Source organism: Streptantibioticus cattleyicolor NRRL 8057 = DSM 46488 (assembly GCF_000240165.1).
In the GTDB taxonomy this organism is placed as follows: Bacteria; Actinomycetota; Actinomycetes; order Streptomycetales; family Streptomycetaceae; genus Streptantibioticus; species Streptantibioticus cattleyicolor.
In genome coordinates, this window is sequence record NC_017586.1 from 1,419,822 (window position 1) to 1,476,041 (window position 56,220).

Here is a 56,220-nt window from a genome sequence, read left to right on the forward strand (position 1 = left end):
GCCGCTGCTGGAGGTCTCCACCGACAAGGTGGACACCGAGATCCCGGCGCCGGTCTCCGGCACCCTGCTGGAGATCGTGGTCGGCGAGGACGAGACCGCCGAGGTCGGCGCGAAGCTCGCCGTCATCGGTGCCAAGGGCGCCGCTCCGGCCGCCGCCCCGGCTCCGGCCGCGCCCGCCCCGGCCCCGGCGCAGGAAGCCCCGGCCCCCGCGCCGGCTCCGGCTCCGGCCGCCCCGGCGCAGGAGGCCCCCGCCCCGCAGCCCGCCGCCCCGGCGCCCGCGCCCGCCCCGGCTCCGGCCGCGCCCGCCCCGGCCGCCGTCACCCCGGCCGCGGTCGCCGAGGGCGAGGGTCCGTACGTGACCCCGCTGGTCCGCAAGCTCGCCGCGGAGAACAACGTCAACCTGGCCGCGGTCAAGGGCACCGGTGTCGGTGGCCGCATCCGCAAGCAGGACGTGCTCGCCGCCGCCGAGGCCGCCAAGGCCGCCGCCCCGGCGCCGTCCGCCGCTCCGGCCGCCGCCGCCACGGTCCCGGCCGCCGCCGCGGCGCTGCGCGGTCAGACCGTCAAGATGTCGCGCATCCGCAAGGTCATCGCCGACAACATGATGAAGGCGCTGCACAGCCAGGCGCAGCTGTCCACCGTGGTCGAGGTGGACGTCACCCGGATCATGAAGCTGCGCGCCCGGGCCAAGGAGTCCTTCCTGGCCCGTGAGGGCGTCAAGCTCTCGCCGATGCCGTTCTTCGTCAAGGCCGCCGCCGAGGCGCTCAAGGCCCACCCGTCGATCAACGCCAAGATCAACGACGACGGCACGGTCACCTACCACGACGTCGAGAACATCGGCATCGCGGTGGACTCGGAGAAGGGCCTGATGGTCCCGGTCATCAAGGGCGCGGGCGACCTGAACATCGCCGGCATCGCCAAGAAGACCGCCGAGCTGGCCGGCAGGGTCCGCAGCGGCAAGCTGAGCCCGGACGACATGTCCGGCGGCACGTTCACGATCAGCAACACCGGCTCGCGCGGTGCGCTCTTCGACACGATCATCGTGAACTACCCGCAGGTCGCCGAGTTGGGCATCGGTGCCACCGTGCGCCGTCCGGTGGTCATCGACCACCCGGAGCTGGGTGAGACCATCGCCATCCGCGACATGGTCTACCTGACCCTCTCCTACGACCACCAGCTGGTCGACGGTGCCGACGCGGCCCGTTACCTGACGGACGTCAAGGCCCGTCTGGAGGCCGGCGAGTTCGAGGGCGACCTCGGGCTGTAGCCGCCACCGGCACCCGGCGTGCCCCGGTCCCCCCGCGGGGCCGGGGCACGCCCCTTTTCGTCCGCCGTTTCGTCCGCCGTCCACGGGAGGGGGTACGGCCGTGCGCGCGGCACGACTGATCCAGCTGGTGCTGCTGCTCCAGACCCGCGGCACCATGACCGCCGCCGAACTCGCCGAGGCGCTGGAGGTCTCGCGGCGCACCGTGGGCCGGGACGTGGCCGCGCTCTCCGAGGCGGGGGTGCCGGTCTACGCCGACCGGGGGCGGGCCGGCGGCTACCGGCTGGTCGGCGGCTACCGCACCCGGCTGACCGGGCTGGGACGCGACGAGGCCGAGGTGCTCTTCCTGTCCGGGGTTCCGGCGGCGCTGCGGGCGATGGGGCTGGCGGACGCGGCCTCGGCGGCCCGGCTGAAGGTCTCGGCGGCCCTGCTGCCCGAGCTGCGGGACGCCCCGGACGCCGCCGCCCAGCGCTTCCACCTGGACGCCCCCGGCTGGTACCAGGAGCCGGACACCCCGCCCCTGCTGCCCGCGGTCGCCGACGCCGTCTGGTCCGACCAGGCGGTCTCCGTCCGCTACCGCCGCCGGGACGGCGAGGTGACCCGCGAGGTGGAGCCGTACGGGCTCGTGCTCAAGGCGGGCGTGTGGTACCTGGTCGCCCGGGTCCCGTCGGGCGGGGACGGCCGTGGCGGCCACCGGGTCTACCGGGTGGACCGGATCACCGCCGTCCGTCCGGCCGGCCGGGTCTTCGACCGCGAGCCGGGGTTCGACCTGTCGGGGCTGTGGGAGCGGCGGGCGGCCGAGTTCGCCCGGTCGCTGCTGCGCGAGCGGGTGATCGTACGGCTCACCGCCGAGGGGGTGCGCAGGCTGCCGCACATCACCGACCGGGCCGCCGCGCGGGAGGCGGTGGAGGCCGCCGCCGGCCCCGACGAGGAGGGGCGGGTGACGGTGGAGCTGGCCGTGGAGTCGCCGGCGGTCGCCTACGAGCAGTTGCTGGCGCTGGGTCCGGAGGCCGAGGTGGTCGCCCCGGCGGAGCTGCGGGAACGGTTCGCCCGGGCGGCGGAGCTGGCCGCCGCCCGGTACGGGTGCGCGAGCCGTGCTCAGCGGTAGTCCGCGGCGTCGCCCGGTGCGCCGCCGAGGACCACGTCCCGGAAGTAGGCCATGCAGTCCGGGGCGCTGCCGTCGAGGTCGGTGACGCCGTACGCCTTGGCGAGTTCGCCGCTGGAGACGGACGTGCCGCTCCAGCGCGCCCGTCGCGGGTCGGCGGCGAGCGCGGCCACCCCGCGCGCCAGGTAGTACGGGGTCTCGGCGATGGCGAAGTGGGGTTCCTTGGCGATGGCGTCCCGCCAGGTCTCCTCGGTGACCCCGAAGTGGTCGAGCATCTCCTCCGACCGCAGCCAGCCCGGGGTGACGCAGACCGCGGTGGCGTCGTGGGGGCGCAGCTCCTCGGAGAGCCCGTAGGTCATCCGCAGCGGGGCCGTCTTGGCCAGGTCGAAGAAGAAGTTCCCCCGGTACTGCCGGTTGAACTCCTCGGTGCCGTCGGTCACTTCGACCACCAGCCCGCCGGGGTTGCGGATCAGCAGCGGCAGCGCGAAGTAGCTGGTGATGGCGTGGGTGTCGATGCCGAGCCGCAGCATGCGCAGCCCGCCGTCGAGTTCCAGGTCCCACAGCTTGGTGTCGAAGTTGCCGACGAGCAGGTGGTCGCCGCCCCAGACGTCGTTGACGAGCACGTCCAGCCGGCCGTGGTCGCGGTCGATCCGCTCGGTCAGCGCCCGTACCTGTGCCGGTTCCAGGTGGTCGGTGGGGACCGCGACGGCCTCGCCGCCGGCCGCGGCGACCAGTTCGGCGGTCTCCTCGATGGTCTCGGCGCGGCCCACCTCGCTGCGCCGCTGCCGGGTGGTGCGCCCGGTGACGTAGACGGTGGCGCCGGCCCGGCCCAGTTCGACCGCGAACGCCCGTCCGGCGCCCCGGGTCGCCCCGGCCACCAGCGCCACCTTGCCGTGCAGGGGTGCCTCGCCCATGGGTCCTCCTTCTCCTCGGATGCGGTGGGACGACCCTGGCAGCCATACCCGACACCTCCTGTCGTCTTTTCCGGGAGGTTTCCCCGGGGCCGGGCGAGGGCTCGGTCGCGTAACGACACGGACGCGGGCGGAGCACTGTGCGTGCGGCGGACCGGGCGGCGCACGATGCTGGAGCGGTGATGGACGAGACGGAGTTCTGGGAGATCGTCGACGGCGCCCGTCAGGAGGCCGAGGGGGATCCGGAGGAGCAGGCCGACCTGGTGGTGGAGCGGTTGCTGGAGCTCGACCCGGAGGGCGTGGTGGACTTCGCCCGGCATTTCGAGACCCGGCTGGCCAGGGCGCTGCGCTGGGACGTGTGGGGCGCCGCCGAGGTGATGCTGGGCGGCGCCGACGAGGAGTCCTTCGACGCCTTCCGCTGCTGGCTGATCGGCCAGGGCAGGCACGTCTTCGAAGGCGCGCTCCACCAGGGCCCCGACCGGCTGGCCGAGTTGGTGGAGCGGTTCGATCCGCGCACCGACGGCGACGCCGAGGACCTGGGGTACGCGGCCGACGAGGCGTACGAGCAGCTCACCGGGGTGCGCCTGCCCGATCTGGGGGTGGCCGCGCCCGCCGCCCCGCAGGGCGAGCCGCTGGACCTGTCCGACGAGACGGCCCTGGCGGCGCGCCTGCCCCGGCTGTGGGAACGCTTCGGCCGCCGCGACGGCTGACCGGCCCCGGGGTTCACGGCACCAGCCGCATCCCCATCAGCACGTCGTCCACGTACTCCCCGGCCACCTCGAACTCCTCCGGGAGCAGTCCCTCGGGGACGAACCCCACCGAGGCGTAGAGCCGCCGGGCCGCGGTGTTGTGGCCGAGGACGCGCAGGGTGAGGCGGCGGGCGCCGCAGCGGCGGGCGTGGTCGCGGGCGGCCTCCACCAGGGCGCGTCCGGCGCCGCGGCCCCGGGCCCAGTGGTCGACGGCGAGCCCCTGGATCTGCCGGACGTGGGCGTTGCCGGGCAGTGGGGTGGGCGGCACGACGCGTACGTAGCCGGCCAGGCGGCCGTCGACCTCGGCGACGAGGACGTCCTCGGGGCGGTGCCGGTCGTCGAAGAAGCGTTTCCCCATGGGCGGTGACGGGGTGACGGCGTGGACGGGCGACCAGGTGCGCCGGTCGAGGGCGGCGAGTTCGCCGTCGTCCTGACGGGTCGCGGGTCTGATCCGTATTCCTTGATCCGGCATGGGTGTCACTGTGCCACGGCGTGCGGGCGGCGGGCAGGATGTCGGTCATGCGTATCGCTGTGACCGGTGCGAGCGGACTGATCGGCGCCGCGCTCGTCCGTACCCTGCGCGCCGACGGCCACGAGGTGGTCCGGCTGGTGCGGCGCGCCCCGGCGGGCCCGGACGAGGCGGGGTGGGACCCGCTCGGCGGCCGGGTGGACGCCGCGGGGCTGGCCGGCTGTACGGCCGTGGTCCATCTGGCCGGCGCGGGGATCGGCGACCACCGGTGGACGGCCCGCTACAAACGCACCCTGCGCGACAGCCGCGTGCTGGGCACCCGGACCCTGGCCCGTGCCCTGGCCGAGCTGCCCGAGCCGCCGAAGGTGCTGGTCAACGGCTCGGCGATCGGCATCTACGGGGACACCGGCGACCGGCGCACCGACGAGTCGGCGCCGCCCGGGCACGGCTTCCTGGCCGAGCTGTGCCAGGAGTGGGAGGCGGCGGCGGATCCGGCGCGGGAGGCCGGGGTGCGTACCGTCCACGCCCGCACCGGGCTGGTGGTGGCGCGCGGCGGCGGGGCGTGGGGGCGGCTCTTCCCGTTGTTCCGGGCCGGTCTGGGCGGGCGGCTGGGCAGCGGACGGCAGTACTGGAGCTTCATCTCGCTCCACGACGAGGTGGCGGCGCTGCGCCATCTGATCGACACCGAGGAACTGTCCGGCCCGGTCAACCTCACCGCCCCGGAGCCGGTCACCAACCGGGAGGTGACGGCGGCGATGGGCCGGGTGCTGCGGCGGCCGGCGTTCGCCGCCGTGCCGGAGGCGGCGCTGCGCCTCGCGCTCGGCGAACTCGCCGGGGACGTCCTCGCCAGCCAGCGGGTGGTCCCGGCCCGGCTGTCGGCGTCCGGCTTCACCTTCGCCTTCCCCTCCGTCGACGAGGCGATCCGCGCGGCGCTGGACGAGGGCCGCCGATGAACGTCAATGGACGGCGGCGCGCCCGTCGTTGACCAGGCATGTCCTCAAGTGATCTGCCGATAGGGCTACTTGATCGCCGAATGGCATATTTCCTTGGGAATTCGCCGGTATTGGTTCACGCGGTTGTGGGCATCACCCTTCGAGCGGGGAGCGTGGCCGACTTCGGGAGGGGCACCGTGCCGTTGCACGCATGCCGTACGGACGTCGTCGTCGTGGGGGCGGGCCTGGCGGGCCTGGCCGCCGCGCACCATCTGATCAGCGCCGGGGTCACCGTCACCGTGCTGGAGGCGGGCGACCGGGTCGGCGGCCGTATGGCCACCGACGAGGTGGCCGGTTTCCGGCTCGACCGCGGCAGCCGGCTGCTCAGCAGCGCGTATCCGGAACTGAGCCGTACCCCGGGGCTGGAGGGGCTGCGGCTGCTGCCGGTCACCCCGGTGGTGCCGCCGCACGCGGGCGGCCACGGCTACCGCCCCGGTGATCCCCGGGCGGCGCTGCACCGGGCCCGGCTCGGCGCGGCGCTGGGCCGGCTGGCCACCACCCCGACCAGGCGGCTGCTGGCCCGTCCGGAGACCACGGCCGCGGCGGCGCTGACCGCCCGGGGCTTCCCGCCGCGCGGCGTCGACGCGTTCCTGCGCCCGCTGCTCTCCTCGCTCCTCGGCGACCCGGAGCTGACCAGCTCCAGCCGCTGCGCCGACCTGGTGCTGCGCGGGTACGCCCGGGGGCGGCTGGCGCTCCCGGCCGGCGGTGCCGCCGTCCTGCCCGCCCTGCTGGCCGCCGCGCTGCCGCCGGGGACGGTACGCCTCGGGGTGCACGCGACCGCGGTGGCGGCCAACTCGGTCAGCACGGTGGAGTGCGGCGAACTGTCCTGCCGGGCGGCGGTGGTGGCGACCGGGGCGCGGGACGCCGAGGCGCTGCTGCCGGGGCTGCGGGTGCCCGCGTTCCACCCGGTCACCGTGGTGCACCACGCCGCCGCCCGGCCGCCGTCGCACGACCCGGTGCTGCTGCTGCCGGGCCGGCGGGGCGGCCCGGTGGCCAACACCATGGTGGCCAGCGCCGTCGACCCCTCGCGGGCCCCGGCGGGCCGGGCGCTGATCACCACCACCGTGCTCGGCGCCGCCGCCACGGTGCCCGCCGACCGCCTCGACCGGGCGGTCCGTGCGCAGCTCGCCGAGTTGTACGCCGCCGACACCGCCGGCTGGGAGCTGCTCGCGGTCCACCACGACCCCGAGGCGGTGCCCGCGATGCCGCCGCCGCACGACGTACGCCGCCCGGTGCGGGTGCTGGCCGGGCTCTACGTGTGCGGCGACCACCGGGACACCAGCACCGTGCAGGGCGCCCTCTTCTCCGGCCGCCGCGCCGCCCACCACGTGATGCGCGACTTCGGCATCCGTCCCGGGTACGGCGACACCGCGCGCGATCTGCCGACGGCGGCGTGACGGGTCAGGCTCCGACCACCCCCAGGGCCGCGGCGCGTTCGTGGAAGGCACGGGCGGCGGGTGCGTCGCGGTAGGGCTCCAGCCGGCGGCCGAAGTCGCGTACGTACTCCAGGGCGCGCACCGAACGCATCTCGGACGCCTGCTGGAGGGCCTCGGTGGCCTGGGCGCACGCCTGGTCCAGCTCGCCGAGGCCGAGCCGGGCGGTGGCCAGCACGGTGCGGCAGAAGACGCGGCTGCGCGCGTATCCGGGGGCGCGCAGTTGCAGCGAGCGTTCGGCGTGCTGCACCGCCTGCCGGTACTGCTGGAGGTCGCGGTGGCAGTGCGCGAACTCGTCGGCGAGCTGGGCCTCGTCGAAGAAGCGGGCCCAGAACGGCACGTCGTCCCCGGGGCGGGCGGCCTCCAGGGCGCGTTCGGCCCGGGCCAGCGCGGTGGCGCAGGCGCGGGCCTCGCCGAGCACCCCGTGGCCGCGGGCCTCGGCGGCGTGCAGCAGCGCCTGCACCACCGGCGGCGCCCCGCTGCCCACGCCCTGCTGGGCGACCCGGGCGAGCTGCACCGCCTCCCGGCCGTGCCCGAGGTAGACCGCCTGCCGGCTCATGGTCACCAGCACGTAGCCGCCGTAGACCCGGTCGCCGGCGGCCTGCGACAGCCGCAGCGCCTGCACGAAGTACCGCTGGGCCAGGCCGTGCGCGCCGATGTCGTAGGAGGTCCAGCCGGCCAGCCGGGTCAGGTCGGCGGTGGCGGCGAAGAGCTTGCGGCCCAGCGTCTCGCCGTAACTGCCGCGCAGCATCGGCTCGGCCTCGTGCTCCAGGTAACGCACCAGGGCCTGGCGGGCGTGGCCGCCGCCGTAGGCGTTGTCGAGCGAGCGGAACAGTTCGCCGACCGAGCGCAGCGCGTGGATGTCGCCGGTGGTGACCCGGCGCCCCGGGCGGCCGTCGGTGCCGCGGCCGGCCGTCCGGCCCCGGTTCTGCGCGGGCACCCGGGGCGCGGCGCGGGCGGCGGACGTCCCGGGGTGGGCGTCGGGGCCCTGGGCGGCGGGGCCGTGCGCCACCCGTTCGTCGGCCCGGCCGATGAGCCAGTCGCGGCTGGGCACCACGAGCCCGGCCGGGGTGAAGGCGATCTTGCGCAGCTCGGCCTGGCCACCGGTGTCCTTGCGCCACAGCCCGCTGACGATGTCCACCGCCTCCTCCGGGGTGGCGGCGAACTCCAGCCCGGCGTAGACCGGCGCGCAGGCTTCCAGGCCGAGGTCCTGGGCGCTGAGCCGGCGGCCGAGCCGGCGGGTGAAGACCTCGGCGATCAGCGCGGGCGTGGTGCCGCGCGGCTGCTGGCCACGGAGCCAGCGGGTCACCGAGGTCTTGTCGTACCGCAGGTCCAGGCCGTGCTCGATGCCGAGCTGGTCGACACGGCGGGCGAGCCCCGCGTTGGAGAAACCGGCCTCGGCGATGAGCGAGGCGAGCTGGCGGTTGGGACGCCGCTGCGTGGGTCGGTCCGTCATGGGTGGCGCGGTCCCCTCCTCGGGAGGGCGGTGGGCGGTGGCTGGTCGGTCGCCGGGTCTCCCCGGGCCGGTACGGCCATCGGGCGGCGACCCGGCGGAGGGCGTCTCGGCGGCCGGCGGCGGTGCGGCGGACGCGGCCGACGGCGGGGGCGCGGTGGAGGGGGTCGGAGGTACGTCGGGCAGCGGCGTGCTGGAGGGCATGGGCGATACCGGTCGTCGAGGCGGCTTCGGACGGTGGCTCAGGACGGTGGGGGGTCGGTTCGGGGCTCTCTCGGAAGGGCTGCTCGGGGTGGCTGCGGGGGCTGCTTCGGGCTGGCGGGGGCGGGCACCGGAGGCGTGGCGCGGGGCCGGGGACGGCGCGAAGTACGGACCGGGGACGGCGCGAATCTAGCCGTCGCCACCGGCTCGTTCGTCCTCCGCGCCCCCTATTCGCCAGAACGGGTGAACCCTTTGCAGAGGTATCCACGGAATGCCTCCCTCCGCCGACCTTGGCGTGGTAATGCACCATCCCCTTTCAACGTGCACGTATGACGGCCGTAGAGTGGCGTGGCGCGCGAAGAGCCGAGATCGAGGAGCCGCCGTGAGTGACCTGCGCTTCGTCCACCTGGGATTCGGGGAGGACGCGGTCGAGTACCAGGAGGCGTGGCAGGAGCAGCGCCGGGTGCACGCCGCGCGTTTCGCGGACGAGGTCCCCGACACCGTCCTGCTGCTGGAGCACCCGCCGGTCTACACCGCGGGCCGCCGCACCGAGGACAGCGAGCGCCCGCTGGACGGCACCCCGGTGGTGGACGTCGACCGGGGCGGCAAGATCACCTGGCACGGCCCCGGCCAGCTCGTCGGCTACCCCATCCTCAAGCTGCCCCGGCCGGTCGACGTGATCGCCCACGTCCGGCGGCTGGAGGAGGCGCTGATCCGGGCCTGCGCCGAGCTGGGCGTGGCCACCACCCGGGTGGAGGGGCGCAGCGGGGTGTGGGTGCTGGGCGACCCGGTGGAGCAGCGTCCCGCGCTGCCCGGGCTCACCCTGGACTTCGATCCGCGGCTGCACGACGAGGAGTTCGACCCCCGGCTGTCCGGCCCCGAGTACGCCCCGTCCAACGCCGGTCAGCGCCGCGAGGACCGCAAGCTGGCCGCGATCGGCATCCGGGTCGCCAAGGGCGTGACGATGCACGGCTTCGCGCTCAACGTGAACCCGGACAACACCTGGTTCGACCGGATCGTGCCGTGCGGCATCCGGGACGCCGGGGTCGCCTCGCTCGCCGGTGAACTGGGCCGGGACATCACCGTCCAGGAGGTGCTGCCGGTGGTCGAGCGCCATCTGCGGGAGGTCCTGGAGTCCACGGTGCCGCTCCCCCGCGCCGTCTGACCCGCCGCTCCCCCGCCGCCGGACGGGAATGACCCCGCCGGGGCGGGGGTTCAGGTGGACGGCAGGTCGCGTAAACCACGGGCGTACCCTGGTGTACGCCGAAGAATCGAAGCTAGGGAGCCGGACGTGTCCGCTGTCGCACCCGACGGCCGCAAGCTGCTGCGCCTGGAGGCCCGGAACAGCCAGACCCCCATCGAGCGCAAGCCCGAGTGGATCAAGACCCGGGCGAAGATGGGCCCCGAGTACACCGAGCTGCACGGCCTGGTGAAGCGCGAGGGCCTGCACACCGTGTGCCAGGAAGCGGGCTGTCCGAACATCTACGAGTGCTGGGAGGACCGCGAGGCCACCTTCCTCATCGGCGGCGACCAGTGCACCCGCCGCTGCGACTTCTGCCAGATCGACACCGGCAAGCCGCAGGCGCTCGACCGCGACGAGCCGCGCCGGGTGGGCGAGTCGGTGGTCACCATGGACCTCAACTACGCCACCATCACCGGCGTCGCCCGCGACGACCTGGAGGACGGCGGCGCCTGGCTCTACGCCGAAACGGTCCGGCGGATCCACTCCATGACCGCGGACCGGGAGGGCGGACGCACCAAGGTCGAGCTGCTGATCCCGGACTTCAACGCGGTGCCCGGACAGCTCGCCGAGGTCTTCTCGTCCCGCCCCGAGGTGCTCGCCCACAACGTCGAGACGGTCCCGCGGATCTTCAAGCGGATCCGCCCGGCCTTCCGTTACGAGCGCTCCCTGGAGGTGATCACCCGGGCCCGCGAGGCCGGGCTGGTCACCAAGTCCAACCTGATCCTCGGCATGGGCGAGGAGCGCGAGGAGATCAGCCAGGCGCTCCAGGACCTGCACGACGCCGGCTGCGAGCTGATCACCATCACCCAGTACCTGCGGCCGAGCGTGCGCCACCACCCGGTGACGCGCTGGGTGAAGCCGGCCGAGTTCGTGGAGCTGAAGGAGGAGGCCGAGGAGATCGGCTTCGCCGGCGTCATGTCGGGTCCGCTGGTGCGTTCCTCGTACCGGGCCGGGCGCCTGTTCCAGCAGGCGATGGAGGCCCGGGCGGCGGCGACGGCCTCCGTGTGAGGCCCGTCGCGGGGTCCGGGCGGCCCGTGGTGGCGGGGGACGTCCGGTGGCATTCACACCCGTTTGACCGCCCCGTCACCACCTGGTAACACAATGTGGTGATCCTGGGTACGGGCACGTCCACGCCGTCCTGCCGTTCCCTCCACCCCCAAGGGAGACCGCCCATGCAGGCGCACCCCGCACCGGCTCCGCCCCGCTCCGCCGTCACCGCGGCCTCCGGCGGCTTCGTCCTGGTCACCGGCGCACTGCGCGCCGTGGAATCGCTGCTGCTGCGCGGCGGCCAGCGGACGGCCCGCCGCAACGCGTGGACCGCGGTGCTGGAGGACCGCAAACGGGCCCGGGCGCGCCGCGAGGCCCAGTCCGTGCTGGACCGCCTCGGACGCGGCTACGACGCGGGCCCCGAGGCGCGCTGACCGCGGCGCCGCCGGACGGCGGCGGGCCGTCGCCATCCGGTGGCGCCCGACCCGTTCCGGCCACGTATCCTTTGCGGCATGGCGAGGAAGGAAACATCCGAGAACCCCGGTCGGCTGAAGCAGATCGGGCTGACCTATCAGATGACCCGGAAGGTCGACCCCAAGGTCGGCCTCGTCGTCGCGGCTGTGGGAATCGTCACCTTCGGTGTCGTCCTCGCCATCGGCTTCCTGATCGGTCACCCGGTCTACGCGGGGATCCTCGGCTTCCTGCTGGGCTTCCTGGCGGCGGCGGTGCTCTTCGGCCGGCGTGCCGAGCGGGCCGCGTTCGGCCAGATGGAAGGTCAGCCGGGGGCCGCGGCGGCGGTGCTGCAGAACGTGGGCCGCGGCTGGACGGTCACCCCGGCGGTGGCGGTGACGCGCAACCAGGACGTGGTCCACCGCGCGGTCGGCCGCGCCGGGATCGTGCTGGTCGGCGAGGGCAACCCCAACCGGGTCAGGGGCCTGCTGGCGGGCGAGAAGAAGAAGATGGCCCGGATCGCGGTGGACGCGCCGGTGACCGACCTGATCGTGGGCGACGGCGAGGGCCAGGTGCCGCTGCGGAAGATCCGCACGACGCTGATGAAGCTGCCGCGCGTGCTGCCCGGCCCCAAGGTCACCGAGGTCAACGACCGGTTGCGGGCGCTGGGCGACCTGATGAGCAACATGCCGGTGCCCAAGGGGCCGCTGCCGAAGAACGCGCGGATGCCGCGGGGCGGGAAGATGCGCTGAGGGCGACCGCGGCGCACCGCGATCACGGAGTCGGGCGGGAGGTCCGGGAGGTTCCCGGACCGCCCGCCCGTCCCATGTCCGGGGCCCGGCTCAGATGCGTACCTGGACGGCGTGGACGGCCTTGTCGTGCAGGCCGCGGCCGTCCCGGTCCCACATCGCGGCGGGGATCACCAGGAGGAGCAGGATCGTACGCAACACGACCGCGACGGGCCCCAGCCGGCCGCCGCCGAGGCGTACCAGGCGCAGGCCCAGCAGCCGTTTGCCGGGGGTGCTGGCGGCGGTGGCCAGCGTGACCACGCTGAGCACGCCGAAGACGACGAAGGCCCAGTTGCTGACGTCGGAGGCGGCGCGGCCCCGGGCGAGCAGCCCGTAGGAGACCAGCAGGCACAGCGCCCAGTCGATGACGAGCGCCGCGAGCCGCCGGCCCACCGGCGCGATCGAGCCCGGCCCGTCCTGCGGCAGCCCGAGGCGTTCACCCCGGTAGCCGAAGTCGGCGCCCATCTGCTCGGCCGCCGCGCGCGGCCCGGACAGCCACGAACCCAGAGCTTCCCGTTTGTCCACCCGTCAACGGTAACCGCACGGCGTCCGGCCCCCGCGCGGAGGGGGCCCGCGGTGTCGCTTTCGGGCGGTAAACCGGCCCTCGGTCCGGTTAACGTCGGCGAAACAAATGGGTCATCCTCGGGAAATGCCCGCTCCATAAGGTCGAGACAGCGTGCGCCACCGCACTGGCCGCACGGAACAGCAAACCCGTGCCGAGCCAGGCCCGGGCCGAGGAGGAGTTGGATGTTCCAGAACGCCGACGAGGCCAAGAAGTTCTTGCGGGACGAGGACGTCAAGTTCGTCGACGTCCGGTTCTGCGACCTGCCGGGTGTCATGCAGCACTTCACGGTACCGGTGCAGGCGTTCGACCCGTCCGAGGAGCTGGCCTTCGACGGCTCCTCGATCCGCGGCTTCCAGGCCATCCACGAGTCCGACATGGCGCTGCGCGCGGACCTGTCCACCGCCCGCGTGGACCCGTTCCGCAAGGACAAGACGCTCAACATCAACTTCTTCATCCACGACCCGATCACCGGCGAGCAGTACAGCCGCGACCCGCGGAACGTGGCGAAGAAAGCCGAGGCGTACCTGGCCTCCACCGGCATCGCGGACACCGCCTACTTCGGCCCGGAGGCGGAGTTCTACGTCTTCGACAGCGTCCGCTTCGAGACCAGCGCGAACCAGTCCTTCTACCACATCGACTCCGAGGCCGGCGCCTGGAACACCGGTGCCCTGGAGGACAACCGCGGCTACAAGGTCCGCTACAAGGGCGGCTACTTCCCGGCCCCGCCGGTCGACCACTTCGCCGACCTGCGCGCCGAGATCTCCCTGGAGCTGGAGCAGGCCGGGCTCCAGGTCGAGCGCCAGCACCACGAGGTGGGCACGGCCGGCCAGGCGGAGATCAACTACAAGTTCAACACCCTGCTGGCCGCCGCCGACGACCTGATGCTCTTCAAGTACATCGTCAAGAACGTCGCCTGGCGCAACGGCAAGACCGCCACCTTCATGCCCAAGCCGATCTTCGGTGACAACGGCTCCGGCATGCACGTCCACCAGTCGCTGTGGAGCGGCGGCGAGCCGCTGTTCTACGACGAGACCGGCTACGCGGGGCTGTCCGACACCGCCCGCTACTACATCGGCGGCATCCTCAAGCACGCCCCGTCGCTGCTGGCCTTCACCAACCCGACGGTCAACTCCTACCACCGTCTGGTCCCCGGCTTCGAGGCCCCGGTCAACCTGGTCTACTCGCAGCGCAACCGCTCCGCCGCGATGCGCATCCCGATCACCGGCTCCAACCCGAAGGCCAAGCGCGTCGAGTTCCGCGCCCCGGACCCGTCCAGCAACCCCTACCTGGCCTTCTCCGCCCTCCTGCTGGCCGGCCTGGACGGCGTCAAGAACAAGATCGAGCCGGCCGAGCCGATCGACAAGGACCTCTACGAGCTCGCCCCCGAAGAGCACGCCAACGTCCCCCAGGTCCCCACCTCCCTCCCGGCCGTCCTCGAAGCCCTCGAGGCCGACCACGAATACCTCCTCCAGGGCGGCGTCTTCACCCAGGACCTCATCGAGACCTGGATCGACTACAAGCGCACCAACGAAATCGCCCCCATCCAACTCCGGCCCCACCCGCACGAGTTCGAGATGTACTTCGACATCTGAGCGGGCCCCACCCTGAACGCCGCCGCCCGCACGGGCGGCGGCCTTTCGCCGTTGGTCGTGCAACTCGGCGCCGGCGTCCGGACAGCCGGCTGTCCGGACCGGAGCATCGGTCCAGAAGGAGCGGGCCTTCCGCGAGCGTATGCCTTGCCTTCCCGGGTGTCCTGGTACCAGCTGATCACGTCGTCCTGCACCGCTTCCGTGCCGGCGGACAGTCGCTCTTCCCATGGAACCGGACTCGTCACGGTGCCCCCGGATCGGTAGCTCTCGTCTACTCCCAGCCGGCCAGCGACACCTCGGTGCCTCCGGCGAGGTATCGGTGGAGCGCACTGGCGGTGCTCTCCACGAACTCCTCGGGGATGGCGTCGGCGTCGACCCAGCGGACCTGGGCGTGCTTGCGCGGTTCGCGGTTCTCGGGTTCGCCGGACCACTCGTGGGCGGCGAAGACGACGGTGAGGAAGCCCGTTGAGGGCTTCGACGCCCCAGGCGCCGTGGATGATGTGGGCGACCTTGAGGGACTCGGGCCTCACCGTGAGGCCGGTCTCCTCTCGAGCGCCGGCCTGAGAGCCGGGGAGCGGTCGCCGGTCTGCTGGGCCACGGTGTTCCCTTCGTCGGGCGGGTTGTTGGGCATGTTGGGCGAGGGCCTCGCGAGCGCGGCGGGCGAGATCGGCGGCACCGGGCACTTTGCGTCGCCGGTATACGGCGAGGGTGGAGCGGATCGATGTGATCGCCTTGCGGGTGCGGGTGGAGGTCATGCCTTCCATGAGGACCAGGGCCTGGGCCCAGGCGGCGACCGCTTCGTCGGCGCGGGTCCGGGCGACCAGGCCCGCGCGAGGGTGTGGATCGGAACAGCGCTGAGCAAGGACGGCCAGCACGACTGTGCGACCCAGGTCATGCAGGCCGCGACCCGCGACTTCGAAGACCTCACCGACCCGATGACTGGTCGGTGGCCCACCAGAATTCGCCCTCGCCCGCCGCGGCGCCGGCGACCTCACCCAGGCCCTGCACTTCATCGACATCGCCCGCGACAGCGGGACGACCGACTCACCGATGCAACGCGTGCGACTGGACACCGCTCATGGCCACATCCTGCTCTCCGATGCGGCGACCCGGGATGATGGACACCTCATCCTCGACCAGGCCGCCAAGGTGGCCGCGCAGTACGGACTCGTGCACCAACTGCGCAGCATCGAGGGCATCAAGGCCATGGGCAAGGGGCCGACCGGCCCCCGGCAACGGTGACCAGGGAGATACGCGTGACCAACGACCAGCAGGGCATCACCGCGGACCATTGGCGCCAGGCCAAGCTGATCTGGGACTACCACCAGATGCACCACGAGCTGCGGCCCGTCAACGTGGCGATCGGACTGGGCAGCCACGACCTCGGCGTCGCCGCCCACGCCGCCGAGCTGTATCACTCCGGGCTCTTCCCGACCCTGGTGTTCACCGGCGGCAACAGCCCCACCACCGCCAATGTCTTCCCGCGCGGCGAGGCCGTCCACTTCCGCGAGCACGCCATCGACCTCTGCGTCCCCGCCGAGGCGATCCTGCTGGAACCGAACGCGGCCAACACCGGCCAGAACATCGACCTCTCCCGCGAGGTGCTCGCCGCCGCCGGCATCCGCCCCAAGACGGTGCTGCTGGTCTCCAAGCCCTATATGGAAAGGCGGTCGTTCGCGACCGCCCGCAAGCTGTGGCCCGACGTCGAGATCCTCTGCGCGTCGGAGCCGCTGGAATTTGACGACTACCTCAAGTCCATCGGCGACGAGAAGCTCGTCCTGGACATGCTCGTCGGCGATCTCCAGCGGGTCATCGAGTATCCGAAGCTCGGATTCGCCATCGAACAGGAGGTCCCGGAGAACGTGCATGCCGCGTACGAATCCCTCGTCTGCGACGGCTTCACCAGCCGCCTCATCACCACCTGACCTGCCCACCCGGCGGGCGGCCCGCCCTCATCCGGGACGCCCTCCCCCAGGCCCTGCATCCGGTGCTGGACGCCTTCACCACCGGACGGACCGCGACGGTCGCCGAGACGCCCACCCGCGTCTTGCTGGACCTTCTCGGTCGACAGGGCCAAGTCCTCACTCACCAGCAACCGTCCGCCCGCCCGGCCGGGCCGCTCCATCCGGCTCGCCGCCCTGGTCACCGCGACCGGCGCCCGCGCGTATCCGTGCGGGACCGCTGGCACGGGCCGGCAGGGGCCCGGAGCCGCGGCACCGGGCTCAGAGGGTCTTCACCGTCCCCCCGTCGATCACATAGTCCGCTCCCGTGATGTTGCCGGCGACGTCGGAGAGGAGGAAGGCGATGAGGGCGGCGACTTCGCGGGGTTCGGTGATGCGGCCGGTGGTGATGTCGAAGGCGGCGGGGAGGTGGTGGAGGAAGGTGGAGTGGTCGGTGTTGGCGGCGGCGGCGACCTTGCCGCCGAAGCCGTCGGGGTCTTCCCAGATGGAGGTGCGGACGACACCGGGGGAGACGGTGTTGACGCGGACGCCGTGGGGGCCGAATTCCTCGGCGAGGGATTTGCCGAGGGCGGCGAGGGCGGCCTTGGCGGCGCTGTAGGCGACCGGACCGGCGGCGGGGAGGCGGGAGTTGATGGAGGAGACGTTGACGATCGATCCGCGGCGCTCGACGAGGCTGGGGAGGGCGGCGCGGGTGGTGCGGACCGCGCTGAGGAGGTTGAGGCCGAGGACGCGGGTCCACTGGGTGTCGTCGGTGTCGAGGAAGCCGACGGGCTCGACGTCGTCCCCGCCGCCGACGTTGTTCACCAGCAGGTCGATGCCGCCGAGTTCGGCGAGGGCGGCCTCCATGAGGGTGGCGACGCCGTCGGCGGTGCTCAGGTCGGCCGGGACGGCGTGGGCGCCGGTGGCCTTCAGTTCGGGGGTGATGGTGCGGGCGGCGCCGACGACGCGGACGCCCTCGTCGGTCAGGGTCCGTACGGTGGCCAGGCCGATGCCCCGGCTGGCGCCGGTGACGACGGCGGTCTTGGCGGTGAGGTCGAGGCGCATGACGCTCCAGTTCTTGAACTGTGGGTACAAAATGTGGGTATGAAAAGCCCCCGGCGCGGCGGGGGCTCAAGGGGCTTCGCGGCTCACAGGGAGTCGAGCAGCGCGTCGATCGTCCGGGTGAGCCGGTCTGGCCCTTCGGCGACGCGGGCCATCAGCCGCAGGCCGACGACGGTGGTGAGCAGCAGGCTTCCCAGCGCGGCGGCGTCGCGCCCGGGGGCGATCTCACCGGAGCGCCGGCCTTCGTCGATCAGCGCGCTGAACGCGCCCTCGGTGCGGTCGAGCATGCGCCGGACGAGTTCGGTGGCCACCTCGTCGGTGCCGGCGAGTTCGGCGGCGGCGTTGACGGCCATGCAGCCCCGGCGGTGCGGGTCGGCGAGGTCGGCCTCCACCAGGTACGTCAGCACGTTGCGCAGGCGTTCCTTGACGGAGCCGGGCTCCTCGATCATGCCGACCAGCGCGGCGGCCTGGCTGTCGCGGTAGCGGCGCAGCGCCCGCTCGTACAGGCCGTGTTTGCTGCCGAACGTGTTGTAGAGGCTGCCCTTGCCGATGCCGAGCGCGTCCACCAGGTCCTGCGGGGTGGTCCCGGCGTATCCCTTGCGCCAGAACACCTCCATGGCCTGCTCGACGGCGTGGTCCGGATCGAACTGCTTGGGCCTTCCCATGTGCGGAACGCTACCACGGTTCTTGACCTTGGAGTCAAGAAACCGGGGCCGATCATCGAGCGAGCCCGCCGACCACGCCCCAACGCACGGTCGGCGGGCCCGCGTTCAGGGTCCGGCCGGATCGGCCGGAGGAGGCGGAACCGGGCGGGATTCCCGCTCCGACACCGGAAAAGCCGCTTAGATGGCGTAACACCCGCTTAGGTGACGGAATTCCCGCCCCGGCCCCGCCCCGAACCGGCCCCCGTTCCGGGTCCCGTCCGCCGACCACCCACCCCATGAACCCCTCCCCCCACCCCCGCCCGCCATCATGGGCGGATGACCGGATCCGGACGACGTGTGCCGTGGGCCGCGCCGGCGTACTCGGGGGCGGTGGCGTTGAGCGGGTACGCGACGGCGCGGCTGGCCCCGGAGCGGCGGGAGCGTGTGCTGCGCGCCCATTCGACCAACGTGGACAACCTGCGCGCCGGGCGCTGGTACACCCTGGTGACCAGCGCGTTCTTCGTGGAGGAGCCGCTGGGGCCGGGGTTCGGCGCGGTGTTGCCGCTGGCGCTGGGGCGGGCGGAGGCGGCGTGGGGGGTGCGCCGGACGGCCGCGGTGTTCGCGCTGGGGCACGTCGGCGCGAGCCTCCTGGTGTACGCGGGGCTGCGGGCCGCCGGGGTGTCGGGGCGGACCGCGCGGGCGGTGGACGTCGGACCGTCCTACGGGTTCAACGCGGTGCTGGCCGCGCGGGCCGCCTCCGTACCCCACCCGGCGGCGCGGGCCGCCGCCACGGCGGGGCTGCTCGCGCTGGGCGTACGCCCGTTGCTGCGGCGCGGCAGGACGTTCACCGACGCCGGGCATCTGGCGGCGCTGGTACTGGGGGCCGGCGCGGCGACGCTGCGACGCCGTCACCGCTCCCATGGTCACGCTCAGTAGCATCATGCCCTCATTGAGCACTGTGCATCGTGAAGTCGCAGGTCACGGGGCTGGTGTGCGTGAGCCTCGGGAGGCTCGTGCTGGTCGCGGGCGGATGACTTCGGTGTAGATCATTGGTCAGCGGGTTATTTCGCGGTTCGTCAGGACCAGCAGGGCCCTGACCAGCGTGGTCGCCCACTTCGGGGCGGTGCGGACCTTGCCCAGGACGCTCCAGTTCTTCAGGTGGGCGAAGCCGTGCTCGACCGGAACCCGACCGTGGCCAGTGCCTTGTTGGACGGTTTCTGGCCGCGGGTCAGGGGCCGGTTCCGGGCCGCCTTGTAGTCGCAGATCACCGCCGGGTCGGTGTCAGGAGGACCGTCGTCGAGGCCGATGAACCCAAGGTCGGCTGAAGCCCTGGTCGACCAGGGCCTGCTCCACGTTGTCGGTGTTGGCGGCGACCTTGTCCAGCAGCACGATGCCGACGGCGTTCTCGTAGGCCCACGCGGTCACCACGACCACCGCGATGTCCCGTTACCGCAGCGCAGGCGGGTCCGACGGTTTGGAGAGTGACTTGGTAGCCGAGTCGGTTGAGCCCAGGACAGCCTTTCAGCCCCGGATTGCCGTGGCGGGTCTTGCCGGTGGGCTGTTTGCCGGTCGGCGCGTCCATGATGCGGCCAGACACTTCGCCGGTTGTCGCACATCAGCCATGTCACAACCGTCACTTGGCCTCTGCGTAACTGATGAGTAGTGGGACTTCTTCCGGGGCAAGGGGCTAGTATCGGCGGCTCTAGAGATCGCCGGCGCGGGTACCCAGGGGGAGGGAAACAGCGGCGTGCAGGTGAAGATCGTTGTCCAGAGCGAAGATGGTGACCAGTCGCTGACTTCCCTCTATCGCTGGCTCGCGGAGGACCCCGAGGTGACCCGCGACGCGTCAATCCTCCTGGTGGCCACACCGCCCGGGGCCGGGGAGATGGGCGGGGCGTTCGAGGTCATCAACGCGGTTCTCACCCACGCGATCGCTCTCGGCGGACTTGTGGTGTCCTGCGCAGCCTGGCGCGCTTCGCGTACCCATGCCCCCGTGATACGCATCGAACGGGACGGGGTGACAGTCACGGTCGAGGACGACTCGCCGGACACCGTACGCCGCGTCATCGACGCCCTCGGCGGCCCGGCCCTGCAGGCGGCGCAGGAAGATGATCCGGTGGCCGACGAGGTGCACGGTGCCGTCGACGGGCATGAGCCGGGGCCGCAGTAGCCATGGCGGTGCTGCCGGATCCCGGCTCCTCGCAGGCACTGCTCATAGGGGTGCACACCTACGACGGGATGGAGGACCTGTCCGCCGTCGAGCGTAATCTGACCGGACTTCAGCAGACTTTGGCCGACCGGGAGGTGTGGGGCCTTCCGCCCACGCATTGCACGGTGCTGTCCCAACCATCCAGCGCACAGGCTGTACTGGACGCTCTCGGCCGTGTCGCCGCACGCGCCACTGACACCCTGGTCGTCTACTACGCCGGCCACGGGCTCACCGACCCTGTCACCGATGAGCTGTACCTGGGGTTACCCGGATCGGACCCGGAACGCACCTACAGTGCCCTGCCGTACGACTGGGTGCGCCGTGCCATGCTGGACCCACGGGTACGGGCCCGGCGCAAGGTGATGATCCTGGACTGCTGCTACAGCGGCCGGGCCCTGGTGGGCGGCATGAGCACCGCCACCGAAGCCGCCTCGCAAGTCGCCGACCACGCGCTCATCGAGGGCACCTGTCTGCTCGTGGCCTCCTCGGCGACCCGCAAGGCCCTGTCTCCGCCGGGCGAGCGGTACACCGCCTTCACCGGCGAGCTGATCACCCTCCTGGCCGAGGGCGTGAGGGGCGGTCCGCCTCTGCTCGACATGGACACCGTCTACCGCCAGCTGTACATCGCACTGGCTGCCAGGGGCAGACCGCTGCCGCAGCAGCGCAACCTCAACACCGGCGGCCTGATCGCCCTCGCCCGCAACCGCGCCCACGTGTCCGCGCCGCACGCATCACCGGCCGCCCGGCGGCCGCAGCCCACCGAAGAGCCGTCGTCCGCACAGCCAGAGCCCTCCACGAAGCCGCAGACCGCGCAACAGCAGACCACGGAGAAGCCGCCGCGCGCCCGGCCGGAACCCGCCGCCGCTCAGCCGCGCCCTGCGCAACCACAGGATCCTCGGCTGCAGCTGGTCCCACAGCAAGCGGCCCCGGACGCGGGGCAGGCGGCTCGCGCTACCTCGTCCCCGCCGAAGGCGCCGACGGAGGCTTCCCGGAGTTCTTCTCCTGCGACTGCCGGGGAGGCTGCCCGAGGCTCCGCCGTCGGCTCCACCCCACTCGTCGGCCTGGCCGCCGCACCGGTCCCCCGCCGCCAGGGCACGAACCAGCCGCCTCCCCCGAAGCCGAGGCATCGTTGGCTACGACGTCGCACCTTCATCCTCGGAGGTATGGCCCTGGCGGCGGGCGGAACCGCCGCAGCCGTCTACGCCCTTGAGGATCCGTCCGTACCGCCGCCGGCTTTCTCGCTCAACAGCCCTGTGTCATCCATCGGCTTCAGCCCAGATGGCCGCACGCTGGCCGCCGGGGGCCAGGACGCGACCGTACTGTTGTGGGACGTAGCCGCCCGCAAACAATCTGCCCTGCTTGTCGGCCCGAGCTCGTACAACGTCAACGCCCTGGCCTTCAGCCCTGACGGCAAGCAGCTGGCCACCGCGAATGACGACGGCACCATCCGGCTGTGGAATCTCGCGGAGCGCACCAGCACTGCTCTGAGCAACGATCGGTATACCGGCGCCATCATGTCGGTGTCGTTTACCCCGGATGCGAGAACCCTAGTGTCCAGCACCGCCCAGTCCAGCGGCACCTATATCCAAGTATGGAATATCGCCACCCGCGCCCTGGCTACCGTCCAGACAACAGACTCCTCCAGCGATGGAAGTTCCTATTTTACTGCGTTGAGCCCCAACGGCAGGACAGTGGCCGGGCTCGGATTCGGTGACCAAAATGTCGTTGGCAAAGTTCGCCTGCTCGATCTAGCTTCGCATTCAGCGAGACCCGACAACTTCTTGGCCGATGTCGCACGGGGGACCTGCGTGGGCTTCGCCCCGGACGGCCGGATCATCGCCACCGGTACCGCCGAGACCAACACCATCCAACTGTGGAGCGTTGCCGCACTCGCGTCTGCCAGCAGCGACAGCGAGAGTTCGGCCCGGCCCGTCCGCATCCTGACAGGGCACCAACAGGCTGTGACATCCGTGGCATTCAGCCCGGACAGCAAGAGGCTGACAAGCGGCAGTAAGGACAAAACAGTCCGGGTTTGGGATGCAGCCACAGGAAACGTGTTGTCTAACTTCACGGGGAACAATGGAGCAGTCAACTCGGTGGCATTCGGCCACGACGGGAAGACTCTCGCCGCAGGCGGCCAGGACAAGGGCGTACGGCTATGGCAACTGTGAATAGCCACGAAACTGAGAACTTGCCGAAGACACATGCTGACGGAAGACTCAAGACTGCGAAGCTGTGACGGTGCGTTGGATCTTATGTGGGCTGGTGGTGTTGTGGTTGGAGCGAGAAGGACTTCTGGATTTCTGGGGCCCGTCTTTTCTTTTCTTGGATTGATTTGTATGAGTTTCGCGGTGCTGTGGGCTTCCGAGAAGCAGGGCTTGATCAAGTTCCTGGAGCGTCCGGGTCGCCTGTGACGCCCAGGATTCGGTGTGAGCGGTGTGCAAGCTGAAGTTGCTTCACGGGGCTGGTGTGCGTGGGCATCGGGATGCTCGTGGTGGTCACTGGCAGGTGACTTTGGTGAAGGTCGTCGGTCATCGGGCGACTTCGCGGTTCGTGAGGACAAGCAAGGCCCGGATCAGGGCGGTCGCCCAGGCGGGGTCGGTGCGTACCTTGCCGAGGACGCGCCAGTTCTTGAGGTGGGCGAAGCCGTGCTCGACGGGTGCCCGGACGGCTGCCAGTGCCGTGTTGGACGGTTTCTGGCCTCGCGTCAGGGGTCGGTTCCGGGCGGCCTTGTAGCCGGTGATCACCGCCGGGTCGGCGTCGGGGCCGCCGTCGTCGAGGCCGACGAATCCCAGGTCGGCGATGGCTCCGAGTCCGACTTCCCGCAGTTTCTGGGTGAGCTTGTCGTGCCGGCAGGCGGTGATCTCCGAGGTGCGCCCGGGGCGGGCCGCCGAGACCCACAGCAGTCGGCCCCGGTCGTCGGTGAGGGCGATCACGAGCAGGCCGTGGCATTTATTCTTTCCGGAGTAGTTCCTCCGGTTCTCGGCCCCGGTGCGCCGCCGGGTACGTATCACCGAGCCGTCCAGCAGTACGATGCCGCCGCCCTTTCGGGCGATCTTCTTCAGGGCCCGGTCCAGGCGTGGGGCGCGGGCGGCGAGCAGGCCGACGACCTCCCGGACCCATCGGGTCACGGTGGTGCGGTGCACTCCGTTGCCGTCGGCCAGGTCGCCGGGCCGCTGGTCACAGCGCAGCACCGCCAGCACGATGGTGGCGATCTTCCCTGCGGGCAGGGCGCGCCACCGCGAGCCGATCTTCTTGAGGTGGCCGCGCAGCAGGTCGGCGAGCCAGTTCAGGGTGGCACGCGACAGCGGCAGGCGGGCGGTGTAGACAAGGCCGTCAGGGCCCTCGACGGAACTGTTGTTTTTCGTCACACAAACTCAACTGCCGTCGGCGGACCGTCAGTTACGGGCACCCCCGCGCGACTACGGACGTGCCCTGAACCGCCCGTCGCCGCGCTTGTGCAGCCAGCCGCGGTCGGCGAGCTTGGTCATCTTCGCCCGTAAAGGTTCCAGCTTGCCGCGCACCGAGGCGTCCAGACCCAGCCGCTCGCCGACCGCCCTGACCTGCACCGGGCCGTCGGCCTCCCGCACGATCGCCAGGATCTTGCGGTAGTCGCCGGGCAGCACGCCCTCGTCGGCCGCGTCGCTGCGGTGCGGGATGAGCAGGACTGCCCGCCCGGCCACCTTTACCGATACCGGAGCGACAGCCCCGGCGTCGGCCCGGACCTGCTCGGCCAGGCGGTTCAACACCCGCTCCGCGACCGCCAGTTCATCCCGCCCGGCCTGGACCTCCTGGAGCTGCTTGGCCAACTCTTCCGCGAGGGCGTCCAGTTCGCTCCGGCGGGCGGTGATCCACTGCCGCTCCTGCATCCCCGCGCCCTCCCGCGTTCTCACGGCGTGCCGACCTGCTGACGGATCGTAGGCGAGGGCCAGTCGTGGGCGCAGCCGAACCCGGCATCCCGCCGGAGCCGGACCTGCCCGATGATCTACGCCATGGTCATCGGCCGCCAACCAGCACGAGTACCCAACTCGACATTCACACCAGCCCCGTGACCTGCGGCTTCACGATGCACACCGCTCATTGTGCGACGGGGGTACGACAACGCGCCCCCGCCGGGCCTCCACCCGCCGAGCCGGAACCGGTCCCCGGCGGTGACCATCACCTCCAACCCTCGTTCAACCTTGCGTGGACATGGAGCAGGCAACCCCAGCCGCGCCGGAGGCGGACGTCGAGCCGGTGGACGTCGAGGACGCCGAAGCGGCGCTGATCGAGCACTATCCGCGGCTGGTCAGGATCGCGTACCTCACGCTGCCCGCGACCATGGGCCGCCACCGGCGGGTGCTGCTGGCGCACCGGCTGGTGCAGCGGGCGCTGCCGCGTACCCGGCGGGCGGCGGCGGACGAGGGCGGGCCGGGCGACCCGGCGTACGCGCTGGTGCGCCACGAGGTGCTGCACGGCGCGCTGGCGTACGGCAGGCGGCGTACCGGGGTGTGGCGGCTGCCGCGCGCGGTGCTGGTGGCCGCGCCGCTGCCGCCGCAGGTGGTGGGGTTGCGGCTCTTCCCGCGGGCGGGCGGCTCCGAGGAGCTGGCGCTCGACCGCGCGCTGGCGGAGTTGGACGCGCCGGCCCGGGCGGCGTACGCGCTGGCCGCGCTGGAGCGGCTCTCCGACGACGAGGTGGCGGCGCTGCTCGCGGAGGCCGGGGCGGAGGCGCCGCACAAGGCGGTGCAAGAGGCCGGCCAGGTGCGGGTGACCCGGGCGGACGGCGGTACGGCGGACCCGGCGCGGCTGCTGGCGTCGGCGGAGTTCGATCCGTGCACGGTGCAGGTGCGGCCGACGGATCTGATGCGCCGGCGGCAGCACGTGCGCCTCGGGGCCGCCGCCGCGGTGGCCGCGCTGGCGGCGGTGGCGCTGCTGGGGGTGCCCGGGGACGACGGCGCCGGGTTCGGCGCGGCCGGGCCGCTGGGGCCGCAGCAGGCCGCGCTCAACCGGGCGCTGGACCCGGCGCTGGTGGTGCGCGCGGCGCCGGACGCGTGGCGGCGCAGCGGGCGGCTGGACTTCACCGACTGGCCGGCCCGCGGCGACCGCACCGACGACCAGGAGCTGTTGCAGCGCGCGCTGGCGGTGTGGGCGCGGCCGGGGCCGTCGGTGCGCGTCACGACCACCGCGGGCACCCCGGCGACGCCGCCGGTGGCCTCGCCCCGGCTGCTGTACGCCGGTGATCTGGACGGCGCCGGGGTGGTGCTGCTCCACGACGGGCTGCGGCTGGTGCGGTACGCCGAGCCGGTGGACGGCGGCGGCGCCCCGGCGCTGGACTTCGCCCGGGTGGACGGGGCGTCGGCGGCCTCGGCGTCGGCCGTGGTGGTCGGCCGTACCGAGCGGGGCGCGCGCTTCCTGACCGCGCCCTGGACGGACGACACCACCGTGCGCGACCTCCTCGACCCGTCGGCCGCCGCCCACGGGCTCAAGCGCTCGCCGGACGGGGTGACCGCCCCGGTGCCGATGCCCGCGGCGGACGGCAACTGCGCGTCGGCGTCGGCGCGTTGGCCGGTGCTGCGGCTGACCGGGCAGCCGGGCGTGCCCGATCGCGGCCCGCTGCTCCTGACCGACCTCGGCGACCTGACCCCGGTGCACCTGACGTACGCCTCCGGGGCGGGCGCGCGGCTGGAGGAGGCCGACGGCGACCAGGCGCGGGCGGCGTGGGCGCACACGGTGTGCCGGCTGCCCGCGGTGCGCGGCCAGGGGGTACGGGCGGTGGGCGACTGGGCCTTCGCCGAGCAGCGGCTGCCGGACGACGCGGGCACCGCCTCCTGGCTGTGCACCAGGGCGGACACCTGGGACGGCGACAGCCATGTGCTGGTGCAGTTCCTGCCGCCGGGCGGGTCGGCGGCGGCACCGGCGGCGACCGCGGCGCGGTCCGACGCCACCCCGGCGTGCGGGCCGGTGGCGCCGCAGGTGCTCGCCGGGGTGCTGTGGAAGTCGCCGGCGAAGCGGTGGTACCTGCTGGCCGCGGGGAGCCCGGAGGTCACCTCGGTCACCGCCTCCGGCGGCGCGGGCCGCACCGCGAGCGGCCACACGCTGACGGCGCCCGCGCAGCCGTCGGAGCGCCCGGCGATCACCGGGCGGCTGGCGGACGGCGGCACGCTGCCCGCGCTGAAGTGACCGCGTAGCCCTGGGCGTTACGTCCGGAACGCCCCCGTACCGCCGGGCACGCCACGGGCCCGGCGGTGCAACTTCTTGCTGAAACTTGCTTGCAGACTCTTTCGCAAACTCTTGCAGCGCTGTTAACTTCCTGCCCAGCCCGGGGCCGCACAGGGACGGCGGCGCCGCGACCCATCAGCGGTGGCGTGGCGGGCGTACCCCCTTCCAAGGAGTGACAGGTATGCGACGTGGCATATCGGCCGTCGCGCTGGCCGCGGCCGTCGCGCTCGGGGCCACCGCGTGCGGCGGCGGAAGCGGCGACGGCGACGCCGCCGCCAAGGACCCGGCGAGCGTGAGCGGGTCGATCACCTACTGGGACACCTCGGACGCGACCAACGAGGCCCCGGCGTACCAGGCGCTGATCGCCCAGTTCGAGGCCGCGTACCCGAAGATCAAGGTGCATTACCAGAACGTGCCCTTCGGTGACGTGGAGAACAAGTTCAAGTCCTCGGCGCAGAGCGGCAAGGGCGCCCCCGACGTGATGCGCGCCGACGTCGGCCTGATCCCGGAGTACGCCTCGCTGAGCTACCTGGCGCCGCTGGACCACACCGCGGCGCTGACGGACACCGGTGACTTCCTGCCCGGGCCGCTGAACACCACGCAGTACAACGGCAGGACCTACGGCGTCCCGTCGGTCACCGACACCCTGGCCCTGCTGTACAACAAGAAACTCCTCCAGCAGGCGGGCATCGCCAAGCCCCCGGCCACCTGGGACGAGCTGATCGCGGACGCCAAGGTCCTCAAGGAGAGGACCGGGGCGGCCGGCACCTACGTCAACCCGGACACGTACTTCCTGCTGCCGCTGCTGTTCGGGGAGGGCGCCGACCTCGCCGACCCCAAGGCGAAGAAGATCACCGTCAACTCGCCGCAGGCGGTGAAGGCGGTCACCATGGCGAAGAAGATCTACGACACCTCCTCGCTGCCGGTGGACTTCGCCAACGCCTACGACAACATGCAGGCGGCCTTCAAGAACGGCAAGGTGGCCATGTTGATCCAGGGCCCCTGGTCGGTCCCGGACGACCTGACCGGCTCGGCGTTCAAGGGCGACGAGGCCAACCTCGGGTACGCGCCGGTGCCGGCCGGGAGCACCGGGACGGCGGCGGCCCCCACCGGCGGCCACGACCTGGTGGTCTACGCCGGCTCGAAGAACCTGGCGGCGAGCTACCTGTTCACCCGGTTCATGACGTCGGCTCAGAGCCAGCGGTTCATCGCCCGGAAGAACGGGACGCTGCCCACCCGCGCCTCGGCGTACACCCCCGAGGTGCTCAAGGACCCGAAGATCGCCGGCTTCCGGCCGATCATGAAGACCGCCCGCAACCGGGTGTCGCTGCCGCAGGTGGGCAGCTTGTTCGTGCCGCTCCAGCAGGAGTACGTGAAGATCCTCCAGGGCCAGGAGCCGGTCGCCAAGGGGCTGGACGACGCGGCCGGCCAGTTCCGGAAGCTGCTGCCGGGCTTCACCGTCGGGTAGCCGGAACGCCGACCCGGTCGGCCGGGGCCCCGTGCCGGGGTCCACGCGCCCGGCCGGCCGGGCCGGTCACCATCCCCAGCCGTCGCTGTCGAGAGCGCCGCGTGATCGCCGCGCCGCGGAGAAGAGCCGAGAAGTATGAGGTCGTTGAAGTCGCTGAGACGGTCCTGGGACAGGCACTGGTACGCCTGGGCCATGGTCGCCCCGGTCGTGGTGGTGATCGCCGTGCTGGTGCTCTACCCGCTCGGCTACGGCGCCTACCTGTCGCTGACCAACGCCAACGAGACCAACGTCGCCAAGGACATCGGCGTCAACCACGTGCCGGCCACCTTCCACTTCGTGGGGCTGGACAACTACTGGCAGGTGCTCTCCGGCGGTGACGGCGACTTCTACGCGCGGCTGGAGTGGACGCTGATCTGGACGGTGGCCTGCGTGGTGTGCCACTACTGCCTGGGGCTGGGGCTGGCGCTGCTGCTCAACCGGCCGGTCAAGTTCCGGCTGCTGTACCGGATCGCGCTGATCCTGCCGTGGGCGGTGCCCTCGTTCATCGGGGTCTTCGCCTGGCGGCTGATGTTCAACACCCAGTTCGGTGTCTTCAACTCCCTCATCACCCACCTCGGGCTGCCCGCCCAGGACTGGCTGGGCACCTCGCTGGCGCAGAAGTTCGCGGTGGTGATCGTCAACGTCTGGGCGGGCGTGCCGTTCATGATGGTGGCGCTGCTCGGCGGACTCCAGGCGGTACCGGGCGAGTTGTACGAGGCGGCGGAGATGGACGGCGCCTCGCCCTGGCAGCGGTTCCGCGACGTCACCCTGCCGGGGCTGCGGCCGGTGAGCAACACGGTGATCCTGCTGGGCGTCATCTGGACGTTCAACCAGTTCAACATCATCTTCCTGCTGCTGGGCAGGAACACCAGCGGGGACACCGACATCCTGGTGACCTACGCCTACCGCAGGGCGTTCTCGGGGGTGTCGGACTACTCGGGGGCGGCGACCTACGGGATGGTCATCCTCTCCCTCCTGCTGGCGTTCTCCACCTTCTACCGCCGCCACCAGCTCAAGACCGAGCAGGCGTAAGGAGCCGGACCACCCATGAGTGCCACAGCGGAAAGCGTCCCGGCGGCCACCGCGCGGGCGGGCCGGGGACCGGCGGCCCGGCGGGTCGTGCGGCGGCGCGGCGAACGCGGCCGGGCCGCCTCCGTCGCGCTGCACGCCACCTTGATCGTGGCCGCGCTGATCGCGGTCTTCCCGGTCGCCTGGATCCTGTTCGTCTCGTTCGGCCCGAAGACCGCGTGGCAGGACCCGGGCCAGGTACTGCGCCACCCGGGGCTGGGCAACTACGTGCGGGTGCTGACCGCCACCGACTTCCCCAAGTGGCTGGGGAACTCGCTGCTGGTGTCCGGGTCGACCACGGTGCTGGGGGTGCTGATCTCGGCGAGCGCGGGGTACGCGATCTCCCGGATGCGGTTCCCCGGCCACCGCCAGCTGATGTGGACCTTCCTGATCACCCAGATGTTCCCGGTGGCCGTGCTGATGGTGCCGCTGTACAACCTGCTGGCGGCGCTGGGGCTGATCGACTCGTTCGTGGGGCTGGTGCTGACCTACTGCACCATCTCGGTGCCGTTCTCGGCGTGGATGCTCAAGGGGTACTTCGACACCATCCCCAAGGACATCGACGAGGCCGGGCGGATGGACGGGCTGACCCCGTTCGGCACCTTCTGGCGGCTGGTGCTGCCGCTGGCCCGGCCGGGGCTGGCGGTCACCGCCTTCTACAGCTTCCTGACCGCGTGGGCCGAGGTCGCCTACGCCTCGCAGTTCCTGAGCAACGACCACTACACGCTGGCGGTCGGGCTGCGGACGTTCACCTCGGAACTGCGCGCCGACTGGGCGCTGCTGACCGCCGCCTCGGTGATCGTCACCATCCCGGCGGCCGGTGTCTTCCTGCTGGTGCAGCGCCATCTGGTGGCCGGGCTGACCGCGGGCGGCACCAAGTCGTGAGCAACGCAGCCAAGCAGTGATCCGATTCCGCACCGAGCTTGTTGGGGTACGTCATGACCACTCAGTATCTGGACACCGTTCCCGGCCAGGCGGTTCCGCCAGGTGAGGCGGGGGCGCGCCGCGGCTGGTGGCGCGGCGCCGTCATCTACCAGGTGTACCCGCGCAGTTTCGCGGACGGCGACGGGGACGGCATGGGCGATCTGCCCGGCGTCCGGGCCCGCCTGCCGTACCTGCGCGACCTGGGGGTGGACGCGGTGTGGCTCTCGCCGTTCTACGCCTCCCCGCAGGCGGACGCCGGGTACGACGTGGCCGACTACCGGGCGGTGGACCCGATGTTCGGCACCCTCACCGACGCCGACGACCTGATCCGCGAGGCGCACGCGCTGGGGCTGCGGGTGATCGTGGACGTGGTCCCCAACCACTGCTCGGACCAGCACGAGTGGTTCAAGCGGGCGCTGCGCGAGGGGCCGGGGTCGCCGTCGCGGGAGCGTTTCCACTTCCGGCCCGGCCGCGGTGCCGACGGCCAACTGCCGCCCAACGACTGGGAGTCCATCTTCGGCGGCCCGGCGTGGACGAGGGTCACCGAGCCGGACGGCACCCCGGGCGAGTGGTACCTGCACCTGTTCGCGCCGCAGCAGCCGGACTTCGACTGGGACCACCCGGCGGTGCGCGACGAGTTCCGTTCCATCCTGCGGTTCTGGCTCGACCTGGGGGTGGACGGCTTCCGGATCGACGTGGCGCACGGCCTGGTCAAGGCGCCCGGGCTGCCGGACATCGGCCACGGCGGGCAGTTGAAGCTCCTCGGCAACCAGGTGCTGCCCTTCTTCGACCAGGACGGGGTGCACGAGATCTACCGCAGCTGGCGCCTGGTGCTCGACGAGTACTCCTCCACGGGCGCCGGGGACGCGCTGCCCGGCGAGCGGATCGCGGTGGCCGAGGCGTGGACGCCCACCGTGCGGCGCAGCGCGCTCTACCTGCGCCCGGACGAACTGCACCAGGCGTTCAACTTCGAGTACCTGTCGGCGGATTGGGACGCGGCCGCGCTGCGGAAGGTGATCGACGACTCGCTGGCCGCGATGAACGCCGTGGGCGCCCCGGCCACCTGGGTGCTCTCCAACCACGACGTGGTGCGCCACACCACCCGGCTGGGCACCGGCGACCCCGCACGCGACCTGGTCCGCGCCCGGTCGGCGACGCTGCTGATGCTGGCGCTGCCGGGGTCGGCCTACCTCTACCAGGGCGAGGAGCTGGGGTTGCCGGAGGTCACCGACCTGCCGGACGCGGTGCGCCAGGACCCGGCGTTCTTCCGCGGCGCGGGCCAGGACGGCACCCGGGACGGCTGCCGGGTGCCGCTGCCGTGGTCCGGTGACGCGCCGCCGTACGGGTTCGGTCCGGTGGCGGGCGGGCCGAGCTGGCTGCCGCAGCCGCCCGAGTGGGCCCGGCTGAGCGTGGCCGCGCAGGACGGCGACCCGTCCTCGACGCTGGAGTTCTACCGCGCCGCGCTGGCGGTGCGGCGGGAGCATCCGGCCCTGGGCGCGGGCGAGTCGGTGCGGTGGCTGCCGGCGCCGGAAGGGGTGCTGGAGTTCCGCCGGGACGCCGAGGAGGGTTCGTTCGGCTGCGCGGTCAACCTCACCGAGGACGCGGTGCGGTTGCCGGTGCGCGGACGGGTGCTGCTGGCCTCCGCCGAGGTGGCGGTGGCGGACGGCGCCGACGAGGTGCTGGTACCGGCCGACGGCGCGATCTGGTGGGCGATCTGACATGGCGGTGGCCCGTCGCCTACCCTCGGGGACTGTGACCGCACGGCTGGCCGACATCGCAGCGCAGGCGGGGGTAAGCGAGGCGACGGTCAGCCGGGTGCTCAACGGGAAGCCGGGGGTCTCCGCGGCCACCCGTCAGTCCGTGCTGGCCGCGCTGGATCTGCTCGGCTACGAGCGTCCGGTGCGGCTGCGGCAGCGCAGCGCCGGGCTGATCGGGCTGATCACCCCCGAGCTGGACAACCCGATCTTCCCCGCCTTCGCCCAGGTGATCGGGCAGGCGCTGACCCGGCAGGGGTACACCCCGGTGCTGGCGACCCAGACGCCCGGCGGCTCGACCGAGGACGAGCTGGTCGAGATGCTGGTCGAGCGCGGGGTCAGCGGGATCATCTTCGTCTCGGGGCTGCACGCCGACTCCACCGCCGACCGGGGCCGTTACGAGCGGCTGCGCGGTCAGGGCGTCCCGTTCGTGCTGATCAACGGCTTCGCCGAGGGGGTGCGGGCACCGTTCGTCTCCCCCGACGACCGGGGGGCGGTACGGCTCGCCGTCACCCATTTGGCGGCATTGGGGCATGATCGTATCGGTCTGGCGGTGGGGCCGAAGCGGTTTGTTCCGGTCATGCGCAAAATCGAGGGGTTCACACAGAGCATGCGGGAGGTGCTGGGCGTGACCGGTGAGGCCGCCGAGCGGCTGATCCAGCATTCGCTGTTCACCCTCGAAGGCGGCCGGGCGGCGGCGTCGGCGCTGGTGGACGCCGGCTGCACGGCGGTGGTGTGCGCCTCGGACCTGATGGCGCTGGGCGCGATCCGCGCGGTACGCGAACGCGGGCTGCGGGTCCCCGAGGACGTCTCCGTCGTAGGTTTCGACGACTCCCCGCTGATAGCGTTCACCGACCCGCCGCTGACCACGATCCGGCAGCCGGTGACGGCGATGGGCCAGGCCGCGGTGCACGCGCTGCTGGAGGAGATCGGCGGAACGCCCGCCCCGCACAGCGAGTTCGTGTTTTTGCCCGAACTTGTGGTACGGGGTTCAACCGCGGCCGTTCCGGGGGGCGCCGCCGGGGGCGGGCAGCCCGGTGGTGCCAAGGGCGAGCGGCGCGTCGCGGGCGAAGAACAGCCGTCACCCCGGGGTACCGCGGATGTCCGCGACCCGACCGGGGGGTGATCGGTGCCACGGCGCCGTCTGGCAGACTGTCCACCTATGGGGGAACCGACAGCGAAGATCCTCGATGGCCGTACGGCCGGTCAGTCGCGCTCCACCGGTTCCATCGACGCCGATGGAACAGTGAGTGAGGACCGCCGTACGGAAGACCGTCACACCTTCCTCGCCACGGTCCGCCGCCCCCGCCGCCCCCGGTTGTGGTTCGAGATCCTGCTGATCGGCATCAGCTACTGGGTGTACTCCCTGGTGCGCAACGCGGTGCCGGAGCAGGAGAGGTCCGCGATGCGCCACGCCGACCAGATCTGGCACATCGAGCACGTGCTGGGCATCGCCGTCGAACAGCACATCAACCACGCGGTGAACTCCGTGACGTGGCTGATCGTGGGGATGAACTACTACTACGCCACGCTGCACTTCGTGATGACCATCGGGGTGCTGGTGTGGCTCTTCCGGCGCCATCCGGGGCGTTACGCCTCGGCACGGCTGACCATCTTCGCCACCACCGGTTTCGCCCTGGTGGGGTTCTACTTCTTCCCGCTGGCCCCGCCGCGGCTGATGCACCACGCCCGGTTCGTGGACACGGTGGCGGTCCACCACACCTGGGGTTCGATGGCCTCGGGGGATCTGGCGCACGTCTCCAACCAGTTCGCCGCGATGCCCTCGATGCACATCGGCTGGTCGCTGTGGTGCGGCATCACCATCGCCACGCTGGCCCGCCCGGTGTGGGTCAGGGTGCTGGGACTGCTGTATCCGGTGACCACGCTGGTGGTCATCATCTCCACCGCCAACCACTTCTGGCTGGACGCGATCGGCGGGGTGCTCTGCCTCGGCGTCGGCTTCGGGGTGTCGTTCGCGGTCTACGGCCGGGTCACCTACCGGCTGCCGCGGCACGTACCGCAGCCGGCCGCCGCCCACCTGTAGCGGGCGGCGGGGCTCACCCCTCGTACTCGTAGAAGAGCCGTTCCACCACGCCCCGGGCGCGGCGGGTGGTGCGGCGGTAGTCGTCGACCAGTTCGCCGGCGTGGCCGGGGCCGTAGCCGAGGTGGCGGCCGACGGCGGCCAGCTCGCGGCCGTCGCTGGGGAAGGTGTCGCCGGGGCGCCCGCGGACCAGCATGACGGCGTTGCGCACCCGGGTGGCGAGCACCCACGCCTCGTCGAGGACGGCGGCGTCGTCGGCGGCGACCAGCCCGGCGGCGCGGGCGGCGGCCAGCGCCTGGCGGGTACGGGTGGTGCGCAGCCCCGGCAGTTCGGAGCCGTGCCGCAGTTGCAGCAGTTGCACCGTCCACTCCACGTCCGACAGGCCGCCGCGGCCGAGCTTGGTGTGGGTGGTGGGGTCGGCGCCGCGCGGCAGCCGTTCGGACTCCATGCGTGCCTTCAGCCGCCGGATCTCCCGTACCGCGTCCTCGCTCAGGCCCCCCGAGGGGTAGCGCAGCGGGTCGATCAGCTCGATGAAGCGCCGCCCCAGCTCCTCGTCCCCGGCCACCGGGGTGGCCCGCAGCAGGGCGTGGCTCTCCCAGGTCAGCGACCAGCGCCGGTAGTAGGCGGCGTAGGAGGCCAGGGTGCGCACCAGCGGGCCGGACTTGCCCTCCGGACGCAGGTCGGCGTCGATGACCAGCGGCGGGTCGGTGGTGGGGATCTGGAGCAGCCGGCGCAGCTCGTTGGCGGTCTTCAGGGCGGCCCGGGTGGCCTGGTCGTCGGCGACCCCGGGCAGCGGTTCGTGGACGAACAGCACGTCGGCGTCGGAGCCGTAGCCGAGTTCCCGTCCCCCGTAGCGGCCCATGCCGATGACGGCGAACCGGGTGGGCAGCGGCTCCCCGCCGCCGACCGCGTCGATGGCGGCCTGGAGGGCGCCGGCGAGGGTGGCGGTGGTCAGGTCGGTGACGGCCGAGCCGACGGTGTCCACGGCGGCGCCCGCCCCGCGCTCGGCACGGAGCGCACCGGTGATGTCGGCGGCGGCGACCCGGAACAGTTCGCGCCGGCGCACCCCGCGCACCGCGGTGACCGCCGCCTCCGGGTCGCCGGCCCGGCCGACCGCGGCGCGTACCTCCTGCTCCAGCGCCTCCCGGGACCGCGGGCGCAGCCCCTCCGGGTCGCCGAGCAGCGCCACCGCCTCGGGGGCGCGCAGCAGCAGGTCGGGGGCGAGCCGGCCGGAGGAGAGCACCCGGGCCAGGTTCTCCGCGGCGGCCCCCTCGTCGCGCAGCAGCCGCAAGTACCAGGGGGTGCGGCCGAGGGCGTCGGAGACCTTGCGGAAGCCCAGCAGTCCGGCGTCCGGGTCGGCGGAGTCGGCGAACCAGCCGAGCAGCACCGGCAGCAGGGTGCGCTGGATGGCGGCCTTGCGGCTCACCCCGGAGGCGAGCGCCTCCAGGTGGCGCAGGGCGGCGGCCGGGTCGTGGTAACCCAGCGCGGTCAGGCGCTGCCGGGCGGCGGCCGGGCCGAGCCGTACCTCGCCGGGCTGCAACTGGGCGAAGGCGTCCAGCAGCGGGCGGTAGAAGAGCTTCTCGTGCAGCCGCCGCACCTCGACCGCGTGGCGCTTCCACTCCTTGGTCAGCTCGGCGACCGGCTCGGCCCGGAAGCCCAGGGAGCGGCCGAGGCGGCGCAGGTCCTCCTGCTGTTCGGGGACGAGGTGGGTGCGGCGCAGCCGGTGGAGCTGGATGCGGTGCTCCATGGCGCGGAGGAACTGGTAGGCGGCGTCCAGCGCGGCGGCGTCGGCCCGGCCCACGTAGCCGCCGTCGGCGAGCCGGGCGAGCGCGGTGAGGGTGGTGGGGCTGCGCAGGGTGGTGTCGGTGCGGCCGTGCACCAGTTGCAGCAGCTGGACGGCGAACTCCACGTCCCGCAGGCCGCCGGGGGCCAGTTTCAGCTCGCGTTCGACGTGGGCGGGCGGGATGTTGGCCACCACGCGGCGGCGCATCTGCTGGACGTCGGCGACGAAGTGGTCGCGGTCGGCGGCCTGCCACACCATGGGGGTGACGGCCTCCATGTACGCCTCGCCCAGCGCCTGGTCGCCGGCGACCGGGCGGGCCTTGAGCAGCGCCTGGAACTCCCAGGTCTTCGCCCACCGCCGGTAGTACGCCAGGTGGCTGCTGAGGGTGCGCACCAGCGGCCCGTTCTTGCCCTCGGGGCGCAGGTTGGCGTCCACCTCCCAGATGGTGCCCTCGGCGGTGGTGGCCGAGCAGACCCGCATCATCCGGGCGGCGAGGCGGGTGGCGGCCCGCAGCGCGCGCTGTTCGTCGCCGTCCCCGGCGGCCTCGGCGACGAAGATGACATCGACGTCGGAGACGTAGTTGAGCTCATGTCCGCCCGCCTTGCCCATGGCGATCACCGCGAGCCGGCAGGCTTCGGCGTCCGCGGGTGCCTCGCCGCGGGCGATCTCCAGGGCGGCGCGCAGCGTGGCGGTGGCCAGGTCGGCGAGTTCGGCGGCGGTCTCGGCCAGGGAACTGGTGCCGCAGACGTCGCGGGCGGCGACCCCCAGCAGGCAGCGGCGGTAGGCGGCGCGCAACGCGTCCTGCGGGGTGGCGGTGCCTGCTTCGGCCATGGCGTGGCGCAGCGCCTGGCCGAATTCGTCCACGCCCGGGTGGAGGTCGGCCGACTCGTAGGTGACCAGGGAGTGCCAGTCGAGGGGGTGGCGGGCGAGGTGGTCGCCGAGCGCCTCGGAGGCGCCGAGTACGCCGAGGAGCCGGTCGCGCAGGGGCTTCGCGGCGGTGAGGGTGTCGAGCAGGGTGCGCCGCTCGCCCTCGTCGAGGGCTTCGGCGAGGCGTCGCAGGCCCCGCAGGGCGAGGTCGGGGTCGGCGGTGGCGCCCAGCGCGTCCAGCAGCACCGGGTCCGAACGCACCCCGGCCAGCTCCGCCGCCTCCAGCTCCCGCTCGGCGCCGGCCGGTTCGGTGAACCCGTGCCGCAACAGCCTGCTGAACGTACTGCTGCGCCGCCCTTCCAGCATGGCCCGCCCTCCGTTCGATCGCCCCCGCGAGCCTATCCGTCCGGGGCGCGCCAGGGGACGGCGGTGGCGGGTACGCGCCGCGGGCGCCGGGCGGAATCCGTACCGCCGGGCGCGCGGGCGTACCCGAGGCTTTCCCAGATCTTCACCCACGCGGCACAGCGGTCGCGGGCCGGTCGCCCTACGCTGACGCTGCTCCGCCGCGCTCAGCTTCCTTTCCCCCCTCGACATGGAGGCCCGCAGTGCTCCGCAGCTCTTCCGCAAGGACCCGCCGCACCCTGACCGCCGTCGCCTCCGCGTTCGGCCTCGCCGCCGCGTGGACCGGGCTCGGCGCCGCCCCGGCGCACGCCCAGGCCGTACCGGCGCCGGACCACGTGATCGTGGTCGTCCTGGAGAACCACGGCTACGACCAGGTCATCGGCAACTCCAGCGCCCCGTACATCAATGCGCTGGCCACCGGGGGCGCCAACCTGAGCAACATGCACGCCGAGACCCACCCGAGCCAGCCCAACTACTACGACCTGTTCTCCGGCTCGGACCAGGGCATCACCACCGACGCCTGCGTCACCCCCGGCTTCAGCTCCGCGGCCAACCTCGGCTCCGAACTCCTCGCCGCCGGCAAGCGGTGGGCCAGCTACAACGAGAGCCTGCCCAGCCAGGGTTCGACGGTGTGCACCAGCGGTGAGTACGCCCGCAAGCACAACCCGTGGTTCGGCTTCTCCAACGTGCCCACCTCCACCGCGTACACCTTCGCGCAGTTCCCCACCGACTACACCACGCTGCCGCCGGTCTCGTTCGTCATCCCCAACCTCTGCGACGACATGCACGACTGCTCGGTAAGCACCGGCGACACCTGGCTCAAGAACCACCTCGGCGCCTACGCGACCTGGGCCAAGAGCCACAACAGCCTGCTCGCCGTCACCTTCGACGAGGACGAGGGCACCACCCCCAACAACATCCCCACCGTCCTGTACGGCCAGCCCGTCAAGGCCGGCAGCTCCTCCGCCGCCTCCTACGACCACTACAGCCTGCTGCGCACCATCGAAGACATGAACGGCCTGCCCACCCACGCCGGCAACGCGGCCTCCGCCTCGGACATCACGGACATCTGGAACTGACACAACGTCAGTAAAATCCCCCGCCGCGCCGCCTCGTCATCGGGGCGGCGCGGCGGCGCGCTCACAGCACCGGCAGGTTCTTCCTCAGCTCGAACGGGGTGACCTCGGAGCGGTACTCCTCCCATTCCTGCTTCTTGTTGCGGAGGAAGAAGTCGAAGACGTGCTCGCCGAGGGTTTCGGCGACGAGTTCGCTGCGTTCCATCAGGGTGATGGCCTCGCCGAGGTTCTGCGGGAGGGGTTCGATGCCGAGGGCGCGGCGTTCGGCGTCGGAGAGGGCCCAGACGTCGTCGTCAGCGCCGGCCGGGAGTTCGTAGCCTTCCTCGATGCCCTTCAGGCCGGCGGCGAGGAGGACGGCGTAGGCGAGGTAGGGGTTGGCGCCGGAGTCGAGGGAGCGGACCTCGATGCGGGTGGAGACGGTCTTGCCGGGCTTGTACATCGGCACCCGGATCAGCGCGGAGCGGTTGTTGTGGCCCCAGCAGATGTACGAGGGGGCCTCGCCGCCGGCGCCGGCGGTGCGCTGGGAGCCGCCCCAGATGCGCTTGTAGGAGTTGACCCACTGGTTGGTGACGGCGGAGATCTCGCCGGCGTGGCGCAGCAGGCCGGCGATGAACGAGCGGCCCACCTTGGACAGTTGGTACTCGGCGCCGGACTCGTGGAAGGCGTTGCGGTCGCCCTCGAAGAGCGACAGGTGGGTGTGCATCCCGGAGCCGGGGTACTCCGAGAACGGCTTGGGCATGAAGGTGGCCTGGACGCCCTGTTCCAGCGCGACCTGCTTCATCACCAGCCGGAACGTCATGATGTTGTCGGCGGTGGAGAGCGCGTCGGCGTACCGCAGGTCGATCTCCTGCTGGCCGGGGGCGCCCTCGTGGTGCGAGAACTCCACCGAGATGCCCATCGACTCCAGCATGGTGATGGCCTGGCGGCGGAAGTCCTGGCCGACGTGCTGCGGGGTGTGGTCGAAGTACCCCGAGGAGTCGCCGGGGGTGGGCCGGCTGCCGTCCACCGGCTTGTCCTTGAGCAGGAAGAACTCGATCTCGGGGTGGGTGTAGAAGGTGAACCCGAGGTCGGAGGTCTTGGACAGGGTGCGCTTGAGCACGTACCGCGGGTCGGCGTACGAGGGCGAGCCGTCCGGCATGAGGATGTCGCAGAACATCCGGGCGGTGCCGGGCGACTCCGCGCGCCACGGCAGGATCTGGAAGGTGCCCGGGTCGGGCTTGGCGAGCATGTCGGACTCGTAGACCCGGGCGAAGCCCTCGATGGCCGAGCCGTCGAACCCGATGCCCTCGTCGAACGCCTGCTCCAGCTCGGCCGGGGCCACCGCGACGGACTTGAGGAAGCCCAGCACGTCGGTGAACCACAGGCGGACGAAGCGGATGTCCCGCTCCTCCAGCGTCCGGAGGACAAACTCCTGCTGCTTATCCATGATCCTCATATCCTCGCAGGTCAGACGGCTTGTTCACCGGGCTTGGGGGACACTGGGGGTCACCAGTATCGCGGAGACGAGTTTCCGGCACGTTACGCACTATTTGCCACACCTTGCGATGCCCTTTGCACGGTCCGGTCCCCCTCTCCGCGTTCACCGCCATTGTGGAACACGGATGCGGTATCCACGTACGTGCCGTACGGGTGCGATCCGCCGTGCTCCCCGGGGGTCATCGCGTCGGATGGACGATTACGCTGGGGCCGTGCCTCAACTTCGTCTCGCCCTCAATCAGATCGACAGCTGCGTCGGCGACCTCGCCGGGAACACCGAATCGATCGTGCGCTGGACCCGGCACGCGGCCGAGCAGGGCGCGCATCTGATCGCGTTCCCCGAGATGGCGCTGACCGGTTACCCGGTGGAGGACCTGGCGCTGCGGCCGTCCTTCGTCGAGGCGTCCCGGGCCGCGCTCACCGCGCTGGCCGCCCGGCTCGCCGCGGAGGGGCTCGGCGAGGTCCCGGTGGTCGTCGGCTACCTCGACCGCAGCGAGAAGGCGCAGCCGCGGTACGGGCAGCCGGCCGGCGCCCCGCAGAACGCCGCCGCCGTCCTCCACCGCGGTGGCGTGGTGCTCTCCTTCGCCAAGCACCACCTGCCCAACTACGGCGTCTTCGACGAGTTCCGCTACTTCGTGCCCGGCGACACCCTGCCGGTGATCCGGGTGCGCGGCGTGGACGTGGCGCTGGCGATCTGCGAGGACCTGTGGCAGGACGGCGGCCGGGTGCCCGCCACCCGTACCGCCGGGGCCGGGCTGCTGCTGTCGGTCAACGCCTCGCCGTACGAGGTGGCCAAGGACGACACCCGGCTGGAGCTGGTGCGCAAGCGGGCCCAGGAGGCCGGCTGCACGCTGGCGTACCTGGCGATGATCGGCGGCCAGGACGAGCTGGTCTTCGACGGGGACTCCATCGTGGTCTCGGCGCAGGGCGAGGTGATCACCCGGGCCCCGCAGTTCGAGGAGGGGTGCGTCCTGGTCGACCTGGACCTGCCGGCCGCCGCCGCGCAGCCGCCGTCCGGGGTGGCCGACGACGGGCTCACCATCGACCACCGGATCGTCTCGGCCGAACCCCTGCCGCCCTACGAGGCCCAGGTCACCGGCGAACTGGCGGCCCGCCTCGGCGACGACGAGGAGATCTACACCGCGCTGGTGGTGGGGCTGCGCGCCTACCTGGCCAAGAACGGCTTCCGCAGCGTGCTGATCGGCCTGTCCGGCGGCATCGACTCCGCGCTGGTCGCCGCCATCGCCTGCGACGCGGTCGGGGCCCGGCACGTGTACGGGGTCTCCATGCCCTCCCGCTACTCCTCGGAGCACTCCAAGGACGACGCGGCGGAACTGGCACGGCGCACCGGGCTCAACTTCCGTACGGTGCCGATCGGGCCCATGTTCGACGCGTACATGGGCCGGCTCGCGCTGACCGGGCTCGCCGAGGAGAACCTCCAGGCACGCCTGCGCGGCACCACCCTGATGGCCCTGTCCAACCAGGAGGGCCACCTGGTCCTCGCCCCCGGCAACAAGTCCGAGCTGGCCTGCGGCTACTCCACGCTCTACGGGGACGCGGTGGGCGGCTTCGCGCCGATCAAGGACGTACTCAAGACCAAGGTCTGGGAACTGGCCCGCTGGCGCAACCACGCCGCCGCCGAACGCGGCCAGATCCCGCCCGTCCCGGAGAACTCCATCGCCAAACCCCCCTCCGCCGAACTGCGCCCCGGCCAGGTCGACACCGACTCCCTGCCGGACTACGAACTCCTCGACCGGATCATCGACCTGTACGTCGAGCAGGACCAGGGGTACGAGGCGATCGTGGCGGCGGGGTTCGCACCCGAGACGGTGACGCGGGTCCTGCGCCTCGTGGACACGGCGGAGTACAAACGGCGGCAGTACCCGCCGGGTACGAAGATCACCCCCAAGGGCTTCGGCAAGGACCGCCGCCTCCCGGTGACAAGCCGCTGGCGCGAGGGCGTCTGACGGTTCGCTCGCGCTGGCGGTCAGCCATTACGTGGTGGCCGGTTCGCCCGTTTCAGGGTTCCGGGGTGGCCCCCTTCACCCCTGCCCGGTGGGTGGTTGGTGAGGTTTTGGTTTGGTTCGGCACCGGGTGGGTTCGCCTACTGCCGGTACGGGGTCGGGGGCGCGCCGGGGGTGACTCCTCGCTCCAGGTATCCGCCACAGCTTGGCTCCGGCTACTGGGTCGCTGCGGGGACACCCCCGGCACACCCCCTTGTGCCGTCGTGCGGGTGCCTCTCTTCGCGGGTGGGGTGAGAAAGGAGGTTGGGGTCACCCCGATCTTTTTCTCACCCCCTCCGTGCCGCAGCGCGGAACGCAACAGAACGGGGGCGTGCAGGGGTGTCCCCGCAGCGACCCAGCGGGGCGGCGGAGAGCCGACAACGAAACGCGGAGCGAGGAGTCACCCCGGAGGGCCCCCGGAAACCCAGGAAGACAGTGCGCATCCCGCACTGTACGAACACAGCCACGGGTGGGTGGGGGGAAACAGCTGTGACGCCAGCCAGGACGAAACGAAATCGGGCGCACCCCGAGGAGGTAATGGCTGACCGCCAGCGCGAGCGAACCGTCAGCCACGACGAGACGGGATCGGGCGCGCCCGGGGGAGGTAATCGCTGACGCCAGCGGGAGCGGACCGGTCGAGGCGGCCGGAGACGGCCGCGACGGCGAGACCGGTTACCGCGAGGGCGGAGCCGACAAGCGCCGGCGACGTCCACCCCCACCCCGCACTGATCGCCACCCCTCCCACCCACGCCCCACCCGCGTTGGCCAGGTTGAACGCCGCCTGGTTGGAGGCCGAGGCGAGGGTCGGGGCGTGCCGGGCCTTGCGCATCACCATCATCTGGAGCGGGGTGGTGGTGGCGAAGCCCACCATGCCCAGCAGGACGACGGCGACCAGCGCGGTGACCTCGTGGCGTACCGCCACCGGGAAGAGCAGCAGGACGGCGGCGAGCGCGGCGAGCGAGCCGTAGAGGGTGGGCCGCAGCGCGTGGTCGGTGAGCGGGCCGGCGATCAGCGCGCCGAGGGTCATGCCGACCCCGAAGAGCGCCAGCACGAAGGTGACCGTGGTCGCGGTGACTCCGGTGACCTCGGTCATCATCGAGGCGAGGTAGCTGTAGACGGCGAACACCCCGGCGAAGCCGAAGACCGTGGTGACCAGGGCGAGCAGCACGTGCCGGTCGCGCAGCGCGCCGGCCTCGCCGCGCAGGCCGCCGACGCGTTCGGCCGGCAGCACGGGCACCAGCGCGGCCAGGGCGGCCACCGCGACCACGCCGATCACGGCGACCACCGCGAAGGTGGCCCGCCAGCCGACGTGCTGGCCCAGCAGCGTGGCCACCGGTACGCCGAGCACGTTGGCCACGGTCAGGCCCAGGAACATCCGGGCCACCGCGCGGGCGCCGCGTCGTTCTTCCACCAGGCGGGCGGCGACCACGGCGCCGACGCCGAAGAAGGCGCCGTGCGGCAGCCCGGCGAGGAACCGGGCGGCGGCCAGCGTGCCGAAGCCGGGGGCGACGGCGGAGGCCAGGTTGCCGACGGTGAACAGCGCCATGAGGAGCACCAGCATCCGGCGGCGCGGCAGCCGGGCGCCGAGCGCGGTGAGCAGCGGGGCGCCGACCACCACGCCGAGCGCGTAGGCGGAGACCAGGTAGCCGGCGGTGGGGACGGAGGTGTGCAGGTCGGCCGCCACGTCGGGCAGCAGGCCCATCATGACGAACTCGGTCGTGCCGATGCCGAAAGCACTCATGGCCAATGCGAGCAGGGCCACAGGCATGAAGGGGCTACCTCCGGGAGCTGAGCTGAGGGGATTAGGTTCCGATACGGAACAAACTCTTCCCCATGCTCTATTCCGGCAGGTGAACGTCGCAAGTCGAGCACGTCACGGCTGCCCGGCGGCCCGTACGGACCACTCTTGGCGCCCCGCCGGACCCGGCCCCGTCGCGCCGGCTCAGCCCTCCACCCGCAAGGTCGCCGCCACCGGCAGGTGGTCGCTCCCGGTGTCCGGCAGCACCCGGGACCGGGTGGGCACCACGCCCTTGACCATGATCTGGTCGATGCGGGCCATCGGGAACGCGGCCGGCCAGCTGAAGCCGAAGCCGTCCCCGGCCGCCCCCTGCGCGGACCGCATCTGGGCGGTGAGCGGGGCGAGGCTGCGGTCGTTCATGGTGCCGTTGAGGTCGCCGAGGAGGACCACCCGGGGCAGCGGCTCGGCGGAGATGGCGCGTCCGAGCGCCGCCGCGCTGGCGTCCCGCTGGTCGGCGGTGAAGCCGCCGTGCAGTTGCACCCGTACCGAGGGCATGTGGGCGACGTAGACCGCCACGTCGCCGTGGGGCGTGGTGACCGTGGTGCGCAGCGCCCGGACCCAGCCGAGCCGGATGTCGACCGGGGCGGTGTCGTGCAGCGGGTACTTGCTCCACAGCGCGACCGTGCCCTCCACCGCGCGGTACGGGTAGGCGGCGGCGAGCCCGTGCTCGTACACCGGCAGCGCCTGGCCGGTCAGCTCCTCCAGGGCGACCACGTCGGCGCCGGCGGCGGCGACGTCCTTGGCGGTCGCGGCCGGGTCGGGGTTGCCGGCGTTGACGTTGTGGGTGACCACGGTGAGGTTGCCGCCGGTGACGGACTTGTCGGCGATCAGCCCGCCGAAGAGGTTGAGCCAGACCACGGCGGGCACCAGCAGCGCCGCCAGCGCGGTGGCCGAGCGGCGCAGCAACGCGCAGACCAGCAGCACCGGCACCGCCAGCCCCACCCAGGGCAGGAAGGTCTCCAGCAGGCTGCCGAGGTTGCCGACGGTGTTGGGGACGGCGGCGTGGCAGAGCATGACCAGGCCGGTCAGCAGGGCGAGGGCGGCCGGGATCCAGCCGCGCCGCCAGGTGCCGCCGTCCCGCCAGCGGCTGCCGGGGCGGGACGTTCCCGGGCGACCGCCGCGCGGTCCCGGGCGGTCCGCCACGTCGTCCGCCGTGTACGCCTGCGCCATGGGCCGTCCTCACTCATTGTCCGCCTGGAGTGCGCGCCGGGCCCGGGCCGAGCCGGGGTCCAGGGCCCGCGTCCCCGACCCTAGGGGATCGGCCGGGCGCCTGCCGTGGCGCGCTCATGGTGGTGTGACGTACCGCCTCGCACGGCCAGTTCCGCTTCCGCCGGGCTGCCACGGCTTCGTCACAAAACGCTCATACAACGCGTCACCGGCCCGGCCGTCATGCCGGTGGCGTCCCGCTCACCCGTACCGGTGGCGGCGCCCCCGGGGTTCCGGCCGCCGCCCCGGCGTGTCAGCATGGAGGCGATCCGGGGACGCCGTCAGGGCGCCTCGAGACGACGAACAGGAGCCGTTGGCCATGACGCACGTTCAGGCTGCCGCAAAACCTTCCGGTGCTCCCTCCTCCGACAGCAGCAAGGCGCTGTACGGGGGCACGGGCACCCGGCGCGTCACCGTCCGCGACATCGCCGCCGCCAAGCGCCGCGGTGAGAAGTGGCCCATGCTGACCGCCTACGACGCGATGACCGCGTCGGTCTTCGACGAGGCGGGCATCCCCGTCCTGCTGGTGGGCGACTCGATGGGCAACTGCCACCTCGGGTACGACAGCACCGTGCCGGTGACGATGGACGAGATCACCATGTTGTCGGCCGCGGTGGTGCGCGGCACCAGCCGGGCGCTGGTCGTGGCCGACCTGCCGTTCGGCGCGTACCAGGAGGGCGCCGTGCAGGCGCTGCGCAACGCCACCCGGCTGGTGAAGGAGGCCGGGGTGGGCGCGGTGAAGCTGGAGGGCGGCGAGCGCTCGGCCCACCAGATCGAGCTGCTGGTCTCCTCCGGCATCCCGGTGATGGCGCACATCGGGCTCACCCCGCAGTCGGTCAACGCCTTCGGCGGCTACCCGGTGCAGGGGCGCGGCGAGGAGGCCGCCCAGCAGTTGCGGCGGGACGCCAAGGCGGTGCAGGACGCCGGGGCGTTCGCGGTGGTGCTGGAGCTGGTCCCGGCCGAGCTGGCCGCCGAGGTGACGGCGGCGCTGCACGTGCCGACGGTGGGCATCGGGGCCGGTCCTGACTGCGACGCGCAGGTGCTGGTGTGGACGGACATGGCGGGCATGACCGGCGGCCGGACGCCGCGCTTCGTCAAGCGGTACGCGGCCCTGCGCGAGGTGCTCGGCGACGCGGCGAAGGCGTTCGCCGAGGACGTGGTCTCGGCCGCCTACCCGGCCGAGGAGCACAGCTTCCACTGACCCCGCCGGGGTGAGCAGCACGACGGCTTCCGCCGTACGTCCGGGTGTCCTGTTCCGGCGACGTACGGCGGGAGCCGTCGTTCGCTCGACCCGGGCGGTGTGATGCGCGAGGATTTGGTCGTGGACGGCGGCCGTCCTTCGGGTTGCGACCCGGAGGAGGAGCTGATGCGGGCCCTGTACCGGGAGCACGCGGGCGCGCTGTACGCCTATGTGCTGCGGCTGGTCGGCGGTGACCGGTACGCCGCCGAGGACGTGGTGCAGGAGACGCTGCTGCGGGCGTGGCGCAACGCCGCGCGGCTGAGTCCGGTGCCGGGGCGGCGGGCGGGGGCGTCCTCGACCCGTTCGCTGCGGCCGTGGCTGGTGACGGTGGCCCGGCGGGTGGTGATCGACGGCTACCGCTCGCGGCGGGTGCGTCCGCCGGAGGCGGGTCCGGCGGCGCTGGAGCAGATCCCGGCCGAGGACGAACTGGACCGGGCGCTGCGGCTGATGACGCTCTCCGACGCGCTGGGCGAGCTGTCCGAGGCCCACCGCCAGGTGCTGGTGGAGACGTACTTCAAGGGGCGCACCGCCAACGAGGCGGCGGCCGAGCTGGGGGTGCCGCCGGGCACCGTCCGCTCCCGGATCTTCTACGCGCTGCGCAGTCTGCGGGTGGCGCTGGAGGAACGGGGGGTGACCTCGTGACCGCCGCGCACCACCACGATCCCCATGTGGACGTCGGCGCCTACGCGTTGGGGGTGCTGGACGAGGCCGACGCGGAGCGCTTCGAGCGCCATCTGGCGGTGTGCGGGCGGTGCGCGGCGCGGCTGGAGGAGTTCGGCGCGCTGGTGCCGGTGCTGGCCGAGCTGGGGCAGGCGGGGGTGCCGGAGCCGCCGGACGCCGGTCTGCCGGACCGGCTGCTGGCGCGGGTGGCGCAGCACCGGCGGGCCGGGCGGCGGCGCCGGTGGCTGACGGCGGTGTCGGCGGCGCTGCTGATCGTGGCCGGGCCGACCGCCGCCGTACTGGTCGCCGGGGAGGGCGCGCCGCCGACCGCGGTCTCCACCGCCGCGGTGCGCCACGCGGCGACCGATCCGCGCACCGGGGTCTCGGCGGTGGTCGGGGTGACCGGCTTCCCCTGGGGGTCCCGGATCGATCTGCGGCTGTCGGGGGTGTACGGGCCGCTCACCTGTCGGCTGGTGGTGGTGGGGCGGGACGGCGGACGGGAGACGGTCGCCAACTGGCGGGTGCCGCCGGCCGGTTACGGCACCGACGACCAGCGCCGGTCGCTGGAGGTGAGCGGGGCGACCACGATGACACCGGCCGGCATCGCCCGGTTCACGGTGGTGACCGACCAGGGGCGGGAGCTGGTGTCGGTCGCCGGGTGAGGTACCGCGGCCGTCGGCGGGGCGTCGGCGGTGTAGGTGTCCTGTCGGCGGCGTGTCGGCGCGGTCGGCGACGGTTGGGGCATGACACGAAGCAGGACGAGCGGGGCCGCGGTGGAAGTGCGCGGCCTGGTCAAGACCTTCGGGCCGACCAGGGCGCTGGACGGGGTGGACCTCACGGTGCGCCCGGGCACGGTGCTCGGCGTACTCGGTCCCAACGGGGCCGGCAAGACGACGCTGGTACGGATCCTGTCCACGCTGATCCGGCCGGATTCCGGTACCGCTCGGGTGGCCGGGTACGACGTGGTACGCGAGCCGCGCCGGCTGCGCCGGGTGATCGGGCTGACCGGGCAGTACGCCTCGGTGGACGAGAAGCTGTCGGGGTTCGAGAACCTGTACATGATCGGGCGGCTGCTCGACCTGTCCCGCAAGGACGCCCGGGCCCGCGCCGGCGAGATGCTGGAACGCTTCTCGCTCACCGAGGCCGCCCGGCGCCCGGCGGCGCAGTACTCCGGCGGCATGCGGCGCCGCCTCGACCTGGCCGCGTCCATGATCGGCCACCCGGCGGTGCTCTACCTGGACGAGCCGACCACCGGCCTGGACCCGCGGACCCGCAACGAGGTGTGGCAGGAGGTGCGGCGGATGGTCACCGACGGCGCCACCGTGCTGCTGACCACGCAGTACATGGAGGAGGCGGAGCAGCTCGCCGACGAGCTGACCGTCGTCGACCGGGGCCGGGTGATCGCCGAGGGGCGGGTCGCCGAGCTGAAGGCGAAGGTGGGCGGCCGGACGCTGGTCGTCCGTCCCGCCGACCCGGTCGTCCTGCCGGCGATGCGGGACGCGGTGGCCGACGCCGGGCTGGACGGCATCGCGGAGGCGCTCACCGTCCCGGCCGAGGGCACGCTGCACGTACCGATCGTCAGCGACGAGCAGTTGACCGCGGTGGTGGCGCTGCTGGGCGCGCGGGGCTTCGCCCTGGCCGGTGTGGACACCCGGCTGCCCAGCCTGGACGAGGTGTTCCTGGCGGTGACCGGTCAGCGGCCGGCCGAGGTGGCCGGCGGCGCGGACGAGAAGGAGGCGGCGGCATGAGCGCGACGGTGACGGCCGGCGAGGGACGGATCGGGCCGCGCGGCACCCTGCGCCACATCGGCGCGCTGGCCCGGCGCAACCTGCTCCAGATCAAGGCGGACCCGGAGTCGATGCTGGACGCCCTGCTGATGCCGGTGATCCTCACGCTGCTGTTCGTCTACGTCTTCGGCGGCGCGATCTCCGGCAGCCGGCACTCCTACGTCGGCTACGTGGTGCCGGGGCTGCTGGCGATGATGGGCATCAACATCGCGATGGCGGTGGGCACCGGCATCAACACCGACTTCAGGACCGGGGTGATGGACCGGTTCCGCACGATGCCGATAGCCCGTTCCTCGGTGCTGGTCGCCAAGATCGTGGTGGAGGCCGGCCGGATGGTGGTGGCCATGGCGATCCTGCTGGGCATGGGGTTCCTGCTCGGCCTGGACGTGCGCACCGACGCGCTCCATCTGCTGGCCGCGGTCGGGCTCGCCCTGGTCTTCGGCGCCTCGCTGATGTGGATCTTCATTCTGCTGGGGCTCACCATGAAGACCGCGCAGGCGGTGCAGGGGGCGGCGATGCTGGTGCTGATGCCGTTGCAGTTCGGCAGCTCGATCTTCGCCCCGACGCGCACGATGCCGGGCTGGCTGCGGGCGTTCACCGAGGTCAACCCGTTGTCCAACCTGGCCGACGCCAGCCGCGGGCTGGTCAACGGCGGTCCGGTGGGGCACGCGGTGTGGGTCACCCTGGCGTGGGCGGTGGGCATCACGGCGGTGACCGCGCCGCTGGCCGTGGCGAGGTTCCGCAAGAAGGTGTGAGCGCGGGGCGGCGCCGGGTCGGACCGCCCGGCGCCGCCCCAGTAGGCTCGGGGGTTTCCGGCCGATGTGGTGAGGGAGTGACGCCGATGCCTTCGTGGTCCGCCGCGCGGTCGGCAGGTGACGGTCGCCGGGTGAGCCCGGTGTTCTGGGGCATCCTGGCGGTGCTGGCGGTCTCCGGCTGGGGGGTGTGGTCGGCCCCGGCGGCGCAGGGCGGCGGGCGCGGGGTGCGCTTCGCGCTCTTCGTGTTCGTGGTGAGCGGCTGGCTGGTCTCGCTGTGCCTGCACGAGTACGCCCACGCGCGCACCGCGCTGCACGGCGGCGACACCTCGGTGACCGCCAAGGGCTATCTGACGCTCAACCCGCTGCGCTACACCCATGCCGCGCTCAGCTTCGTGCTGCCGGTGCTCTTCGTGATCCTGGGCGGCATCGGGCTGCCCGGCGGCGCGGTCTACATCGAACGGGGCCGGATCCGCGGCCGGTGGCGGCACAGCCTGGTCTCGGCGGCGGGGCCGCTGGTCAACGCGGTGCTGGCGGTCGTCCTCGCGCTGCCGTTCTGGCTGGGGGCGACCTCGTGGGCGCCGCCGCAGTTCCTGGCCGCGCTCGCCTTCCTGGCGCTGCTCCAGGTGACCGCGGCCATCCTCAACCTGCTGCCGGTGCCGGGGCTGGACGGGTACGGGGTGGTGGAGCCGTGGCTGTCACCGGGTGTGCGGCGGCAGATCGAGCCGTTCGCGCCCTTCGGGATGATCGCGGTCTTCGGCTGCCTGTGGTGGGTGCCGCGGATCAGCCACTGGTTCTGGCAGCTGGTGGACGCGGTGCTGCGGGCCTGCCACGTACCGCCCGGGTACTGGTCGGCCGGGTACGAGCTGTTCCGCTTCTGGCAGCGGTGAGCGTCTTCCGGCAGCGGTGGGCGTCAGCCGGTCGTCGCCGCCCGGTCGGCCCTGCCCTTGCGCAGGTAGTACCAGGCCATGTTGGACGAGACGCCGGCCAGCAGGATCCAGACCACGCCCAGGAAGCTACCCCGGACGAAGGAGACCACGGCGGCGGCCACGGCCAGTACGCAGACGAGGGCCGCGAAGATCGCGAGCCGGCTGGTCGGGCGGGGCGGCGGCGTGGCGGGCATCGGGGTCGGCTCCTGTCCGTGACGGGCGGCGGGGGTGCCCCCGCGGGGCTTTCGCCGGTCCATTGTCCCCCATGCCCCCGCAGCCGCCCCGGGCGGGCTCACACGTCGGCCAGCCGCAGCCCCGCGTGCGCCTTGTAACGGCGGTTGACCGAGATCAGGTTGGCCACCAGCGACTCCACCTGGTGGGCGTTGCGCAGCCGGCCGGCGTAGACGCCGCGCATGCCGGGGATGCGGGCGGCGAGCGCCTGGACCACGTCGGTGTCGGCGCGGCTGTCGCCGAGCACCATCACGTCCGTTTCGATCTCGGCGACCGAGGGGTCCTGCAAGGTGACCGCGGACAGGTGGTGGAAGGCGGCGGTGACCCGGGAGTCCGGCAGCAGGGCGGCGGCCTGCTCGGCGGCGCTGCCCTCCTCCGGGCGGATGGCGTAGGCGCCCTGCTTGTCGAAGCCGAGCGGGTTGACGCAGTCCACCACGAGCTTGCCGGCCAGGTCGGCGGCGAGCGCCTTGAGGGTGGCCGCGTGGCCCTCCCACGGCACGGCGACGATCACCACGTCGCTGGCGCGGGCGCATTCGTCGTTGGCCAGGCCCCGGACGCCCCGGCCCAGTTCCGCGGCGGCGGCGCCGGCCCGTGCGGCGTCCCGGGAGCCGACGATGACCTGCTGGCCCGCCGCGGCCAGCCGGTAGGCCAGCCCGCGTCCCTGGTCCCCGGTGCCGCCGAGGACGCCGACGACCAGGCCGGAGACGTCCGGCAGCGCCCAGGGGTCCTTGGGCTTCGGCTTGCCGCCGGTGGCGGCGGAGTTCGCATCGGTAGTCATGACGCGATCCTGCCATCGGGGCGGGCCGGCTCCGGTGCCGGGGCGCGCGGGTCAGGGCTGCTGCTCGCCGGGTTCCTCCCCGGAGGCGCCCGCGTCGTTCCAGCGGGGGTCCCGGCTCCACTCCTCGTCGCGTTCGGCGGCCTTCTCCATGGCGCCGGACGCCTCGGCCGGGGTGGCGTACGGGCCCATCCGGTCCTTGGCGGGGCACTCCGGGCCCTCCTCCACCTTGCGGTGCTCCAGGCAGTAGTACCACTCGCCGGGTTTGCCGGTGCCGCGGCGCTTGAACAGTGCCATGCCCACTCCTCACGTGCGGGTCGTCCTGCCGGTCATCTTCCCCGCACGCGCGGGTTCGCGCGCCGGGGCGCCGATTCTCCGCCGCCGATAGACTCGCCGGTATGTCTGGCCAGTCTCCCCTCGTTCCCGGCACCCTCTCCCCCACCCGCAAGGTGCCCGCGTCGATCCCGCGTCCGGAGTACGTGGGCAGGCCCGCGCCGACGCCCTACACCGGGCCGGAGGTGCAGGACGCGGAGACCGTCGAGAAGATGCGGATCGCCTCGCGGCTGGCGGCCCGGGCGATGGAGGAGGCGGCCAAGGCGGTCAAGCCGGGCACCACCACCGACGAGCTGGACCGCATCGCCCACGAGTACCTGTGCGACCACCAGGCGTACCCCTCCGACCTGGGCTACCGGGGCTTCCCCAAGTCGATCTGCACCTCGCTCAACGAGGTCATCTGCCACGGCATCCCGGACTCCACCGAGCTGCGCGACGGCGACATCGTCAACCTGGACGTGACCGCCTACATCCACGGCGTGCACGGCGACACCAACGCCACCTACCTGTGCGGCGAGGTGGACGAGGAGTCGCGGCTGCTGGTGGAGCGCACCCGCGAATCGCTGGCCCGGGCCGTCAAGGCGGTGCGGCCGGGCCGGCAGATCAACGTGATCGGCCGGGTCATCGAGTCGTACGCCAAGCGCTTCGGGTACGGCGTGGTGCGCGACTTCACCGGGCACGGCATCAACACCTCGTTCCACTCCGGGCTGATCGTGCCGCACTACGACGACCCGCGGGCCACCACGGTGATGCGGCCGGGGATGACGTTCACCATCGAGCCGATGCTGACGCTCGGCACCCACGAGTACGACGTGTGGGAGGACGGCTGGACGGTGGTCACCAAGGACCGCAGGCGCACCGCCCAGTTCGAGCACACGCTGGTGGTCACCGACACCGGGGCGGAGATCCTGACGCTGCCCTGACGGGGGCGCGCGGGGCCCGGGTAGGGTGACTGCCCGTTCCCCTGCCCCGGTTCCCCGAAGGAGTCCGCGTCCCATGACCGCGCCGTCCGCGCATCCCCGGCCGTTCCGACGGCTGCGCCGCCGCCTGCCGGCCGCGGCGGCCGTGCTGCTGCTGGCCACCGGGGCCGGCGGATGCGTCACGGTCCACGGTGAGCGGGCGTTGCTGCCGGCCACCGGCAAGGCGGACGCGGAGCGTACGGTGCGCCACTTCGTGGAGGCCACCAACGTGGCCAACGGCAAGCTCGATCCGGGGCCGGCCGGACAGGTGGAGACCGGGGCGCTGGCGCTGATCGACGGCGCCGGGCTCAAGGCGCGGCACGTCAACCACCCGGCGGGCAACCCCGGTTACCAGCCGCTGGTCTTCCACGACACGCGGTACCTGATACCGCGGCAGCGCGGCTGGCCGAAGTGGTTCGTGGTGGACACCGCGGAGAACCGGGACGCCTCCCGCTGGCTGCTGGTGTTCACCCGCGGCGGCTCGCACGAGGCGTGGCGGGCGTCGTACCTGAACGTGGTGGCCCCCGCCGAGCTGCCGGTGTTCGCCACCGACGGGGACGGTTACGCCGAGCCGGTGGGTCCCACCGCGCAGGGGCTCGCGGTGCAGCCGGGGCAGTTGGGGGCCCGCTACACCGACTACCTCCAGCACGGGGAGAAGGGCGCGGCGCTCTTCGCGGGCGGGGCCTGGACGTCGGGGCTGCGCCAGACGCGGCGCACCCGGTACGCGCCGACCCCGGAGGTCTACACCCAGTTCGCCGACGAGGCGGCCGATCCGGCGCAGTATCCGCCGGTGGCGCTGCGGCTGGCGGACGGCGGGGCGCTGGTCTTCTTCACCACGCACCACCTGATGCGGCAGACGGTGGCGCACGGGCCGGTGAAGGTCACCGATCCGCAGATCGCCGCGTTGCTGACCGGCACGCCGGGCAAGTCGGTGACGCTGGTGGACCTCGCCGAGCAGGTGGTGCGCGTCCCGCCGGAGGCGACCGGGGGTGCCGCCAACCACCAGGTGACCTTCCTCAACCGGATCGAGGGGACGGTTTCGGCCAGCGGGCGGTGAGCCGGCCGGGGGCGCGCGGCGGTTCCCCGGTCAGAGCGCGGCCGGGGGCGTCGTGGGGTGCCGGTGCGGCCTTACGGGCGGTGGTGGCGCAGGCGTCGGTGAGGACGGCGAGCAGCGGCAGCGGGTCGGGCAGCGGCAGGTCGGGCGGGCGGACCCAGGTGACCGCGGTGCCGTCGGGCAGCGCCGCGGGCGGCACCAGGACGTACGAGCCGCGGCAGTGCCAGCGCAGGCCCGGGTGTTCGTCGAGGGTCTCGGGGTGGCAGTCGAGTTCGCACGGCCACCACTCCTCCTCGTCCTCGGGGTGGCCGCGGGTGGCGGTGAAGAACAGCAGCCGGTCGTCCCCGTAGGCGGCGACCGGGCCGGTGGGGGTCGGCTCGGCGGCCAGGCGCTCCAGGGCGAGCCGGCCGGCGTCCGCGGGGACGTCGAGGACGTCGTGGTTGCGGCCGGTGGCGGTGATGAAGTTGGCCGCCGGATGCCCCCGCAGCCAGCGGGTGACCTGGCCGTGGTCGGTGGTGGCCTGGGTCTGCCAGGCGAACGAGACCGGGTGCATGCCCGGGGTGGGACAGCCGACGCGGTCGCAGGAGCAGCGGGAGCCGGATTCGGCCGAGGGGTGGGCGGCGGGGGCGAGCGGGAAACCGGCGTCCGCCGAGGCGAGCAGGAGGGCCTCGCGTTCGGCCGCGGCGGCCGGGCCGCCACGGCCCCTGCCGCGCTGCCCGGTGCCCAGGGCCCCGGGGTGGCGCCGCAGCCACCGCGCCAGCATGCTCCTGCGTTCCATAGAGCCCCTCTCGTCAGCGAGCGTGCGCCCGTCCCCTCTCACCATCCTGCTCCTCGCGCGGCCGTCACGTGAACGCGGGGTGGTGAGCGGGTGGCCGGATCCCTCGTGTGAGGGATGGCGCGGCGGGGACGGACGGGTAGGCTGTTTCCGACAGCGTGTCGGTAAAAGTCGTGGCGGCCCAGGCCGTGACGGCCCGGACGCCGCGACGGCCACCTGCCGTGGCGGCGGGATTGTGGAGGCCCCGCAGTGGAGGCTCTGATGTCCGCCACCCCGTTCTCGGTACGCATCCGCGAGGCCACCCAGGCCCAGCACACCGAGGCCGAGGGGTCGGCCTTCATGGGCGACCTGCTCGCCGGGAAGCTGGGGGTGGCCGCCTACGCCCGCTACACCGAGCAGCTGTGGTTCGTCTACCGGGCGCTGGAAGCGGCGGCGCCGCGGCTGGCCGGCGACCCGGTGGCCGGCCCCTTCCTCCGCCCCGAACTGCCCCGGGTGACCGCGCTGGAGCGGGATCTGGCGCATCTGGGCGGCCCCGGCTGGCGGGCGGCGGCGAAGCCGCTCCCGGCCACCGCGGCCTACGCGGCGCGCGTCACCGAGGTCGCCCGCGACTGGCCGGCCGGTTACGTGGCCCACCACTACACCCGCTACCTCGGCGACCTCTCCGGCGGCCAGGTGATCCGCGGCGTCGCCGAGCGCACCTGGGGGTTCACCCGCAAGGGCGACGGGGTGCGGTTCTACGTCTTCGACGCGATAGCCAACCCGGCTGCGTTCAAGCGCGAATACCGCGAGGCGCTGGACGCGTTGCCGGTGGACGAGGTGGAGAAGCGGCGGATGGTCGAGGAGTGCCGGCGCGCCTTCGCCCTCAACACCGCGCTCTTCGCGGACCTGGGCGCGCTCTTCCCGCTGACCGCGTGAGGGCCCCGTACGTCAACAACCGCTGACGATACATCAGTTGCCGGACGAGGCCGAGAACCACCCGAACGGATCGCTGTATTCCGGGCGCGCAGGGTGGACGATTTGTGCGCGTACGTACGCGCCTCACGCAACGCCTTACGTGAGCGCCGGATCGTCAACCGCGAGGAGCTCGCATTGCGCACGCACCGTGTCGCCACCCCTCGGCGCTACCTGATGTGCCCGCCGACGCACTACCGGGTCAGCTACTCCATCAACCCCTGGATGGACCCGGACAAACCGGTGGACACCGCGCTGGCGGCGGTGCAGTGGGAGCAGCTCCGCGACCGCTACCTGGCGCTGGGCCACACCGTCGAGGAGCTGGAGCCGGTGCCGGGGCTGCCCGACATGGTCTTCGCGGCCAACGGCGCCACGGTGGTGGACGGCAGGGTGTTCGGGGCCAAGTTCGCCAACGCGGAGCGGCGCGGCGAGGCCCCGGCCCACCTGGCCTGGTTCCGGGCGCACGGCTACCCGGCCATCCACGAGCCGGAGCACATCAACGAGGGCGAGGGCGACTTCGCCGTCACCGCCTCGTGGCTGCTGGCCGGCACCGGGTTCCGCAGCAGCCCGGCGGCGCGGGCCGAGGCGCAGGAGTTCTTCGGCCGCCCGGCCATCGGCCTGGAGCTGGTGGACCCGCGCTACTACCACCTGGACACCGCGCTCGCCGTGCTCGACGGCGACGAGGTGATGTACTACCCGCCGGCCTTCAGCCCCGGCAGCCGGGCCGTCCTCGCCCGGCTCTTCCCCGACGCGCTGCTGGCCGGCGAGGAGGACGCGGCGGCGCTCGGCCTCAACGCGGTCAGCGACGGCCGCCACGTGCTGCTGCCGCAGAACGCGATCGGCCTGTTCGAGCCCTTGCGGGAGCGCGGCTTCGAGCCGATCGGGATGGACCTGTCGGAGCTGGGGAAGGCCGGCGGCAGCGTGAAGTGCTGCACGATGGAGCTGCGCGACTGACGGCCGCGAGGCGGCGGCACGGCAGGGCGCGGCACGGCGGAAGAGGGGTCCGATGCCCGAACGTCCTTCCTACGACGTGGTGATCGTCGGCGGCGGCCACAACGGCCTGGTGGCCGCCGCCTATCTGGCCCGGGCGGGCCGCAGCGTGCTGGTGCTGGAGCGGCTGCCCCGGGTCGGCGGGGCGGCGGTGTCGGCACCGGTGTTCCCCGGGGTGGACGCGCGGCTGTCGCGCTACTCGTACCTGGTGAGCCTGCTGCCCCGGCGCATCGTGGACGACCTGGGGCTGCGCATCACGCTGCGGCGCCGCCGGATCTCCTCGTACACCCCGGACGGGCGCGGCGCGGGGCTGCTGGTGGACGAGGCGGACGCGGAGCGCACCCGGGCCTCGTTCGCCCGGGTGACCGGCTCTGAGCGGGAGTTCGAGGCGTGGCGGCGGTTCTACGCGATGACCCGGCGGGTGGCCGAGCGGGTCTTCCCGACGCTCACCGAGCCGCTGCCGACGCGGACGGAGCTGCGCCGCCGGGTGGCCGAACCGGCGGCGTGGGAGGCGCTGTTCGAGCGTCCGCTGGGTGAGGCGGTGGAGGCCGCGTTCGCCGACGACCTGGTGCGCGGGGTGGTGCTCACCGACGCGCTGATCGGCACGTTCAGCCACGCGCACGACCCGTC

The 56,220-nt window shown here is 72.7% G+C and carries 50 protein-coding genes and 4 pseudogenes (2 of these 54 running past the window's edge); 35 read left to right on the plus strand and 19 right to left on the minus strand.

Features of this window, described 5'->3' with window-relative positions; translation table 11 throughout:
• Together sucB and SCATT_RS06050 are read left to right on the plus strand one after the other, a co-directional pair.
• A protein-coding gene (sucB, locus tag SCATT_RS06045; RefSeq protein ID WP_014142062.1) for a 2-oxoglutarate dehydrogenase, E2 component, dihydrolipoamide succinyltransferase crosses the window boundary here: on the plus strand, nt 1-1,264 show its 3' portion. 491 nt of this gene lie to the left of the window's left edge; the window shows 1,264 of its 1,755 coding nt (coding positions 492-1,755); its start codon lies off the left edge, out of view; its stop codon occupies nt 1,262-1,264.
• Nucleotides 1,265-1,364: 100 nt separating this feature from the next.
• Nucleotides 1,365-2,369 carry a helix-turn-helix transcriptional regulator gene (locus SCATT_RS06050; protein WP_014142063.1) on the plus strand — a complete coding sequence of 335 codons (1,005 nt, stop codon included), beginning with the start codon at nt 1,365-1,367 and terminating at the stop codon, nt 2,367-2,369.
• Here SCATT_RS06050 and SCATT_RS06055 read toward each other — a convergent pair.
• Nucleotides 2,360-3,280, minus strand: coding sequence for an SDR family oxidoreductase (locus SCATT_RS06055; RefSeq protein ID WP_014142064.1), 921 nt, complete (start codon nt 3,278-3,280; stop codon nt 2,360-2,362). The genes SCATT_RS06050 and SCATT_RS06055 overlap by 10 nt on opposite strands.
• Before the next feature lie 179 nt (nt 3,281-3,459).
• Between SCATT_RS06055 and SCATT_RS06060 the strand changes: the two genes are divergently transcribed.
• Nucleotides 3,460-3,987: a DUF4240 domain-containing protein gene (locus SCATT_RS06060; protein WP_014142065.1), complete on the plus strand. Its 528-nt coding sequence runs from the start codon at nt 3,460-3,462 to the stop codon at nt 3,985-3,987.
• 13 nt (nt 3,988-4,000) lie between these two features.
• Here SCATT_RS06060 and SCATT_RS06065 read toward each other — a convergent pair whose 3' ends face one another.
• The gene (locus tag SCATT_RS06065; RefSeq protein WP_014142066.1) at nt 4,001-4,498 is read right to left on the minus strand and encodes a GNAT family N-acetyltransferase; all 498 of its coding nucleotides are present in this window, start codon (nt 4,496-4,498) and stop codon (nt 4,001-4,003) included.
• Between the two features lie 38 nt (nt 4,499-4,536).
• Here SCATT_RS06065 and SCATT_RS06070 point away from each other — a divergent pair, with 38 nt between their 5' ends.
• Nucleotides 4,537-5,448, plus strand: a complete 912-nt coding sequence (locus SCATT_RS06070; RefSeq protein WP_041825024.1) for a TIGR01777 family oxidoreductase — start codon at nt 4,537-4,539, stop codon at nt 5,446-5,448.
• A 176-nt stretch (nt 5,449-5,624) separates the two neighbouring features.
• Nucleotides 5,625-6,884, plus strand: coding sequence for an NAD(P)/FAD-dependent oxidoreductase (locus SCATT_RS06075; RefSeq protein WP_014142068.1), 1,260 nt, complete (start codon nt 5,625-5,627; stop codon nt 6,882-6,884).
• A 4-nt stretch (nt 6,885-6,888) separates the two neighbouring features.
• On the opposite strand, the gene SCATT_RS06080 is transcribed toward SCATT_RS06075, so the two are convergent.
• Nucleotides 6,889-8,376 (minus strand): hypothetical protein, encoded by a 1,488-nt coding sequence (locus SCATT_RS06080; RefSeq protein ID WP_014142069.1) that lies wholly within the window; start codon nt 8,374-8,376, stop codon nt 6,889-6,891.
• A gap of 580 nt (nt 8,377-8,956) precedes the next feature.
• Here SCATT_RS06080 and lipB point away from each other — a divergent pair.
• From lipB to SCATT_RS06100, 4 genes are all read left to right on the plus strand, one after another.
• Nucleotides 8,957-9,739: a lipoyl(octanoyl) transferase LipB gene (gene lipB, locus SCATT_RS06085; RefSeq protein ID WP_014142072.1), complete on the plus strand. Its 783-nt coding sequence runs from the start codon at nt 8,957-8,959 to the stop codon at nt 9,737-9,739.
• A 126-nt stretch (nt 9,740-9,865) separates the two neighbouring features.
• Nucleotides 9,866-10,825 (plus strand): lipoyl synthase, encoded by a 960-nt coding sequence (gene lipA, locus SCATT_RS06090; RefSeq protein WP_014142073.1) that lies wholly within the window; start codon nt 9,866-9,868, stop codon nt 10,823-10,825.
• Nucleotides 10,826-10,989: 164 nt separating this feature from the next.
• On the plus strand, nt 10,990-11,238 hold the full coding sequence (locus SCATT_RS06095; RefSeq protein WP_014142074.1) for an SCO2195 family GlnR-regulated protein: 249 nt from the start codon (nt 10,990-10,992) through the stop codon (nt 11,236-11,238).
• A 78-nt stretch (nt 11,239-11,316) separates the two neighbouring features.
• Entirely contained in the window at nt 11,317-12,006 is a 690-nt protein-coding gene (locus tag SCATT_RS06100; RefSeq protein ID WP_014142075.1) for a DUF4191 domain-containing protein, read from the plus strand.
• A 90-nt stretch (nt 12,007-12,096) separates the two neighbouring features.
• Here SCATT_RS06100 and SCATT_RS06105 read toward each other — a convergent pair whose 3' ends face one another.
• Nucleotides 12,097-12,567, minus strand: coding sequence for an RDD family protein (locus tag SCATT_RS06105; protein WP_014142076.1), 471 nt, complete (start codon nt 12,565-12,567; stop codon nt 12,097-12,099).
• A 222-nt stretch (nt 12,568-12,789) separates the two neighbouring features.
• Between SCATT_RS06105 and glnA (SCATT_RS06110) the strand changes: the two genes are divergently transcribed.
• Nucleotides 12,790-14,199: a type I glutamate--ammonia ligase gene (glnA, locus tag SCATT_RS06110; RefSeq protein WP_014142077.1), complete on the plus strand. Its 1,410-nt coding sequence runs from the start codon at nt 12,790-12,792 to the stop codon at nt 14,197-14,199.
• 268 nt (nt 14,200-14,467) lie between these two features.
• On the opposite strand, the pseudogene SCATT_RS39345 reads toward glnA (SCATT_RS06110), so the two are convergent.
• Nucleotides 14,468-14,744: pseudogene (locus SCATT_RS39345) on the minus strand (NUDIX domain-containing protein); the annotation flags it as partial.
• Nucleotides 14,745-14,831: 87 nt separating this feature from the next.
• A pseudogene (locus tag SCATT_RS36050) lies at nt 14,832-15,020 on the minus strand (tetratricopeptide repeat protein); the annotation flags it as partial.
• Between SCATT_RS36050 and SCATT_RS36055 the strand changes: the two are divergent.
• Both SCATT_RS36055 and SCATT_RS06120 read left to right on the plus strand, forming a co-directional pair.
• Nucleotides 15,015-15,438: pseudogene (locus SCATT_RS36055) on the plus strand (hypothetical protein); the annotation flags it as partial. The pseudogenes SCATT_RS36050 and SCATT_RS36055 overlap by 6 nt on opposite strands.
• Nucleotides 15,439-15,452: 14 nt before the next feature.
• The gene (locus tag SCATT_RS06120) at nt 15,453-16,121 is read left to right on the plus strand and encodes a YdcF family protein (RefSeq protein ID WP_014627576.1); all 669 of its coding nucleotides are present in this window, start codon (nt 15,453-15,455) and stop codon (nt 16,119-16,121) included.
• 297 nt (nt 16,122-16,418) lie between these two features.
• On the opposite strand, the gene SCATT_RS06125 is transcribed toward SCATT_RS06120, so the two are convergent.
• Together SCATT_RS06125 and SCATT_RS06130 are read right to left on the minus strand one after the other, a co-directional pair.
• Nucleotides 16,419-17,201, minus strand: coding sequence for an oxidoreductase (locus tag SCATT_RS06125; protein ID WP_014142082.1), 783 nt, complete (start codon nt 17,199-17,201; stop codon nt 16,419-16,421).
• A gap of 83 nt (nt 17,202-17,284) precedes the next feature.
• Nucleotides 17,285-17,863 (minus strand): TetR/AcrR family transcriptional regulator, encoded by a 579-nt coding sequence (locus SCATT_RS06130; protein ID WP_014142083.1) that lies wholly within the window; start codon nt 17,861-17,863, stop codon nt 17,285-17,287.
• 315 nt (nt 17,864-18,178) lie between these two features.
• Here SCATT_RS06130 and SCATT_RS06135 point away from each other — a divergent pair, with 315 nt between their 5' ends.
• Nucleotides 18,179-18,778 carry a rhomboid-like protein gene (locus SCATT_RS06135; RefSeq protein ID WP_202446615.1) on the plus strand — a complete coding sequence of 200 codons (600 nt, stop codon included), beginning with the start codon at nt 18,179-18,181 and terminating at the stop codon, nt 18,776-18,778.
• Nucleotides 18,779-19,123: 345 nt separating this feature from the next.
• Here the strand turns inward: SCATT_RS06135 and SCATT_RS38820 are convergent, their stop codons facing one another.
• The gene (locus SCATT_RS38820; protein WP_162130496.1) at nt 19,124-19,270 is read right to left on the minus strand and encodes a hypothetical protein; all 147 of its coding nucleotides are present in this window, start codon (nt 19,268-19,270) and stop codon (nt 19,124-19,126) included.
• 319 nt (nt 19,271-19,589) lie between these two features.
• Between SCATT_RS38820 and SCATT_RS06140 the strand changes: the two genes are divergently transcribed.
• Nucleotides 19,590-20,012, plus strand: a complete 423-nt coding sequence (locus tag SCATT_RS06140) for an effector-associated constant component EACC1 (protein WP_014142088.1) — start codon at nt 19,590-19,592, stop codon at nt 20,010-20,012.
• A 2-nt stretch (nt 20,013-20,014) separates the two neighbouring features.
• Nucleotides 20,015-22,222, plus strand: a complete 2,208-nt coding sequence (locus tag SCATT_RS06145) for a caspase, EACC1-associated type (protein ID WP_014142089.1) — start codon at nt 20,015-20,017, stop codon at nt 22,220-22,222.
• A gap of 360 nt (nt 22,223-22,582) precedes the next feature.
• On the opposite strand, the gene SCATT_RS06150 is transcribed toward SCATT_RS06145, so the two are convergent.
• Both SCATT_RS06150 and SCATT_RS06155 read right to left on the minus strand, forming a co-directional pair.
• Complete coding sequence (locus SCATT_RS06150; protein WP_014142090.1) at nt 22,583-23,422, minus strand: transposase family protein; 840 nt, start codon at nt 23,420-23,422, stop codon at nt 22,583-22,585.
• 51 nt (nt 23,423-23,473) lie between these two features.
• On the minus strand, nt 23,474-23,920 hold the full coding sequence (locus SCATT_RS06155; protein WP_014142091.1) for a hypothetical protein: 447 nt from the start codon (nt 23,918-23,920) through the stop codon (nt 23,474-23,476).
• A gap of 322 nt (nt 23,921-24,242) precedes the next feature.
• Here SCATT_RS06155 and SCATT_RS06160 point away from each other — a divergent pair, with 322 nt between their 5' ends.
• The 7 genes from SCATT_RS06160 to SCATT_RS06190 all read left to right on the plus strand — a co-directional run bounded on the left by SCATT_RS06160 (nt 24,243) and on the right by SCATT_RS06190 (nt 33,546).
• Entirely contained in the window at nt 24,243-26,210 is a 1,968-nt protein-coding gene (locus SCATT_RS06160) for a hypothetical protein (RefSeq protein WP_014142092.1), read from the plus strand.
• A 220-nt stretch (nt 26,211-26,430) separates the two neighbouring features.
• Nucleotides 26,431-27,717 (plus strand): extracellular solute-binding protein, encoded by a 1,287-nt coding sequence (locus tag SCATT_RS06165; protein WP_014142093.1) that lies wholly within the window; start codon nt 26,431-26,433, stop codon nt 27,715-27,717.
• A gap of 135 nt (nt 27,718-27,852) precedes the next feature.
• On the plus strand, nt 27,853-28,788 hold the full coding sequence (locus tag SCATT_RS06170) for a carbohydrate ABC transporter permease (protein ID WP_014142094.1): 936 nt from the start codon (nt 27,853-27,855) through the stop codon (nt 28,786-28,788).
• A gap of 15 nt (nt 28,789-28,803) precedes the next feature.
• On the plus strand, nt 28,804-29,709 hold the full coding sequence (locus SCATT_RS06175; protein WP_014142095.1) for a sugar ABC transporter permease: 906 nt from the start codon (nt 28,804-28,806) through the stop codon (nt 29,707-29,709).
• A 53-nt stretch (nt 29,710-29,762) separates the two neighbouring features.
• Complete coding sequence (locus tag SCATT_RS06180; RefSeq protein WP_014142096.1) at nt 29,763-31,466, plus strand: glycoside hydrolase family 13 protein; 1,704 nt, start codon at nt 29,763-29,765, stop codon at nt 31,464-31,466.
• 34 nt (nt 31,467-31,500) lie between these two features.
• On the plus strand, nt 31,501-32,628 hold the full coding sequence (locus SCATT_RS06185; RefSeq protein ID WP_173405625.1) for a LacI family DNA-binding transcriptional regulator: 1,128 nt from the start codon (nt 31,501-31,503) through the stop codon (nt 32,626-32,628).
• Between the two features lie 36 nt (nt 32,629-32,664).
• A complete protein-coding gene (locus SCATT_RS06190) occupies nt 32,665-33,546 on the plus strand; it encodes a phosphatase PAP2 family protein (protein ID WP_014142098.1) in 882 nt (293 codons plus the stop codon).
• Nucleotides 33,547-33,559: 13 nt separating this feature from the next.
• Here SCATT_RS06190 and SCATT_RS06195 read toward each other — a convergent pair whose 3' ends face one another.
• A complete protein-coding gene (locus SCATT_RS06195) occupies nt 33,560-36,559 on the minus strand; it encodes a bifunctional [glutamine synthetase] adenylyltransferase/[glutamine synthetase]-adenylyl-L-tyrosine phosphorylase (RefSeq protein WP_014142099.1) in 3,000 nt (999 codons plus the stop codon).
• Nucleotides 36,560-36,798: 239 nt separating this feature from the next.
• Between SCATT_RS06195 and SCATT_RS06200 the strand changes: the two genes are divergently transcribed.
• Nucleotides 36,799-37,674: an alkaline phosphatase family protein gene (locus tag SCATT_RS06200; protein ID WP_014142100.1), complete on the plus strand. Its 876-nt coding sequence runs from the start codon at nt 36,799-36,801 to the stop codon at nt 37,672-37,674.
• Between the two features lie 61 nt (nt 37,675-37,735).
• Here SCATT_RS06200 and glnA (SCATT_RS06205) read toward each other — a convergent pair whose 3' ends face one another.
• Nucleotides 37,736-39,097 (minus strand): type I glutamate--ammonia ligase, encoded by a 1,362-nt coding sequence (glnA, locus tag SCATT_RS06205; RefSeq protein ID WP_014142101.1) that lies wholly within the window; start codon nt 39,095-39,097, stop codon nt 37,736-37,738.
• A gap of 262 nt (nt 39,098-39,359) precedes the next feature.
• Between glnA (SCATT_RS06205) and SCATT_RS06210 the strand changes: the two genes are divergently transcribed.
• Complete coding sequence (locus tag SCATT_RS06210; RefSeq protein ID WP_014627582.1) at nt 39,360-41,114, plus strand: NAD+ synthase; 1,755 nt, start codon at nt 39,360-39,362, stop codon at nt 41,112-41,114.
• Between the two features lie 601 nt (nt 41,115-41,715).
• Here the strand turns inward: SCATT_RS06210 and SCATT_RS06215 are convergent.
• Both SCATT_RS06215 and SCATT_RS06220 read right to left on the minus strand, forming a co-directional pair.
• Nucleotides 41,716-42,918 (minus strand): MFS transporter, encoded by a 1,203-nt coding sequence (locus SCATT_RS06215; RefSeq protein ID WP_014142103.1) that lies wholly within the window; start codon nt 42,916-42,918, stop codon nt 41,716-41,718.
• A gap of 174 nt (nt 42,919-43,092) precedes the next feature.
• Nucleotides 43,093-43,962 carry an endonuclease/exonuclease/phosphatase family protein gene (locus tag SCATT_RS06220; RefSeq protein WP_407696646.1) on the minus strand — a complete coding sequence of 290 codons (870 nt, stop codon included), beginning with the start codon at nt 43,960-43,962 and terminating at the stop codon, nt 43,093-43,095.
• Nucleotides 43,963-44,473: 511 nt separating this feature from the next.
• On the opposite strand from SCATT_RS06220, the gene panB reads away from it, so the two are divergent.
• The 6 genes and pseudogenes from panB to SCATT_RS06250 all read left to right on the plus strand — a co-directional run bounded on the left by panB (nt 44,474) and on the right by SCATT_RS06250 (nt 49,483).
• Entirely contained in the window at nt 44,474-45,355 is an 882-nt protein-coding gene (gene panB / locus SCATT_RS06225) for a 3-methyl-2-oxobutanoate hydroxymethyltransferase (RefSeq protein WP_014142105.1), read from the plus strand.
• Between the two features lie 102 nt (nt 45,356-45,457).
• Nucleotides 45,458-46,036, plus strand: a complete 579-nt coding sequence (locus SCATT_RS06230; RefSeq protein ID WP_042507555.1) for a sigma-70 family RNA polymerase sigma factor — start codon at nt 45,458-45,460, stop codon at nt 46,034-46,036.
• Nucleotides 46,033-46,716, plus strand: a complete 684-nt coding sequence (locus SCATT_RS06235; RefSeq protein ID WP_014142107.1) for an anti-sigma factor family protein — start codon at nt 46,033-46,035, stop codon at nt 46,714-46,716. The genes SCATT_RS06230 and SCATT_RS06235 overlap by 4 nt, the downstream gene beginning before the upstream one ends.
• A 171-nt stretch (nt 46,717-46,887) precedes the next feature.
• A pseudogene (locus tag SCATT_RS06240) lies at nt 46,888-47,802 on the plus strand (ATP-binding cassette domain-containing protein); the annotation flags it as partial.
• Nucleotides 47,799-48,596, plus strand: a complete 798-nt coding sequence (locus SCATT_RS06245; RefSeq protein WP_014142109.1) for an ABC transporter permease — start codon at nt 47,799-47,801, stop codon at nt 48,594-48,596. The pseudogene SCATT_RS06240 and the gene SCATT_RS06245, both read left to right, overlap by 4 nt.
• A gap of 86 nt (nt 48,597-48,682) precedes the next feature.
• The gene (locus tag SCATT_RS06250; protein ID WP_014142110.1) at nt 48,683-49,483 is read left to right on the plus strand and encodes a site-2 protease family protein; all 801 of its coding nucleotides are present in this window, start codon (nt 48,683-48,685) and stop codon (nt 49,481-49,483) included.
• 23 nt (nt 49,484-49,506) lie between these two features.
• Here SCATT_RS06250 and SCATT_RS06255 read toward each other — a convergent pair whose 3' ends face one another.
• The 3 genes from SCATT_RS06255 to SCATT_RS06265 form a co-directional block, all read right to left on the minus strand.
• Nucleotides 49,507-49,716 carry a hypothetical protein gene (locus SCATT_RS06255; protein WP_014142111.1) on the minus strand — a complete coding sequence of 70 codons (210 nt, stop codon included), beginning with the start codon at nt 49,714-49,716 and terminating at the stop codon, nt 49,507-49,509.
• 98 nt (nt 49,717-49,814) lie between these two features.
• Complete coding sequence (gene npdG, locus SCATT_RS06260; protein WP_014142112.1) at nt 49,815-50,531, minus strand: NADPH-dependent F420 reductase; 717 nt, start codon at nt 50,529-50,531, stop codon at nt 49,815-49,817.
• 51 nt (nt 50,532-50,582) lie between these two features.
• Nucleotides 50,583-50,825, minus strand: coding sequence for a hypothetical protein (locus tag SCATT_RS06265; protein ID WP_014142113.1), 243 nt, complete (start codon nt 50,823-50,825; stop codon nt 50,583-50,585).
• A gap of 101 nt (nt 50,826-50,926) precedes the next feature.
• Between SCATT_RS06265 and map the strand changes: the two genes are divergently transcribed.
• Both map and SCATT_RS06275 read left to right on the plus strand, forming a co-directional pair.
• Nucleotides 50,927-51,784 carry a type I methionyl aminopeptidase gene (map, locus tag SCATT_RS06270; protein WP_014142114.1) on the plus strand — a complete coding sequence of 286 codons (858 nt, stop codon included), beginning with the start codon at nt 50,927-50,929 and terminating at the stop codon, nt 51,782-51,784.
• Between the two features lie 73 nt (nt 51,785-51,857).
• Nucleotides 51,858-52,877, plus strand: coding sequence for a hypothetical protein (locus tag SCATT_RS06275; protein WP_014142115.1), 1,020 nt, complete (start codon nt 51,858-51,860; stop codon nt 52,875-52,877).
• Here SCATT_RS06275 and SCATT_RS06280 read toward each other — a convergent pair.
• Nucleotides 52,837-53,652 carry a bifunctional DNA primase/polymerase gene (locus SCATT_RS06280; RefSeq protein ID WP_014142116.1) on the minus strand — a complete coding sequence of 272 codons (816 nt, stop codon included), beginning with the start codon at nt 53,650-53,652 and terminating at the stop codon, nt 52,837-52,839. The two genes, SCATT_RS06275 and SCATT_RS06280, sit on opposite strands and share 41 nt — an antisense overlap.
• Before the next feature lie 258 nt (nt 53,653-53,910).
• Between SCATT_RS06280 and SCATT_RS06285 the strand changes: the two genes are divergently transcribed.
• The 3 genes from SCATT_RS06285 to SCATT_RS06295 all read left to right on the plus strand — a co-directional run.
• Nucleotides 53,911-54,564: a biliverdin-producing heme oxygenase gene (locus SCATT_RS06285; protein ID WP_173405626.1), complete on the plus strand. Its 654-nt coding sequence runs from the start codon at nt 53,911-53,913 to the stop codon at nt 54,562-54,564.
• A gap of 174 nt (nt 54,565-54,738) precedes the next feature.
• The gene (gene ddaH / locus SCATT_RS06290) at nt 54,739-55,554 is read left to right on the plus strand and encodes a dimethylargininase (protein WP_014142118.1); all 816 of its coding nucleotides are present in this window, start codon (nt 54,739-54,741) and stop codon (nt 55,552-55,554) included.
• 52 nt (nt 55,555-55,606) lie between these two features.
• Nucleotides 55,607-56,220, plus strand: the start of a protein-coding gene (locus SCATT_RS06295; RefSeq protein ID WP_014142119.1) for a phytoene desaturase family protein. Its footprint extends 928 nt past the window's final position; only the first 614 of its 1,542 coding nucleotides appear in the window; it begins with the start codon at nt 55,607-55,609; its stop codon lies off the right edge, out of view.

Coding starts and splice junctions, on each gene's coding strand:
- glnA (WP_014142101.1), bottom strand. CDS start 39,097: ATGGATAAGCAGCAGGAGTTTGTCCTCCGGACGCTGGAGGAGCGGGAC.
- SCATT_RS06095 (WP_014142074.1), top strand. CDS start 10,990: ATGCAGGCGCACCCCGCACCGGCTCCGCCCCGCTCCGCCGTCACCGCG.
- SCATT_RS06275 (WP_014142115.1), top strand. CDS start 51,858: ATGACCGCGCCGTCCGCGCATCCCCGGCCGTTCCGACGGCTGCGCCGC.
- SCATT_RS06175 (WP_014142095.1), top strand. CDS start 28,804: ATGAGTGCCACAGCGGAAAGCGTCCCGGCGGCCACCGCGCGGGCGGGC.
- SCATT_RS06220 (WP_407696646.1), bottom strand. CDS start 43,962: ATGCTCTGCCACGCCGCCGTCCCCAACACCGTCGGCAACCTCGGCAGC.
- SCATT_RS06135 (WP_202446615.1), top strand. CDS start 18,179: ATGACCGGATCCGGACGACGTGTGCCGTGGGCCGCGCCGGCGTACTCG.
- SCATT_RS06190 (WP_014142098.1), top strand. CDS start 32,665: ATGGGGGAACCGACAGCGAAGATCCTCGATGGCCGTACGGCCGGTCAG.
- SCATT_RS06280 (WP_014142116.1), bottom strand. CDS start 53,652: ATGGAACGCAGGAGCATGCTGGCGCGGTGGCTGCGGCGCCACCCCGGG.
- SCATT_RS06145 (WP_014142089.1), top strand. CDS start 20,015: ATGGCGGTGCTGCCGGATCCCGGCTCCTCGCAGGCACTGCTCATAGGG.
- SCATT_RS06080 (WP_014142069.1), bottom strand. CDS start 8,376: ATGACGGACCGACCCACGCAGCGGCGTCCCAACCGCCAGCTCGCCTCG.
- SCATT_RS06060 (WP_014142065.1), top strand. CDS start 3,460: ATGGACGAGACGGAGTTCTGGGAGATCGTCGACGGCGCCCGTCAGGAG.
- SCATT_RS06195 (WP_014142099.1), bottom strand. CDS start 36,559: ATGCTGGAAGGGCGGCGCAGCAGTACGTTCAGCAGGCTGTTGCGGCAC.
- SCATT_RS06180 (WP_014142096.1), top strand. CDS start 29,763: ATGACCACTCAGTATCTGGACACCGTTCCCGGCCAGGCGGTTCCGCCA.
- SCATT_RS06160 (WP_014142092.1), top strand. CDS start 24,243: ATGGAGCAGGCAACCCCAGCCGCGCCGGAGGCGGACGTCGAGCCGGTG.
- SCATT_RS06125 (WP_014142082.1), bottom strand. CDS start 17,201: ATGCGCCTCGACCTCACCGCCAAGACCGCCGTCGTCACCGGCGCCAGC.
- SCATT_RS06245 (WP_014142109.1), top strand. CDS start 47,799: ATGAGCGCGACGGTGACGGCCGGCGAGGGACGGATCGGGCCGCGCGGC.
- SCATT_RS06285 (WP_173405626.1), top strand. CDS start 53,911: ATGTCCGCCACCCCGTTCTCGGTACGCATCCGCGAGGCCACCCAGGCC.
- SCATT_RS06155 (WP_014142091.1), bottom strand. CDS start 23,920: ATGCAGGAGCGGCAGTGGATCACCGCCCGCCGGAGCGAACTGGACGCC.
- glnA (WP_014142077.1), top strand. CDS start 12,790: ATGTTCCAGAACGCCGACGAGGCCAAGAAGTTCTTGCGGGACGAGGAC.
- SCATT_RS06165 (WP_014142093.1), top strand. CDS start 26,431: ATGCGACGTGGCATATCGGCCGTCGCGCTGGCCGCGGCCGTCGCGCTC.
- SCATT_RS06250 (WP_014142110.1), top strand. CDS start 48,683: ATGCCTTCGTGGTCCGCCGCGCGGTCGGCAGGTGACGGTCGCCGGGTG.
- map (WP_014142114.1), top strand. CDS start 50,927: ATGTCTGGCCAGTCTCCCCTCGTTCCCGGCACCCTCTCCCCCACCCGC.
- SCATT_RS06170 (WP_014142094.1), top strand. CDS start 27,853: ATGAGGTCGTTGAAGTCGCTGAGACGGTCCTGGGACAGGCACTGGTAC.
- SCATT_RS06255 (WP_014142111.1), bottom strand. CDS start 49,716: ATGCCCGCCACGCCGCCGCCCCGCCCGACCAGCCGGCTCGCGATCTTC.
- SCATT_RS06215 (WP_014142103.1), bottom strand. CDS start 42,918: ATGCCTGTGGCCCTGCTCGCATTGGCCATGAGTGCTTTCGGCATCGGC.
- panB (WP_014142105.1), top strand. CDS start 44,474: ATGACGCACGTTCAGGCTGCCGCAAAACCTTCCGGTGCTCCCTCCTCC.
- SCATT_RS06230 (WP_042507555.1), top strand. CDS start 45,458: ATGCGCGAGGATTTGGTCGTGGACGGCGGCCGTCCTTCGGGTTGCGAC.
- SCATT_RS06055 (WP_014142064.1), bottom strand. CDS start 3,280: ATGGGCGAGGCACCCCTGCACGGCAAGGTGGCGCTGGTGGCCGGGGCG.
- npdG (WP_014142112.1), bottom strand. CDS start 50,531: ATGACTACCGATGCGAACTCCGCCGCCACCGGCGGCAAGCCGAAGCCC.
- SCATT_RS06070 (WP_041825024.1), top strand. CDS start 4,537: ATGTCGGTCATGCGTATCGCTGTGACCGGTGCGAGCGGACTGATCGGC.
- SCATT_RS06130 (WP_014142083.1), bottom strand. CDS start 17,863: ATGGGAAGGCCCAAGCAGTTCGATCCGGACCACGCCGTCGAGCAGGCC.
- SCATT_RS06265 (WP_014142113.1), bottom strand. CDS start 50,825: ATGGCACTGTTCAAGCGCCGCGGCACCGGCAAACCCGGCGAGTGGTAC.
- SCATT_RS06100 (WP_014142075.1), top strand. CDS start 11,317: ATGGCGAGGAAGGAAACATCCGAGAACCCCGGTCGGCTGAAGCAGATC.
- SCATT_RS06065 (WP_014142066.1), bottom strand. CDS start 4,498: ATGCCGGATCAAGGAATACGGATCAGACCCGCGACCCGTCAGGACGAC.